The organism is Nitriliruptor sp., assembly GCF_040882075.1.
Classification (GTDB): Bacteria; Actinomycetota; Nitriliruptoria; order Nitriliruptorales; family Nitriliruptoraceae; genus Nitriliruptor.
The window spans coordinates 6,822-64,492 of sequence record NZ_JBBEBZ010000172.1; the positions used below are offsets into that span (position 1 = coordinate 6,822).

54 protein-coding genes and 1 pseudogene are annotated in these 57,671 nt (G+C 72.7%); 44 read left to right on the forward strand and 11 right to left on the reverse strand.

Annotation, left to right across the window (positions count from 1 at the left end):
- The first annotated feature begins 57 nt into the window (after positions 1 to 57).
- From WEB03_RS11275 to WEB03_RS11325, 11 genes are all read left to right on the forward strand, one after another.
- On the forward strand, positions 58 to 1,560 hold the full coding sequence (locus WEB03_RS11275; RefSeq protein ID WP_368071104.1) for an AlkA N-terminal domain-containing protein: 1,503 nt from the start codon (positions 58 to 60) through the stop codon (positions 1,558 to 1,560).
- Complete coding sequence (locus tag WEB03_RS11280) at positions 1,557 to 2,087, forward strand: methylated-DNA--[protein]-cysteine S-methyltransferase (RefSeq protein ID WP_368071050.1); 531 nt, start codon at positions 1,557 to 1,559, stop codon at positions 2,085 to 2,087. The genes WEB03_RS11275 and WEB03_RS11280 overlap by 4 nt, the downstream gene beginning before the upstream one ends.
- Positions 2,088 to 2,151: 64 nt before the next feature.
- Positions 2,152 to 3,132 carry a DMT family transporter gene (locus WEB03_RS11285; RefSeq protein WP_368071051.1) on the forward strand — a complete coding sequence of 327 codons (981 nt, stop codon included), beginning with the start codon at positions 2,152 to 2,154 and terminating at the stop codon, positions 3,130 to 3,132.
- A 42-nt stretch (positions 3,133 to 3,174) separates the two neighbouring features.
- Entirely contained in the window at positions 3,175 to 3,837 is a 663-nt protein-coding gene (locus tag WEB03_RS11290; RefSeq protein WP_368071052.1) for a DUF192 domain-containing protein, read from the forward strand.
- Positions 3,834 to 4,703 carry an NAD(P)-dependent oxidoreductase gene (locus WEB03_RS11295; RefSeq protein ID WP_368071053.1) on the forward strand — a complete coding sequence of 290 codons (870 nt, stop codon included), beginning with the start codon at positions 3,834 to 3,836 and terminating at the stop codon, positions 4,701 to 4,703. Before WEB03_RS11290 ends, WEB03_RS11295 begins: the two co-directional genes overlap by 4 nt.
- A 32-nt stretch (positions 4,704 to 4,735) precedes the next feature.
- A complete protein-coding gene (locus WEB03_RS11300) occupies positions 4,736 to 6,460 on the forward strand; it encodes a DEAD/DEAH box helicase (protein ID WP_368071105.1) in 1,725 nt (574 codons plus the stop codon).
- Positions 6,461 to 6,718: 258 nt separating this feature from the next.
- The gene (locus tag WEB03_RS11305) at positions 6,719 to 6,883 is read left to right on the forward strand and encodes a hypothetical protein (RefSeq protein ID WP_368071054.1); all 165 of its coding nucleotides are present in this window, start codon (positions 6,719 to 6,721) and stop codon (positions 6,881 to 6,883) included.
- Between the two features lie 238 nt (positions 6,884 to 7,121).
- On the forward strand, positions 7,122 to 8,972 hold the full coding sequence (gene dnaK, locus WEB03_RS11310) for a molecular chaperone DnaK (protein ID WP_368071055.1): 1,851 nt from the start codon (positions 7,122 to 7,124) through the stop codon (positions 8,970 to 8,972).
- A gap of 94 nt (positions 8,973 to 9,066) precedes the next feature.
- Complete coding sequence (locus tag WEB03_RS11315; protein WP_368071056.1) at positions 9,067 to 9,765, forward strand: nucleotide exchange factor GrpE; 699 nt, start codon at positions 9,067 to 9,069, stop codon at positions 9,763 to 9,765.
- A gap of 42 nt (positions 9,766 to 9,807) precedes the next feature.
- A complete protein-coding gene (gene dnaJ, locus WEB03_RS11320; RefSeq protein ID WP_368071057.1) occupies positions 9,808 to 10,953 on the forward strand; it encodes a molecular chaperone DnaJ in 1,146 nt (381 codons plus the stop codon).
- 11 nt (positions 10,954 to 10,964) lie between these two features.
- On the forward strand, positions 10,965 to 11,603 hold the full coding sequence (locus tag WEB03_RS11325) for a heat shock protein transcriptional repressor HspR (protein WP_368071058.1): 639 nt from the start codon (positions 10,965 to 10,967) through the stop codon (positions 11,601 to 11,603).
- Between the two features lie 15 nt (positions 11,604 to 11,618).
- Here WEB03_RS11325 and WEB03_RS11330 read toward each other — a convergent pair whose 3' ends face one another.
- Entirely contained in the window at positions 11,619 to 14,372 is a 2,754-nt protein-coding gene (locus tag WEB03_RS11330) for a DNA methyltransferase (protein ID WP_368071059.1), read from the reverse strand.
- Positions 14,373 to 14,377: 5 nt separating this feature from the next.
- Positions 14,378 to 14,680 (reverse strand): hypothetical protein, encoded by a 303-nt coding sequence (locus WEB03_RS11335; RefSeq protein WP_368071060.1) that lies wholly within the window; start codon positions 14,678 to 14,680, stop codon positions 14,378 to 14,380.
- A 219-nt stretch (positions 14,681 to 14,899) separates the two neighbouring features.
- Here WEB03_RS11335 and WEB03_RS11340 point away from each other — a divergent pair, with 219 nt between their 5' ends.
- From WEB03_RS11340 to WEB03_RS11360, 5 genes are all read left to right on the forward strand, one after another.
- Positions 14,900 to 16,180, forward strand: coding sequence for an acetyl-CoA C-acetyltransferase (locus tag WEB03_RS11340; protein WP_368071061.1), 1,281 nt, complete (start codon positions 14,900 to 14,902; stop codon positions 16,178 to 16,180).
- A 49-nt stretch (positions 16,181 to 16,229) separates the two neighbouring features.
- Entirely contained in the window at positions 16,230 to 17,603 is a 1,374-nt protein-coding gene (locus WEB03_RS11345; RefSeq protein ID WP_368071062.1) for a 3-oxoacyl-ACP reductase, read from the forward strand.
- Between the two features lie 2 nt (positions 17,604 to 17,605).
- Complete coding sequence (locus WEB03_RS11350; protein ID WP_368071063.1) at positions 17,606 to 18,469, forward strand: MaoC family dehydratase; 864 nt, start codon at positions 17,606 to 17,608, stop codon at positions 18,467 to 18,469.
- A 260-nt stretch (positions 18,470 to 18,729) separates the two neighbouring features.
- Complete coding sequence (gene clpB, locus WEB03_RS11355; protein ID WP_368071106.1) at positions 18,730 to 21,303, forward strand: ATP-dependent chaperone ClpB; 2,574 nt, start codon at positions 18,730 to 18,732, stop codon at positions 21,301 to 21,303.
- A gap of 77 nt (positions 21,304 to 21,380) precedes the next feature.
- Positions 21,381 to 22,817: a phytoene desaturase family protein gene (locus tag WEB03_RS11360; protein ID WP_368071064.1), complete on the forward strand. Its 1,437-nt coding sequence runs from the start codon at positions 21,381 to 21,383 to the stop codon at positions 22,815 to 22,817.
- Here the strand turns inward: WEB03_RS11360 and WEB03_RS11365 are convergent.
- Positions 22,807 to 23,748 (reverse strand): hypothetical protein, encoded by a 942-nt coding sequence (locus tag WEB03_RS11365; protein WP_368071065.1) that lies wholly within the window; start codon positions 23,746 to 23,748, stop codon positions 22,807 to 22,809. The genes WEB03_RS11360 and WEB03_RS11365 overlap by 11 nt on opposite strands.
- 224 nt (positions 23,749 to 23,972) lie before the next feature.
- Between WEB03_RS11365 and WEB03_RS11370 the strand changes: the two genes are divergently transcribed.
- The 3 genes from WEB03_RS11370 to WEB03_RS11380 all read left to right on the forward strand — a co-directional run bounded on the left by WEB03_RS11370 (position 23,973) and on the right by WEB03_RS11380 (position 25,456).
- Complete coding sequence (locus tag WEB03_RS11370) at positions 23,973 to 24,236, forward strand: hypothetical protein (RefSeq protein WP_368071066.1); 264 nt, start codon at positions 23,973 to 23,975, stop codon at positions 24,234 to 24,236.
- Positions 24,237 to 24,322: 86 nt separating this feature from the next.
- Complete coding sequence (locus WEB03_RS11375) at positions 24,323 to 25,165, forward strand: hypothetical protein (protein WP_368071067.1); 843 nt, start codon at positions 24,323 to 24,325, stop codon at positions 25,163 to 25,165.
- Positions 25,166 to 25,252: 87 nt separating this feature from the next.
- Positions 25,253 to 25,456, forward strand: a complete 204-nt coding sequence (locus WEB03_RS11380) for a dodecin family protein (protein WP_368071068.1) — start codon at positions 25,253 to 25,255, stop codon at positions 25,454 to 25,456.
- A gap of 14 nt (positions 25,457 to 25,470) precedes the next feature.
- Here WEB03_RS11380 and WEB03_RS11385 read toward each other — a convergent pair whose 3' ends face one another.
- A complete protein-coding gene (locus tag WEB03_RS11385; RefSeq protein WP_368071069.1) occupies positions 25,471 to 26,367 on the reverse strand; it encodes a MerR family transcriptional regulator in 897 nt (298 codons plus the stop codon).
- Between the two features lie 208 nt (positions 26,368 to 26,575).
- On the opposite strand from WEB03_RS11385, the gene WEB03_RS11390 reads away from it, so the two are divergent.
- On the forward strand, positions 26,576 to 28,084 hold the full coding sequence (locus WEB03_RS11390; RefSeq protein WP_368071070.1) for an aldehyde dehydrogenase family protein: 1,509 nt from the start codon (positions 26,576 to 26,578) through the stop codon (positions 28,082 to 28,084).
- Between the two features lie 237 nt (positions 28,085 to 28,321).
- Here the strand turns inward: WEB03_RS11390 and WEB03_RS11395 are convergent, their stop codons facing one another.
- Positions 28,322 to 29,161, reverse strand: a complete 840-nt coding sequence (locus WEB03_RS11395; RefSeq protein WP_368071071.1) for an EamA family transporter — start codon at positions 29,159 to 29,161, stop codon at positions 28,322 to 28,324.
- A 161-nt stretch (positions 29,162 to 29,322) separates the two neighbouring features.
- On the opposite strand from WEB03_RS11395, the gene WEB03_RS11400 reads away from it, so the two are divergent.
- The gene (locus tag WEB03_RS11400; protein WP_368071072.1) at positions 29,323 to 29,958 is read left to right on the forward strand and encodes a helix-turn-helix domain-containing protein; all 636 of its coding nucleotides are present in this window, start codon (positions 29,323 to 29,325) and stop codon (positions 29,956 to 29,958) included.
- A gap of 3 nt (positions 29,959 to 29,961) precedes the next feature.
- On the opposite strand, the gene WEB03_RS11405 is transcribed toward WEB03_RS11400, so the two are convergent.
- Positions 29,962 to 30,612, reverse strand: a complete 651-nt coding sequence (locus tag WEB03_RS11405) for a response regulator (protein WP_368071073.1) — start codon at positions 30,610 to 30,612, stop codon at positions 29,962 to 29,964.
- A complete protein-coding gene (locus WEB03_RS11410; RefSeq protein ID WP_368071074.1) occupies positions 30,609 to 32,063 on the reverse strand; it encodes a PspC domain-containing protein in 1,455 nt (484 codons plus the stop codon). The genes WEB03_RS11405 and WEB03_RS11410 overlap by 4 nt, the downstream gene beginning before the upstream one ends.
- A 171-nt stretch (positions 32,064 to 32,234) precedes the next feature.
- Between WEB03_RS11410 and WEB03_RS11415 the strand changes: the two genes are divergently transcribed.
- The 4 genes and pseudogenes from WEB03_RS11415 (at position 32,235) to WEB03_RS11430 (ending at position 35,937) form a co-directional block, all read left to right on the forward strand.
- On the forward strand, positions 32,235 to 33,593 hold the full coding sequence (locus tag WEB03_RS11415) for a PspC domain-containing protein (protein WP_368071075.1): 1,359 nt from the start codon (positions 32,235 to 32,237) through the stop codon (positions 33,591 to 33,593).
- The gene (locus WEB03_RS11420) at positions 33,590 to 33,838 is read left to right on the forward strand and encodes a hypothetical protein (protein ID WP_368071076.1); all 249 of its coding nucleotides are present in this window, start codon (positions 33,590 to 33,592) and stop codon (positions 33,836 to 33,838) included. The genes WEB03_RS11415 and WEB03_RS11420 overlap by 4 nt, the downstream gene beginning before the upstream one ends.
- A 21-nt stretch (positions 33,839 to 33,859) precedes the next feature.
- Positions 33,860 to 33,964: pseudogene (locus WEB03_RS11425) on the forward strand (R2-like ligand-binding oxidase); the annotation flags it as partial.
- Between the two features lie 665 nt (positions 33,965 to 34,629).
- Positions 34,630 to 35,937: an adenylosuccinate synthase gene (locus WEB03_RS11430; RefSeq protein WP_368071077.1), complete on the forward strand. Its 1,308-nt coding sequence runs from the start codon at positions 34,630 to 34,632 to the stop codon at positions 35,935 to 35,937.
- A gap of 21 nt (positions 35,938 to 35,958) precedes the next feature.
- On the opposite strand, the gene WEB03_RS11435 is transcribed toward WEB03_RS11430, so the two are convergent.
- On the reverse strand, positions 35,959 to 36,282 hold the full coding sequence (locus WEB03_RS11435; protein ID WP_368071078.1) for a hypothetical protein: 324 nt from the start codon (positions 36,280 to 36,282) through the stop codon (positions 35,959 to 35,961).
- A 111-nt stretch (positions 36,283 to 36,393) separates the two neighbouring features.
- On the opposite strand from WEB03_RS11435, the gene purD reads away from it, so the two are divergent.
- Positions 36,394 to 37,680: a phosphoribosylamine--glycine ligase gene (gene purD / locus WEB03_RS11440; RefSeq protein ID WP_368071079.1), complete on the forward strand. Its 1,287-nt coding sequence runs from the start codon at positions 36,394 to 36,396 to the stop codon at positions 37,678 to 37,680.
- Complete coding sequence (locus tag WEB03_RS11445; RefSeq protein ID WP_368071080.1) at positions 37,677 to 38,660, forward strand: Gfo/Idh/MocA family protein; 984 nt, start codon at positions 37,677 to 37,679, stop codon at positions 38,658 to 38,660. Before purD ends, WEB03_RS11445 begins: the two co-directional genes overlap by 4 nt.
- Before the next feature lie 12 nt (positions 38,661 to 38,672).
- Here the strand turns inward: WEB03_RS11445 and WEB03_RS11450 are convergent, their stop codons facing one another.
- Positions 38,673 to 39,605 carry an acyl-ACP desaturase gene (locus WEB03_RS11450; protein ID WP_368071081.1) on the reverse strand — a complete coding sequence of 311 codons (933 nt, stop codon included), beginning with the start codon at positions 39,603 to 39,605 and terminating at the stop codon, positions 38,673 to 38,675.
- Positions 39,606 to 39,773: 168 nt separating this feature from the next.
- On the opposite strand from WEB03_RS11450, the gene WEB03_RS11455 reads away from it, so the two are divergent.
- From WEB03_RS11455 to WEB03_RS11470, 4 genes are read left to right on the forward strand one after another with little or no spacing between them, the layout of a single operon-like run.
- Positions 39,774 to 40,796 carry a helix-turn-helix domain-containing protein gene (locus WEB03_RS11455; protein WP_368071082.1) on the forward strand — a complete coding sequence of 341 codons (1,023 nt, stop codon included), beginning with the start codon at positions 39,774 to 39,776 and terminating at the stop codon, positions 40,794 to 40,796.
- Entirely contained in the window at positions 40,796 to 41,653 is an 858-nt protein-coding gene (gene modA, locus WEB03_RS11460; protein WP_368071107.1) for a molybdate ABC transporter substrate-binding protein, read from the forward strand. Before WEB03_RS11455 ends, modA begins: the two co-directional genes overlap by 1 nt.
- Positions 41,650 to 42,327, forward strand: coding sequence for a molybdate ABC transporter permease subunit (gene modB / locus WEB03_RS11465; RefSeq protein ID WP_368071083.1), 678 nt, complete (start codon positions 41,650 to 41,652; stop codon positions 42,325 to 42,327). The genes modA and modB overlap by 4 nt, the downstream gene beginning before the upstream one ends.
- Positions 42,324 to 43,373, forward strand: coding sequence for an ABC transporter ATP-binding protein (locus tag WEB03_RS11470; RefSeq protein WP_368071084.1), 1,050 nt, complete (start codon positions 42,324 to 42,326; stop codon positions 43,371 to 43,373). Before modB ends, WEB03_RS11470 begins: the two co-directional genes overlap by 4 nt.
- Before the next feature lie 3 nt (positions 43,374 to 43,376).
- On the opposite strand, the gene WEB03_RS11475 is transcribed toward WEB03_RS11470, so the two are convergent.
- Positions 43,377 to 44,093 carry a molybdenum cofactor biosynthesis protein MoaE gene (locus WEB03_RS11475; protein WP_368071085.1) on the reverse strand — a complete coding sequence of 239 codons (717 nt, stop codon included), beginning with the start codon at positions 44,091 to 44,093 and terminating at the stop codon, positions 43,377 to 43,379.
- 95 nt (positions 44,094 to 44,188) lie between these two features.
- On the opposite strand from WEB03_RS11475, the gene WEB03_RS11480 reads away from it, so the two are divergent.
- The 12 genes from WEB03_RS11480 to WEB03_RS11535 all read left to right on the forward strand — a co-directional run bounded on the left by WEB03_RS11480 (position 44,189) and on the right by WEB03_RS11535 (position 55,111).
- Positions 44,189 to 45,925 carry a protein kinase gene (locus WEB03_RS11480; protein ID WP_368071086.1) on the forward strand — a complete coding sequence of 579 codons (1,737 nt, stop codon included), beginning with the start codon at positions 44,189 to 44,191 and terminating at the stop codon, positions 45,923 to 45,925.
- A gap of 102 nt (positions 45,926 to 46,027) precedes the next feature.
- Positions 46,028 to 47,041, forward strand: coding sequence for a GTP 3',8-cyclase MoaA (gene moaA, locus WEB03_RS11485; RefSeq protein ID WP_368071087.1), 1,014 nt, complete (start codon positions 46,028 to 46,030; stop codon positions 47,039 to 47,041).
- A 20-nt stretch (positions 47,042 to 47,061) separates the two neighbouring features.
- Positions 47,062 to 48,150 (forward strand): N-acetylglucosamine-6-phosphate deacetylase, encoded by a 1,089-nt coding sequence (nagA, locus tag WEB03_RS11490; RefSeq protein WP_368071088.1) that lies wholly within the window; start codon positions 47,062 to 47,064, stop codon positions 48,148 to 48,150.
- On the forward strand, positions 48,147 to 49,199 hold the full coding sequence (locus tag WEB03_RS11495; protein ID WP_368071089.1) for an SIS domain-containing protein: 1,053 nt from the start codon (positions 48,147 to 48,149) through the stop codon (positions 49,197 to 49,199). The genes nagA and WEB03_RS11495 overlap by 4 nt, the downstream gene beginning before the upstream one ends.
- Before the next feature lie 56 nt (positions 49,200 to 49,255).
- On the forward strand, positions 49,256 to 49,936 hold the full coding sequence (locus WEB03_RS11500) for an HAD family hydrolase (RefSeq protein ID WP_368071090.1): 681 nt from the start codon (positions 49,256 to 49,258) through the stop codon (positions 49,934 to 49,936).
- On the forward strand, positions 49,918 to 50,172 hold the full coding sequence (locus tag WEB03_RS11505) for an HPr family phosphocarrier protein (protein WP_368071091.1): 255 nt from the start codon (positions 49,918 to 49,920) through the stop codon (positions 50,170 to 50,172). The genes WEB03_RS11500 and WEB03_RS11505 overlap by 19 nt, the downstream gene beginning before the upstream one ends.
- Positions 50,169 to 51,848: a phosphoenolpyruvate--protein phosphotransferase gene (gene ptsP, locus WEB03_RS11510; RefSeq protein ID WP_368071092.1), complete on the forward strand. Its 1,680-nt coding sequence runs from the start codon at positions 50,169 to 50,171 to the stop codon at positions 51,846 to 51,848. Before WEB03_RS11505 ends, ptsP begins: the two co-directional genes overlap by 4 nt.
- Positions 51,845 to 52,744, forward strand: coding sequence for a haloacid dehalogenase-like hydrolase (locus tag WEB03_RS11515; protein ID WP_368071093.1), 900 nt, complete (start codon positions 51,845 to 51,847; stop codon positions 52,742 to 52,744). Before ptsP ends, WEB03_RS11515 begins: the two co-directional genes overlap by 4 nt.
- Positions 52,744 to 52,995: a PTS transporter subunit EIIB gene (locus tag WEB03_RS11520; protein ID WP_368071094.1), complete on the forward strand. Its 252-nt coding sequence runs from the start codon at positions 52,744 to 52,746 to the stop codon at positions 52,993 to 52,995. Before WEB03_RS11515 ends, WEB03_RS11520 begins: the two co-directional genes overlap by 1 nt.
- Positions 52,992 to 53,432 carry a PTS glucose transporter subunit IIA gene (locus tag WEB03_RS11525; RefSeq protein ID WP_368071095.1) on the forward strand — a complete coding sequence of 147 codons (441 nt, stop codon included), beginning with the start codon at positions 52,992 to 52,994 and terminating at the stop codon, positions 53,430 to 53,432. The genes WEB03_RS11520 and WEB03_RS11525 overlap by 4 nt, the downstream gene beginning before the upstream one ends.
- A gap of 157 nt (positions 53,433 to 53,589) precedes the next feature.
- The gene (locus tag WEB03_RS11530; RefSeq protein ID WP_368071096.1) at positions 53,590 to 54,858 is read left to right on the forward strand and encodes a PTS transporter subunit EIIC; all 1,269 of its coding nucleotides are present in this window, start codon (positions 53,590 to 53,592) and stop codon (positions 54,856 to 54,858) included.
- Between the two features lie 31 nt (positions 54,859 to 54,889).
- A complete protein-coding gene (locus WEB03_RS11535; protein WP_368071097.1) occupies positions 54,890 to 55,111 on the forward strand; it encodes a hypothetical protein in 222 nt (73 codons plus the stop codon).
- Here WEB03_RS11535 and WEB03_RS11540 read toward each other — a convergent pair.
- Positions 55,098 to 56,012: a Gfo/Idh/MocA family protein gene (locus WEB03_RS11540; RefSeq protein WP_368071098.1), complete on the reverse strand. Its 915-nt coding sequence runs from the start codon at positions 56,010 to 56,012 to the stop codon at positions 55,098 to 55,100. The genes WEB03_RS11535 and WEB03_RS11540 overlap by 14 nt on opposite strands.
- A gap of 232 nt (positions 56,013 to 56,244) precedes the next feature.
- Between WEB03_RS11540 and WEB03_RS11545 the strand changes: the two genes are divergently transcribed.
- Positions 56,245 to 57,663 carry a hypothetical protein gene (locus tag WEB03_RS11545; RefSeq protein ID WP_368071099.1) on the forward strand — a complete coding sequence of 473 codons (1,419 nt, stop codon included), beginning with the start codon at positions 56,245 to 56,247 and terminating at the stop codon, positions 57,661 to 57,663.
- The last annotated feature ends 8 nt before the right edge of the window (positions 57,664 to 57,671 follow it).

Genomic DNA, 57,671 nt, shown 5'->3' on the forward strand with positions numbered 1-57,671 from the left:
CACCGCCGTGTCGCGTTCCTGCCAGCGAGGTCCGGCTCGGCCCGCGACACTGCGGGCATGCACACCGACCACGCCCGCTGCTACCGCGCCGTCCAGGCGAAGGATCCCCGCTTCGACGGGTGGTTCGTCACGGCCGTGCGCACGACCGGGATCTACTGCCGGCCGAGCTGTCCCGCGGTCACCCCACGGAGCGGGAACGTCAGCTTCCACCCGACCGCGGCCGCGGCGCAGCGTGCCGGGTACCGCGCCTGCAAGCGGTGCCGACCCGATGCCAGCCCGGGCTCACCGGAGTGGGACCTGCGCGCCGACGTCACCGCGCGGGCCGTCCGGCTGATCGCCGACGGCGTCGTGGACCGCCAGGGGGTGCGTGGGCTGGCATCGGCCCTCGGCTACAGCACCCGGCAGGTCGAACGCCACCTGCGGGCCGAGCTCGGTGCGGGACCGCTGGCGCTGGCCCGCGCCCACCGGGCGCAGACGGCCCGCACCCTGATCGAGACCTCGAACCTGCCGTTCGGTGACGTGGCGTTCGCCGCCGGGTTCGGGAGCATCCGGAGCTTCAACGACACCGTCCGCTCCATCTTCGACCTCCCACCGAGCGAGCTGCGTCGGCGAGCCGCCAGGTCACACCCGACCGAGGCGGCACCCGGCGTGATCTCGCTGCGGCTGCCCTTCCGGCGACCCTTCGCGCCGGAAGGTGTGATCGGTCACCTCGTCGCCACCGCGGTCCCCGGCGTCGAGGAGTGGCGCGACGGCAGCTATCGCCGCACGCTCGGTCTCCCCCACGGGCACGGCACCGTGCGGCTCACGCCGCGGACCGACCACGTGGCCTGTCAGTTGCGCCTCACCGACCTCCGTGACCTGACCGCCGCCGTCGGTCGCTGCCGCCGACTGCTCGACCTCGACGCCGATCCCGAGGCGGTCGACGCCGCGTTGAGCGCCGATCCGCACATCGGACACCTCGTGCGCGCCACGCCGGGTCGCCGGGTCCCGCGGGCCGTCGACGCCGAGGAGCTGGCCATCCGCGCGGTGCTGGGCCAGCAGGTGTCGACCGCGGCTGCGCGCACCGTCGCGGGCCGCCTCGTCGCGGCGCACGGGACGGCCGTGGTCGACGTGGACGGTGAGCTGACGTCGCTCTTCCCGAGCGCAGTGCGACTGGCCGAGGTCGATCCTGCGACGTTCGGGCTGCCGCGCACACGCGCTGCCGCCCTGCACGACCTGGTCCGAGCACTGGCAGCGGGCGACCTCGACCTCGGCCCCGGAGCGGACCGTGCGGCGGCCCGGGCCGGTCTGCTCGATCTGCCGGGGATCGGCCCCTGGACGGTCGAGATCATCGCCATGCGCGGCCTCGGGGACCCGGACGCTTTCCCGATCACCGACCTCGGCGTGAAGATCGCCGCCGAGCAGCTCGGCCTGCCCGGGTCGCCCTCCCGCCTGCTCGCCGCCGCCGAACGGTGGCAGCCGTGGCGGGCCTACGCGGTCCAGCACCTGTGGGGTTCGCTGGACCACGCCATCAACTCCCTGCCGTCCACGGTCGGGACCGACGCTGGAGCCGCTGCGTGAGCCCCCAGACCGCCACCGACCTGACGATCGCGACCGACCGGGTGCACACCACGATCGAGTCTCCGATCGGCCCGCTGCGGTTGGTGGCCACCGACGGCGTCCTGAGCGGGCTCTACATGGACGCCCAGCGGCACCTGCCCGACGAGGCGAGCTTCGGTCGGCCGGACCCCGCGCCGTTCGCCGATGCGGCGCTGCAGCTCACCGAGTACTTCGCGGGGGAGCGGACCTGGTTCGACCTGCCGCTCCACCTCGATGGCACCGACTTCCAACGCCGGGTCTGGGGTGCCCTGTGCGACATCCCGTACGGGCAGACCTGGTCCTACGGGCAGCTCGCGGAGCACATCGGGTCGCCGGGAGCTTCGCGAGCGGTCGGACTGGCCAACGGTCGCAACCCCATCTCGGTCATCGTGCCCTGCCACCGCGTCGTCGGGGCCGACGGGAAGCTGACCGGCTACGGCGGCGGGGTGGAGCGCAAGCAGCTCCTGCTCGACCTCGAACGCGACCGGCGAGGCGACCGCCTCTTCTGACCGCGGCCGTACCCTGGCCGGTCGCGCCGCGACCGCTGGCGCACCCGTGCCCGGAGGCCGATCGGTGACGACGACGCTCGACCGTGCGTCCCGCGTGGGCGCTGCCCGTGTCGGCACGATCATGGCCCTGACGTCCGCCGCGACCTTCGGGTCCTCCGGCGCGATGGGGAAAGCCCTGATCGAGACCGGCTGGACCGCCGGCGCCGCCGTGCTCGTGCGGCTCGGTGGCGCCGCCCTCGTCCTCGGCGTCGCGGCGGCGATCTCCCTGCGGGGCAGGCTGCGGTTGCGAGCCGCCTCGCTCCGGACCGTCCTGGTCTACGGCGTGGTCGCGATGGCCGGCGCGCAGCTGGCGTTCTTCAACGCGGTGCGGACCCTGGACGTCGGGGTGGCGCTGCTGCTCGAGTTCCTCGCGCCCGTGCTGCTCCTGCTGTGGTCGTCCCTCCGAACGCGCACCCTGCCCGCGCCGGCGACGATGGCCGGTGCGGCGCTCACCCTCGTCGGGCTCGCGCTCGTCCTCGAGCTCACCTCGGCGACCAGCGTCGACCTCACCGGCGTCGCGTGGGGTCTGGCGGCCGCGGTCTGCCTCGGCGTCTTCTTCGTGCTGTCCGAGCGGGAGCACGACGACCTGCCGCCGCTGGTGATGGCCGCAGGTGGGACGGCGGTCGGCGCGCTCGTCATCGCTGCGGCCGGCGCCATCGGCATCGTCCCCCTGGCGTTCGCGACCCTCGACACCTCGCTTGCGGATGCCACGGTGAGCTGGCTCGTCCCCGCCGCGTGGCTGGTGCTGGTCTCGACCGTCGCCGCCTACCTCACCGGGATCGGTGCCGTGCTGCGGCTGCGGGTGCGCACCGCCTCGTTCGTGGCGCTGACCGAGGTGCTGTTCGCGGTCCTGTTCGCGTGGTTGCTCCTGGCGGAGCTCCCGGGCCCGTCCCAGTTGCTCGGCGGGATCTGCATCGTCACGGGGATCGTCGTGGTCCGGCGGACCGAGAGCGCCCGACCGAGCCGGCCCGCGGCGACCTCCCTCGACACGGTCCCGACGGCCTGAGCCGGGATCATCGACGGGTGCGCTGCGAGGTAGCGTCACCTCATGCTCACCACGACCCGTTCCTGGCCGATCCGTCTCGCCGCTGCAGCGTGCGCTGCCGCCCTCCTGGCCGCCTGCTCGTCCGGCGATCCGGACGACGACGGGACCGGCGCTGGGCCGGTCGATGACATCCAGGTCGGGGACCCGGACGACGGGACCGCGGCCACGCCGCAGCCGGACGTCCCCGGCGTCACGGGCGCCGAACCCGCCGACGACGTGCCGACCGAGGTGGGCGAGGCGCAGGCCCCTCCGCTGCTGGCCGTCATCGATGGGTGGCCCGAGACCACCGTCCAGGTCGTCGCCGACGACCCGATGACGTTCCGGGTCAAGGTCGCCGACACCCCCGAACGTCGGCAACAGGGCCTGATGAACGTGCCGGAGCTCCCCGACGACGTGGGGATGCTGTTCCTCTTCGACGAGACCCACGCCGGCGGGTTCTGGATGAAGGACACGCTCGTCCCGCTCGAGATCGCCTACCTGCGCGACGGCGAGGTGGTCGCGGTGCTGCAGATGGACCCGTGCGGGGACGCCGACCCCTGCCCGACCTACGAGCCCGGCATCGAGTACGACGCCGCGCTCGAGGTGAACCAGGGGCTCCTGTCCGACGCGGGGGTGGAGTCGGGCACGCCGGTCAGCTGGGCTCCGCCGGTCGAGGTGGCGTCGTGATCGGCTTCATCGGGCTCGGGGCGATGGGCCGCCCGATGGCGGCCAACCTCGCCGCCGTCGCACCCACGGCCGTGTGGAACCGGACCGCCACCACCGCGCAGCAGCACGCCGCCGAGCACGGCACCCACGCGGTGGCCGATCTCGAGGACCTCGGTGACTGCCAGGTGATCATCACCTGTCTGCCGACCACGGACGAGGTCGTCCAGGTCGCGGGTCGGTTGGCCCCCGTTCTCGCCGGGGGCACGGTCTGGATCGACCACACCTCCGGGGACCCCGCCGCGTCCCGCGACCTCGCGGCCGACCTCGTCGGGCGCGGCATCGCCTACCTCGACGCGCCGGTGTCCGGTGGCACCGACGGCGCGGCCGCCGGCACCCTGACCGTGATGGTCGGTGGTGACGCCGAGGTCGTGGCCGACGTGCGCTGGTGCCTCGAGGCGGTCGGCGAGCGCATCGTCCACGTCGGGCCGCTCGGGACCGGGCACGCCACGAAGGCGGTCAACAACGCCATGCTCGCCACCTCCCTCTGGGCTGCAGCCGAGGGGCTGGCAGCCCTGACCGCCGCCGGGGTGTCGGCCTCGCTCGCGCTCGAGGTCATCAACGGCAGCTCCGGACGCAGCTTCGTGACCGAGCGGCTGTTCCCCGAACGCGTCACCACGCGCACCTTCCCCAACACCTTCGCCCTGCCGCTGCTCGCCAAGGACGTCCGGCTCGCCGGCCAGGTCCTCGACGACGCGCAGGTCAGCGGCGAGGTCCTCCGACTCATCCAGCGACTCACGGCCGCAGCCGCCGATGAGCTCGGACCGGATGCTGACCACACCGCGCTCGTGCAGGTCGTCGAACGCGCCGCCGACGTGGAGCTGACGTGAGCCCCGACACCCCCGAACCCACCCCCGAACCGATGCCGGCCGACGCGCCGACGCTGTTCACCGACACCGGCGACGACGCAGCGACCAGCTTCGCTGACCTGGGCCTGCGTCCCGAGCTGCTGCAGGTCCTCGACAGCCTGGGCTACGAGGAGCCGACGCCGATCCAGCGCGAGGCGATCCCACCGGCGCTCGGCAACCGCGATCTGCTCGGTCAGGCCGCCACCGGCACGGGCAAGACCGCAGCCTTCGCTCTGCCGGTGCTGCACCGTCTGGAGGATCTCGGCAGCCGCGGCCGTACCCCGATCGCGCTGGTCCTGGTCCCGACGCGCGAGCTGGCCATGCAGGTCTCGCAGGCCTTCCACCGCTACGGCCGGGACGTCGGCGCCCGGGTGCTGCCGATCTACGGGGGCCAGCCGATCGGCCGCCAGATCCAGGCGCTCGAACGCGGCATGGACGTCGTCGTGGCCACTCCCGGTCGCGCGCTCGACCACCTCACGCGCGGCACGCTCGACCTGTCCGGACTCGAGGTCGTCATCCTCGACGAGGCCGACGAGATGCTCGACATGGGCTTCCAGGAGGACCTCGACGCGATCCTCGTCGAGACCCCCGAGTACCACCAGACGATGCTGTTCAGCGCGACGATGCCGCCCCGGATCGCCAAGCTCGCCAAGGCCCACCTCCACGAACCGATCCGCATCACGCTCGGGCGCGAGGACGTGGAAGCGGGCGAGTCGCCACAGATCCGCCAGAGCGCCTTCGTGGTCAACCGCGCGCACAAGCCGGCCGCGCTCGGGCGTGTGCTGGACGTCGAGTCGCCGGTCGCCACGCTCGTGTTCTGCCGCACCCGCAACGAGGTCGATGAACTCACCGAGACCATGAACGGCCGCGGCTACCGCGCCGAGGCCCTCCACGGCGGGCTCAGCCAGGAGCAGCGCGACCGGGTGATGGACCGGCTCCGCAGCCAGACCGCCGACCTGCTCGTCGCCACCGACGTCGCGGCGCGCGGCCTCGACGTCGACCACCTCACCCACGTCGTGAACTACGACGTCCCGTCGGCGCCCGAGGCCTACGTCCACCGGATCGGCCGCGTCGGCCGCGCCGGTCGCGAGGGCGTCGCCATCACGCTCGTCGAGCCGCGCCAGCACCGTCTCCTGAAGGCGATCGAGCGGCACACCGGCATCCGCATGGAGGTCGAACGGGTCCCGACGGTGGCCGACCTGCGGGCCCGTCGGCTCGAGCTGACCCGTGCGGCCCTCCGTGAGAGCCTGCTGCAGGACGAGGACGAGCTCGACCGGTTCCGTGGCGTGATCGAGTCGCTCGGTGACGAGTTCGACCTGGTCGAGGTGGCGCTCGCGGCGGTCAAGCTCGCCCACGAGTCGATGGGCGGCAGCGACGACGAGGTGGAGCTCCCCGACGTCAGCCTCAAGCCCGACGCCGGTGGCGGCAAGCCCGGAGGCAAGCCCGGCGGGAAGGGCAAGGGCGGCCCCAAGGGGCGCGGGCCGAGCGGCGACAGCGCCCGCATCTGGGTCGGGCTCGGTCGCAGCGCCGGGATCCGCCCCGGCGACCTCGTCGGGGCCATCGCGGGTGAGTCCTCGGTGACCGGCCGCGAGATCGGTGCCATCGAGATCACCCACCGGTTCTCGCTGGTCGAGGTCCCCGCGGGCAAGGTCGACGAGGTGATCGCCGCGCTCCAGGCCACCAACATCAAGGGCCGGAAGGCGACCGTCAAGCGCGACCGCGGCAACAAGGGCCGCTGACCCTCGCCGCTGGGGCCTACCGGTAGACCGGGAGGGGCAGGTCCGCCCCCTGGTGCCGACCGGTAGGCGAGCGCCACCGTTCCTGGGGCCTACCGGTAGACCGGGAGGGGCAGGTCCGCCCCCTGGTGCCGACCGGTAGACCGGGAGGGGCCCGTTTGCCCCCGCTCGTCTACCGGTAGGCGGGGGCCGGTCGGGTTGGAGGTCGCTCGTCGCGCGGGAGTACGCTGGCCAGGAGCCCATCGGAACCAGGAGCCGGTCGTGGAGCTGTGGCAGATCGTGCTGTTGACCTTCTTCGTGCTGCTCCCGATGGCGCTGCTGCTCGATTTCTGGCCCGACCGCGAGCGCCTCACCCGCACCGGGACGCCGGTCGAGCGTGATTGGGAGCCCCAGATCACCCACGAGCCGCACGACGAGCACCACTGAACCCCGCTCGTCGCCGACCCTCACCGCCGCCCTTTGGGCGGGATCGGGTTCGCGGGACCGTGACGGCCACCCGCTCGCGCACGTAGGGTGAGTCGTATCGACTCAGGTTACCTGTGCCGATAGGACGCGTGACCTTGCGTGGTTCGCGGGCGGTCGTACCTTGTGTCACAGCGACGCAGGTCCCTGGACGGACCCGCGCCCCCACGTCCACACCCACGCAACCGCGAGGAGGCCTCACATGGCCAAGGCTGTCGGCATCGACCTCGGGACGACCAACTCGGTCGTCTCCGTCATGGAGGGTGGCGAGCCCACCGTCATCGCCAACGCCGAGGGCGCGCGCACGACGCCGTCCGTCGTCGCCTGGTCCAAGTCGGGCGAGGTGCTCGTCGGTGAGGTGGCCAAGCGCCAGGCCGTCACCAACGCCGACCGGACCATCCGCTCGGTCAAGCGCCACATCGGCACCGACTGGAAGACCTCCATCGACGGCAAGGACTTCACGCCGCAGGAGATCTCGGCCCGGATCCTGATGAAGCTCAAGCGCGACGCCGAGGCCTACCTCGGCGACGACGTCACCCAGGCCGTCATCACCGTCCCGGCCTACTTCGACGACGCCCAGCGCCAGGCCACCAAGGAAGCCGGCGAGATCGCGGGCCTCGAGGTCCTGCGCCTCGTCGCCGAACCGACCGCCGCGGCGCTCGCCTACGGCCTCGAGAAGACCGACGAGCAGACCGTCCTGGTCTTCGACCTCGGCGGTGGCACCTTCGACGTGTCCGTCCTCGAGATCGCCGAGGGCGTGTTCGACGTCAAGTCCACCTCGGGCGACAGCGCGCTCGGTGGTGACGACTGGGACCAGGTCCTCATCGACTGGATGGTCACCAGCTTCAAGAACGACCACGGCGTCGATCTGAGCAACGACCGCATGGCCCTCCAGCGCCTCAAGGAGGCCGCCGAGAAGGCCAAGATCGAGCTGTCGTCCTCGCAGGAGACCAGCGTCAACCTGCCGTTCCTGACGGCGACTGACGCCGGCCCGCTGCACTTCGAGTCGACCCTCACGCGGGCGAAGTTCAACGAGCTCACCAAGCCGCTGCTCGACAAGCTCAAGGCGCCGTTCCAGGCCGCCATCCGTGACGCGGGCGGCGACACCTCGGCGATCGACCACGTGATCCTCGTCGGTGGCTCGACCCGGATCCCGGCCGTGCAGGACCTGGTCAAGGAGCTGCTCGGCGGTAAGGAGCCCCACAAGGGTGTCAACCCCGACGAGGTCGTCGCGGTCGGTGCAGCGCTCCAGGCCGGCGTCCTCAAGGGCGACGTCAAGGACGTGCTGCTCCTCGACGTGACCCCGTTGTCGCTCGGCATCGAGACCAAGGGCTCGATCACCCACAAGCTGATCGAGCGCAACACGACCATCCCGACCAAGCGTTCGGAGGTGTTCACCACCGCCGACGACAACCAGCCCTCGGTCGAGATCCACGTCGTCCAGGGCGAGCGCGAGATGGTCGCCGACAACAAGTCCCTCGGGAAGTTCATGCTCACCGGTCTGCCGCCCGCGCCCCGCGGGATGCCGCAGGTCGAGGTGACCTTCGACATCGACGCGAACGGCCTGGTGCACGTGTCCGCCAAGGACCTCGGCACCGGCAAGGAGCAGTCGATGACGATCACCGGTGGCTCGGCCCTCCCGAAGGACGACATCGAGCAGATGATCGCCGACGCGGAGTCGCACGCCGCCGAGGACGCCAAGCGTCGCGAGGCCGCAGAGACCCGCAACCAGGCCGACACGCTGGCCTACCAGACCGAGTCGACGCTCAAGGAGCACGGCGACAAGCTCGACGCCGGCGTGAAGGCCGACATCGAGCAGGCGCTCACCGAGCTGAAGGACGCCCTCAAGGGCGACGACGTCGACACGATCAAGGCCAAGGTCGAACAGCTCGCGGGCAAGAGCCAGCAGCTGGCCGAGGCGATCTACGCCGCCAACGCCGACCAGCCCGAGGGTGACGCCACCGCCGACACCACCGACGCGTCGGACGACGATGACGACGTCGTCGACGCCGAGGTGGTCGACGAGGGCGACGACCAGCAGGCCGCAGGCTGACACGGCAGCACCCGGGGCGCGTCCCGGCGCACCCCGGCCGCCGCCCGCGCCACCCACCACCGCCCACCGATCCCGCACCGCGCCGAGGAGCACCGTGAGCCAGCAGCCCGACCCGGTGAACGAGCCCGCCAGCGACGCGTCCGCAGCCGAGGAGGTCGCTGCCGCGGTCGTCGGGGCGTTCCCCGACGGGGACGCGGACAGCCGCGCGGCCGAGGACGGGGTCACCCCACCCGCCGGCGAAGGCGACACCGGAGAGGGCGACGCCGTCGATCCGGTCCACCAGCTGCTCGGCGATGTCGACGGCGACGGCGATCCCGAGGACACCCGCACGCGGGAGGAGCTGCTCGTGGCTGTCACCACCGCCGAGCGCGAGCGTGACGAGTACCTCGACGACCTGCGTCGCTCCCGCGCCGAGTTCGAGAACTTCCGGCGGCGCACCCAGCGCGACGCCGGCACCGCCCGGGACGCCGGCCGCGGTGACGTCGCTGGGGCCCTCCTCGACGTGCTCGACGACCTCGACCGCACCCTCGACGCGGCCGAGGACTCCGCCGACCCGGGGCTCGCCAAGGGCGTGTCGCTGGTGGCGGAGAAGCTGACGACCACCCTCGCCGGGCTCGGGCTGGTCCGGCTCGATCCGCTCGGCGATCCGTTCGACCCCTCGCTCCACGAAGCCGTCCAACAGGTGCCCGCTGACGAACCCAACGATGCGCCGCTGGTCGAATCGACGCTCCGACCCGGCTACCGCCTCGGCGACCGGGTACTGCGCCCGGCGATGGTCGTGGTCAAGGGGTGACCCACCTGATCGAGGACCGATCGACCGGAGGAGGTGAGGCGCGTGGCACCGCAGCGTGAGTGGCTCGAGAAGGACTACTACGCCGCGCTCGGCGTGGCCGACGACGCCTCCGCCGACGACATCAAGAAGGCCTACCGCAAGCTGGCGCGCAAGAACCACCCGGACGCCAACCCCGAGGATCCGAGCGCGGAACAGCGCTTCAAGGACGTCGGCGAGGCGTACGGGGTCCTCAGCGACGTCACGAAACGGCGCGAGTACGACGAACTGCGTCGGCTCGGTGCCGCGGGGTTCCCCGGCGCAGGCGGCGGTCGCCCCGGTGACCCCTTCGGTGGCGGGTTCGCCGGTGGTGACCTCGGCGACCTGCTCGGCCAGATGTTCGGCCAGGGCGGCGCCGGACGCGGGGCCGCCCGTCCGCGACGTGCCCGTCGCGGTCGTGACCTGCGGGCCGATGTCCACCTGACCTTCGAGGACGCCCTCGCCGGTGTCCGCACGACCCTGCGCATCACCGGTGACGGCGCGTGCGACACCTGCAAGGGGTCCGGCGCCGCACCGGGCACCTCGCCCGTCCGCTGCGAGACCTGCGGCGGACGCGGGCAGGTCACCGTCGACCAGGGTCCGTTCTCGTTCGCTCAGCCCTGCGGACGCTGCGGTGGCCGTGGCCAGCGCATCGAGACCCCGTGCGCGACCTGCGACGGATCGGGCCGGGTCGTCAAGCCGCGGCAGCTGACCGTCAAGGTGCCCGCCGGCGTCAAGGACGGTGCGGTGATCCGCGTCGCTGGCCGTGGCGGACCCGGCGCCGACGGCGGGCCGGCCGGTGACGTGCTGGTCTCCGTGCACGTCGCACCCCACCCGCTCTTCGGGCGGCGCGGCGACGACGTCACACTCGAGGTGTCGATCACCTACGCCGAGGCCGCGCTCGGCACCAAGCTCACCGTCCCGACGCCGTCGGGGAACACACGGACCATCAAGATCCCCGCCGGAACGACGTCGGGTCGCACCCTGCGCGTCAAGGGGGAGGGCGGCCCGAAGCGAGGTGGCGGGACCGGAGACCTGCGGGTGACGGTCCGCATCGAGGTCCCCTCGCGGCCGAGCCGTGAACAGAAGCGCTTGCTCGAGCAGCTCGCCGAGCTCGACGACACCTCCGCGCGTGACGCCGACCTGCTCGGCGCCGTCGCGCGGGACAGCTGAAGGGGGTGGCCGTGAACGCCACCGCGGACAGGCCCCTCGAGACGGGCGCGGACGAGCACCCGCAGCAGCGGTTCCTCGAGCCGCGCGCCCAGGAGCCCGGTCGAGCGTGGTCGTGGTCGACCCGCCGGCGCGAGGAAGCCGAGGAGGCCGCGGCCGCGGGCGAACGCTTCCAGACCCCCGACGACGACGCGCCCGTCTACGTCATCTCGGTGGCGGCGGAGCTGGCCGAGCTGCACCCGCAGACCCTGCGTGCCTACGAGCGTGAAGGGCTGCTCACACCCGCGCGGACCGAGGGTGGCACGCGCCGCTACTCCCCCCGCGATGTGGAACGTCTGCGCCTCATCAAGACCCTGACCACCGACGAGGGCCTGAACCTCGCCGGGGTCCGGATCGTGCTCGAGCTCGGCGAGAATCTCGAAGGTGCCCGCCGCCGCGTCGGGGAGCTCGAGGAGATGGTCCGGGTGCTCGCCGAGCGGCTGGACACACGTCCAGCCGCGGAGCGGTTCGACCTGGTCAAGTCCCCCAGCCGGGACGTCGAGGTCCACCAGCTGCGGCGCCGCACCGGCCAGCGTGGCGCCCGCCCCGCGAACCGGCCGGTGCAGCGCGCGACGCCCATCCCACCGCCGGAGCGTCGCGCCGCGGACGCCTGAACGACAGCGGCACCGTCAGACGTCGAGCTGTAGGGCGGTCGAGGTCCCGGTCCGGCGGGGGAAGGGGTCGTAGGGCGCACCATCAGCGATCTCACGGTTGCGGATCAGCAGGCGGCGGACCAGCTCATCGTCGTCCTGCGCGACGGAGAGGGGCCAGCCGTACGCCGCGGCGACGGCTCGGTCGAGCGCACGGTGGGCGTCTCGTAGGTCGGTGTACGCACCGTCGTCGAGCCGGTTGTACAGCTCCGTCGATCCGATGCCTTCGGAACGACACAGGGTCGTTCGACGTTCGTAGAGCGCGGCACCAGCGGAAGCCACGGTTGCACGGTGTTCGTCGTCGAGCTCCGGCCACGGGAAGGTCTCGAAGGCCGACGTGCTGGTGTAGCTCAGATCGGCCTTGAGCGTCGAGCCACGGGCCCACGCCCAGGCGTCGTGCGCGCGCGAGTTGAGCAGGCCCATCGCATCGTCGCCGTCGAACGCGAAGACGTAGATCTTGCCACTGGGGCAGGTCCACGGCTCGAGCCAGGTCAGCAGCAGCCGCTTGCCGAAGGCGAGGCTGCCGATGTACCGGGGGAGATCCGCGGTAGCACGGCGTAGGCCGACGGCCTGTTCGCCGAAGAGCCACCAACGTTCCCGCCGAGCCTTGCGACGGTTCGTGTCCCGGTCCGGTTTGACGCGTTCTCGGACGATGGCGAGCGCCGCGGGGTACCGCATCGCCTCCTCGAGCGGTCGCTGCGCGAAGTCGATGATCCACCGCCCCGGACGCTGCTCTGGGTCGTCCGCGATGTCCTCGCCGGTCAGGTACGGGCGGACGACGTCGCGGTAGGACGCGTCGTCGCGTGCGAGCAACTCCTCGGCCTCCGCGGTGGTCAGGATGAAGCCGTCGCCGACCGGGATCGGCCCCTGGAAGCATCGTCCGCGGTTGGCCTCGAGCCGGACCGCCGACGCGGTCGACCGCTCTGGTGTCACCAGTTCGGCGGTGATGCCGGTCACCTGCGCGCCGTCGAGGACGAACCTGGTCGGGGGCGTCGGTGGGTCCTTGATCCAGTTCACGATGCTGACGTGGACCTTCGCCTCACCGGGCCACTTCTGGGTCGACACCGCCTCCGTGATGACGCCCCCGGTCGCGGTGATGTGCTCGAGCGACGCCGACCGGGCGCGGTTCTGGGAGATCGAGTTCGTCCCGACGAGGCCCGCCCGCTGACCCGGCCGCAGTTCGGCGTGAGCGCGCCGGAACCAGTAGACGCAGTAGTCCTTGATCCCAACGCCGAACTCCTCCTTCAGCCAGTCGAGGTAGGCGTCACCCCGGCCGCGACGCAGGTTCTGCGAACCGAGGAAGGGCGGGTTGCCGATGATGGCGTCAACCGACGGCCACGGGTGTACGAGCGCGTCGACGCCCCCCTGGATGTTCGAGAGGTCGACGAGCGGCAACGGCGGCTCCGCTGGCCCGTACGCGTCGAGCATCTGGCGGTGACCCATCCATAGGGTGACCCGCGCGATGGACGCAGCGACGGGCTCGATCTCGAGGCCGTGGAAGTTGCGGAGGGTGACGAACGGCAACGTGGTCGGGTCGGGTGCGGGAACACCCGCCGCGTGGCTCGTCGCCGCGATCTTCGCCTTCGCCGCCGCCTCCAGGGCGCGGAGCTCGCGGTAGGCGACGTACAGGAAGTTGCCGCACCCGCACGCGGGGTCGAGGACGCGGAACTCGCAGATGGTCCGTAGGACGCGCTCGACCTCGGTGATCGAGGCCGCTCGGTCGAGTTGCTCACGCAGCGGGTCCACGATGGTGGGGTCGACGATGCGCTTGATGTCGACCTCGTGGGTGTAGTGGGCTCCGAGGTGTGATCGCAGGTTCTCCCCGAGGAAGCCCTCGAGCAGCGAGCCGAAGATGGTCGGGTCGACCTTGTCCCAGTCGAAAGCGGCCGCCTGCCGGAGCAGCTCAAGTTCGTCGACCTCGAGGTGGAGGCGGGCGGGCTCAGCGAACAGCTCCCCGTTGACGTAGGTGGTCCCCGCCAGCAGGCCGTGCCGCCCACCGTCATCCTCGTCGTTCAGGACGGCGAACAGCGCCCCGAGGTCGGCGTAGGAGGACCGCTCCGGGTGCGCCAGCAGGGTCTCGACGGTGCGTTGGAACGGGTAGCCCTGCAGCATCCGGAGGTCCTCGGCGAACAGGCACCACACCGCCTGGAGGACGAAGGTCTGGATCACCTCCGGGCGGGCTGCCGAACGGTCGAGGAGTGCGTGGTACAGCTGCGAGACGTGCGTCGCCGCCTGGGTGGTGAGTTCACGGTGCTCGATCCCGAAGATCGGATCGTCGCCGCTCCCACCGAGGAAGAGGAGGGTCTCGTACCGATCCGGTAGCTCCTCGAGGGTGAACTCGGCGACCGGTGAGGACGGGTACAGGCCCGGTTGCCACACCTCGAAGCGGTGGAACGCACAGAGGACGACGAACGGCGGCGCCGGTCGACCAGCCGCGGCATCGTCCGATGCTCGCCAGTACCCGAGCGCTTGGTCCCGATGGCGCTCGAGACGGTCGGCCTCCGCGGGCGCCTTCATCTCGATGATCACGACACCGGGCCAGTGGAAGTCCATGACGCCGGCCTGCGAGCCGCGGGCGTCCTCGAGTTCCGCCCGCTCGAGGCGATCGACGCCGAAACAGGCGATCAACTCGTTGAGGTAGGTCTGGGCTTCGCCCCGCTCGGTGCCGCGGTAGCCCGACCAACGGGCGACGAACCCCCGTAGGGCGCGCTGGATCTCCTCGCCGCTACGCACCCGACTCAGGCGAGACGTTGCTGGGAACCGCCGAAGTACGCGGCCTGGAAGAGCTCCTGTCGGACGCGCTCGAGTTCCTCCAGCGCGCGGTCGAGCGCGAGGACGACGTTGGGTTCCGCATCACGTGCGACGGCCCGACGGGCACGGTCGGCGCGTCGGAGAGCCTGCTCGATGTTGGTGATGGTCTCGGCGACCTCGCGCATCGCGGCCTCGTGTGCCGCCTGCCGACCCGACCGCTCGAGGTCGCCATCCGCGACCGTTCGCGCGATCGGAGGGAGCGAGGGGGAGATGCCGGGGTGATCGGCCACGTGGAGCCCTTCGACAGATGCAGGCACCGTACCGCGAGGTGGTGATCCTCCCGAGGGATGGGCGCGCTACCTGTGGAACGTCACCGCTGTCGCGCCGTCGCCCGCGGGCCGCCTGACCCCCGACCCGCACGGCCCCGTCCGTGCGGGGGCGTTCGCCGGTGGCACGCGTTCGCTCGCGTGCGGCAACCTCGGGGCCGTCGCCATCTCCCGGAGGTCCCCGTGTCCGAGCCCCGTCGCGTCGCCATCCTCGGTGGCAACCGGATCCCGTTCGCCCGCTCGAACGGTCCGTACGCTGAGGCGAGCAACCAGGACATGCTCACCGAGGTCCTCGACGGGCTCGTCGCCCGGTTCGGCCTGCAGGACCAGCGGCTCGGTGAGGTCGTCGGCGGCGCCGTGCTCAAGCACAGCCGCGACTTCAACCTCACCCGCGAGAGCGTGCTCGGCAGCAAGCTCGACGGGGCGACGCCGGCCTACGACGTGAGCCAGGCGTGCGGGACGGGGCTGCAGACCGCCTTCGCCGTCGGGGACAAGATCGCGCTCGGCCGCATCGACGTCGGGATCGCCGCCGGGGTGGATACCACCTCCGACGCTCCCATCGCCGTGAGCGAGGACCTGCGCCGGTTCCTGCTCAGCCTCAACGCGGCCAAGACGCTGCAGGACCGGATCAAGCTCCTCGGCAACTTCCGCCCGGGGATGATCGGCATCGAGGCACCCCGCAACGCCGAGCCGCGTACCGGCCTGTCGATGGGTCAGCACATGCAGCGGACCGCCGACCGGTGGGGCATCGACCGCGAGAGCCAGGACGAGATCGCCGTGGCCAGCCACCGGAACGCCGCTGCCGCCTACGAGGCCGGGTTCTTCGACAACCTCGTCTCGCCCTACCTCGGCCTGACCCGCGACCAGAACCTGCGCCCCGACTCGGACCCCGCCAAGCTCGCCAAGCTCGGCCCGGCGTTCCCCAACGACGACGGGTCGGGGACGCTGACGGCCGCCAACTCGACGCCGCTGTCGGACGGTGCGTCGTCGGTCCTGCTCGCCAGCGAGGGGTGGGCCGAGCAGGCCGGGCTCACACCGCTCGCCTACCTCGTCGACCACGAGACCGCCGCCGTCGACTACGTCCACGGTGACGACGGGTTGCTGACCGCACCGATCTACGCCGTCCCGCGGCTGCTCGCCCGCAACGGGCTGAGCCTGCAGGACTTCGACCTGTACGAGATCCACGAGGCGTTCGCCTCCACCGTGCTCGTCACGCTGAAGGCGTGGGAGTCCGAGGCCTTCTGCCGCGAGCAGCTCGGCCGCGACGAACCCCTCGGCGCGATCGACCGGACCAAGCTCAACCCCCACGGCTCGTCGCTCGCGTTCGGGCACCCGTTCGCCGCGACCGGCGGCCGGATCCTGGCCAGCGCCGCCAAGCAGCTCGACGAACGCGGTGGCGGCCGAGCGCTGATCTCCATCTGCGCTGCCGGTGGCAACGGCGTCGTCGCCATCCTCGAGCGCTGAGCCGCTCGCTCCATCGCCCCACCGCTGAACCGACCCGAGAGGTCCTCCCGTGGCAGACCTGTTGCAGCAGCTGTTGACCAGCCCCATCGGCCGGCAGATCACCTCGACGCTGTCGGTGCCGATTCCACCGGAGCTCCGCCGGCACGAACCCGGCCAGTCCCTCGCGCACGGCCCCGTGCTGGTGCTCGCGGCGGACGGTGGTGCCGTCCAGGGGGCGGTCACCGAGCTCCTGACCGGCGCAGGCGTCGACGTCGTGGACGAGGTCACCGACACGGCCGCCGAGCCGGCGGGCGACGGGCGGCCACAACGGTTCGCCGCGATCGTCGTCGACGCCACCGGGATCACCCGTAGCGCCGACCTCGCCCAGCTCCACGACCTGCTCCACCCGGTCCTGAAGCGCGTCCTGCCCTCCGGTCGCATCATCCTGCTCGGGCGGCCCCCGGAGGACGCCGACGACGCCCACACCCGCGCCGCCCAGCGGTCGCTCGAGGGTGTGGTCCGTTCGCTCGGCAAGGAGGCGCGCGACGGCACGACCGTGACCCTGGTGCACGTCGCGGCCGGAGCGGAGGGCGACCTCGATGCGGCCGTGCGGTTCCTGGTCTCGGCTCGCTCGGCCTACGTGTCGGGCCAGGTGCTCCACGTCGGCCCCGCGCCGTCCGGTGCCTGCGACGGCATCGACTGGGAACGGCCGCTGGCCGGGCAGGTCGCGTTGGTCACCGGTGCGGCGCGCGGCATCGGCGAGGCGATCGCCGAGGTGCTGGCCCGTGACGGGGCTCACGTGGTGTGCCTCGACGTCCCCGCTCAGGGTGACGCGCTCCAACGGGTCGCCAACCGGGTCGGTGGCACGACCCTTCAGCTCGACATCACCGGCGACGACGCGCCGCAGCGCGTGATCGACCACCTCCGCGAGCGCCACGGTGGCGTGGACGTCGTCGTGCACAACGCCGGCATCACCCGGGACAAGTCGCTGGCGAACATGGAACGGGGCTGGTGGGACGCGGTCATCGCCGTCAACCTCACCTCCCAGGAGCGCATGAACGACGCGCTGCTCGACGAGAAGGTCCTGAACGAGGGCGGCCGGATCGTGTGCGTGTCCTCGATGGCGGGGATCGCCGGCGGGAAGGGGCAGACCAACTACGCCGCGTCGAAGGCCGGCGTCATCGGCCACGTCGAAGCCCTCGCCCCGAAGCTGGCCGAGCGGTCCGGGTCCATCAACGCGGTGGCGCCCGGCTTCATCGAGACCGAGATGACGGCCGCGATGCCCCTGATCTCGCGCGAGTTCGGCCGCCGCATGAACAGCCTCAACCAGGGTGGTCAGCCGGTCGACGTCGCCGAGGCGATCGCGTTCTTCGCGTCGCCGGCCGCCGTCGGCAGCAACGGCACCACCCTGCGGGTCGACGGCCAGCACCTGATCGGCGCCTAGCGATGACCACGACCGAACGCCTCGACGCGATCCCCTCGCTCGGGACCCTCTACGCCCGCGCTGCCGTTCGCGCGGTGCTGCCCGGCGCGAGCGACGAGCTCCCGGACCGTGAGTTCCAGGTCCGCAGCGTCGACGTCGATCGCGACCACCTCGCTGCGTACTCGCGGGTCTGCGGGTACCGGCTCGCCGACGTGCTGCCGTCCACGTACGTGCACGTGCTGAGTTTCCCCCTGTCGGTCGCGCTGATGGCCGACCGGCGGTTCCCGTTCGCGCTCCCGGGCCTGGTGCACGTGGCGAACCGCGCCGAGACCCACCGCCCCGTCACCGCGAACGAGCCGCTCGACCTCGCCGTCCGCACCGTCGACCTGCGCCCCCATCGCAAGGGGCGGCAGTTCGAGGTCGTCGCCGAGGCACGGGTCGGCGACGACCTCGTCTGGAGCAGCACCAGCACCTACCTCCGCCGAGGCGACGACGGGGACGAGTCCGTGACCGAGGCCGACCTCCCGCTCGAGCCGCCGGAGGAGAGCACCGAGGGAGCGCGATGGAAGGTGCCCGGCGACACGGGCCGCCGGTACGCGGCGGTGTCCGGGGACCGCAACCCCATCCACCTGTCGCCGCTGACGTCCCGGCTGTTCGGCTTCCCCAAGCCCATCGCCCACGGGATGTGGACAGCAGCACGTGCGTTGGCGGCGATCGAGGACCGGGTGCCGGCCACCGGCGTGCAGACCCTGCGGTTCGGCAAGCCCCTGCCCATGCCGCGGACCGTCGCGTTCGCTGCGGCGGAGCGCCCCGACGGCTGGGCGTTCGCCGTGCGCGACACCCGCTCCGGCGCGCCGCACCTGACCGGGACCGTCACCGACGCGTGACGTGACGGGCCCGCTCGTGCAGCGGGCACGAGTTCCATGGACGGCGATCGGGAGCGGCCGGACAGCTCGTCACATGGGGGTGGTCTGCGCCGGGGCGGCGTAGCTCTCTTGCGTCCCCGAGGCGCAGCTGACCTGACCCGACCGTCCGTCGATCGGGTGCACGGCTCGGTCACGGGCGTACCGTCTTCCGCGGCGGTCGGACGCCATGGTGACGTCCGCACGAGCCGACCGGGAGGTGGACCCGCGTGGATCTCGAGAGGATGACGCACAAGTCACAGGAGGCGCTGCAGCGCGCCGCCGGCACCGCACGTGAGCGGTCGCACCCGGAGGTCGGCACCGCCCACCTGCTGAGCGCGCTGCTCGAGCAGTCCGACGGCGTCGTCCTCCCGTTGCTGAACCAGCTCGGCGTCACCCCGGCCACGCTCCGCAGCCGCACACACGAGCTGCTCGAGGCCACCAGCGCGGCGTACGGGGCCAGCGGCGAGGTGCGTCTCTCGCAGGGCCTGCAACAGGTGCTCGAAGCGGCGCACCGCGAGGCGGTCCAGCTCGGTGACAGCTACGTGTCGACCGAGCACCTCCTGCTCGCCCTGATCGACGGCGGTGATCGGACCGCCACGACCCTGGCCGATCAGGGGGTCTCCCGCGACGCCGTCCTCGACGGCTTGCGCGCCGTCCGTGGCTCGCAGCGGGTCACGACCCAGGACCCGGAGGCGACCTACGAGGCCCTGGACAAGTACGCCCGAGACCTCACCGCGCTGGCACGGGAGGGCGAGCTCGATCCGGTCATCGGTCGCGACGAGGAGATCCGTCGGGTCATCCAGACCCTGGTTCGCCGGACCAAGAACAACCCGGTGCTCATCGGCGAACCGGGGGTCGGGAAGACGGCCATCGTCGAGGGTCTCGCCAACCGGATCGTCGACAAGGACGTGCCGAACCTGCTGCTCGACAAGCAGCTGTTCGAGCTCGATCTGTCGGCGATGGTCGCCGGAGCGAAGTACCGCGGCGAGTTCGAGGAGCGCCTGAAGGCCGTGCTCAAGGAGATCGAGTCCTCCGACGGCCGGATCATCACCTTCATCGACGAGCTCCACACCGTGGTCGGTGCCGGCGGTGCCGAGGGCGCGATGGACGCGGCCAACATGCTCAAGCCCCTGCTCGCCCGGGGTCAGCTGCGGCTCATCGGCGCGACCACGCTCGCCGAGTACCGCCGCATCGAGAAGGACGCCGCGCTCGAGCGCCGCTTCCAGCCGGTCCACGTCGCTGAACCGTCCGTCGTCGACACGGTCGGGATCCTGCGGGGTCTGCAGGAGCGCTACGAGAACCACCACAACGTCCGGATCACCGACGACGCGCTGGTCGCGGCGGCGACCCTCTCCGACCGCTACCTGACCGACCGGTTCCTGCCCGACAAGGCCATCGACCTGCTCGACGAGGCGGCCGCGCGGCTCCGCATCGCCAACGACTCGCTGCCCCCCGAGCTCGACGAGGTGGTGCAGCGCGCCAAGCAGCTCGAGATCGAACGCATCAGCCTCGCCCGCGACGAGTCCGAGTCGGCGCGTGGTCGGCTCGCCGACCTCGATGCCGACCTCACCGACCTGCGTGAGTCCGAGGCGGCGCTCCGCGGCCGGTGGGAGCAGGAGAAGGCCATCGCCGACCGCGAGGCCGAGGCGCGCGCCGAGCTCGAGACGGTCCGCAGCCAGGCCGACATCGCCGAACGCCAGGGCGACCTCGAGGCCGTCAGCGAGCTGCGTTACGGCCGCATCCCCGAGCTCGAGCGGACCCTCGACGCGGCGCGCTCGGACCTCGATGCCCTCCACGCCGAGGGCGAGACGCTGATGGACGAGGAGGTCGGCGCGACCGAGATCGCCGAGGTCGTCGGGCGCTGGACCGGCATCCCGGTGACCAAGCTGCTCGCCTCCGAGACCGCCAAGCTGATCGAGCTCGAGGATCACCTGCACCGGCGGGTCATCGGCCAGGACGAGGCGGTGGAGGCGGTGGCGAACGCCGTGCGTCGTTCACGGTCCGGGCTCGGGGACCCCGACCGGCCGCTCGGCAGCTTCCTGTTCCTCGGTCCCACGGGTGTCGGCAAGACCGAGCTGGCGCGGGCGCTCGCCGAGTACCTGTTCGACGACGAGCGGGCCATGGTCCGCATCGACATGGGCGAGTACCAGGAGAAGCACAGCGTCGCCCGCCTCATCGGGGCACCCCCCGGGTACGTCGGCTACGACGAGGGGGGCCAGCTCACCGAGGCGGTCCGCCGCCGGCCCTACCGCGTCGTGCTCCTCGACGAGGTCGAGAAGGCCCACCCGGACGTCTTCAACGTGCTCCTGCAGGTGCTCGACGACGGACGCCTCACCGACGGGCAGGGGCGGACGGTCGACTTCCGTAACGTGGTCGTGATCATGACCTCGAACCTCGGGAGCGGGCACATCCTCGACGTGACCCTCGCGCCGGAGGAGCTGCGCGAACGGGTGATGGTCGACGTCCGGTCGCACTTCCGCCCGGAGTTCCTCAACCGCATCGACGAGACGGTCATCTTCGACCGGCTCGACGCGCCGCAGCTGCGAGCCATCACCGACATCCAGCTCGAACGCCTCCGCGCCCGGCTCGCCGACCGCGACCTGACGCTGGAGGTGACCGACGCGGCGCTCGACCACCTCGCCGAACGCGGCTTCGATCCGGTCTACGGTGCCCGACCGTTGAAGCGCGTGATCCGGCGCGAGCTCGAGGACCGGCTCGCCAAAGCGCTGCTCGCCGGCGAGATCGAGGACGGTCAGACCGTCCGGGTCGACGTCGCGGGCGACGAGCTCACCATCGCTGCAGCCGCCCGGGACTGACCAGGCGTCCGCGGCCACCGCTCGCGTGCGTCGCCGGTATGGGGCAGGCTGCGGCTCCCGCCTCTCGGAGCTCCCCCGTGGCCGCAGCCCCCGTGAAGACCGACGCCGTCGTCGTCGGGTCCGGCCCCAATGGACTTGCGGCGGCGCTGACGCTCGCCCGCGAGGGGTTCCGCGTCACCGTGCTCGAAGCGGAGGACGAGATCGGTGGCGGGACGCGGTCCTCGGACCAGCTCACCGTCCCCGGCGTGCTGCACGACATCTGCAGCGCCATCCACCCCTTCGGCGCAGCTTCGTCGGTGTTCCGCGAGATGCCGCTCGAACGCCACGGGCTGCGGTGGGCCCACCCGGACGTCGCCATCGCCCACCCCCTCGACGGGGGCGACGTCGCGGTCAAGTACCGCGACCTCGACCGCACGGTGGCCGAGCTCGGCGAGGACGGGCCCGCGTGGGGCCGGCTGCTGCGGCCGATCGTGCGCACGTTCGACGCCGTCGCCTCGGACCTGCTCGGTCCGATGATCCGGATCCCGCGCCACCCCATCGCGACCGGTCGTGCGGGACTGCTGTCGCTGCTGCCCGCCACCGTGACGGCGTCGAGCTTCCCGACCGAGCGCGGCAAGGCCCTGTTCGGCGGCATCACGGCGCACGCCATCCAGCCGCTCGACCGGCCCCTGACCACGTCGGTCGGGTTGCTGATGGCCGCAGCCGGACACCGCTACGGCTGGCCGGCTGCGGTCGGCGGGTCGCGCGCGATCGCCGAGGCCATGGCCAGCTACCTGCGCGAGCTCGGAGGTGAGATCCACACCGGTGTACGCGTCACCTCGCTCCGGGACCTGCCGCGCTCGCGCGTGGCGCTGCTCGACGTCGGACCCCACGCCCTGGCCGAGATCGCCGGTGACGCCATGCCGGGACCGATCCGTGCTCGCAACGCCAGGTGGCGCTACGGCCCGGGGGCGTTCAAGGTCGATTACGCCATCCGAGGTGGTGTCCCGTGGACCGCTGAGCCCGCCCGTCGCGCCGGCACGGTGCACGTCATCGGCGGGTTCGACGAGCTGGTCGAGGCGGAACGGCTGGTCCACGAGGGGCGGATGCCCGAGCGTCCATTCCTGCTCACCGCGCAGCAGCACCTGGTCGATCCTGGCCGGACCGAGGGGGACATCACGCCGTTCTGGGCCTACGCCCACGTCCCGCACGGGTACACCGGGGACGCGGTCCCGGCGATGGAAGCGCAGCTCGAACGGTTCGCGCCGGGGTTCGGCGACCGGGTGGTCGCACGCAGCGTCCGCACGCCGGCCGACCTCGAGGCGTACAACGCCAACAACGTCGGGGGCGACATCGCGGGTGGGGTGACCGATCCGCTGCAACTCATCGCCCGGCCGAGGCTGTCGCTCGACCCCTACCGGACCGGTGTGCCCGGGCTGTTCCTGTGCTCGTCGTCCACGCCGCCCGGCGGCGGCGTACACGGGCTCTGTGGCGCCCACGCCGCACGATCCGCGCTGAAGGTGCTCACCGCCTGACGGTGGACCGGAGCTCGGCGAGCACCTCGATCGCTTCCGGGAGCGTCGCGACCGCGATCCGTCGCATCCCGGGCGTACGCAGACCCTCGAGCGCGCCCTCCTGGGCGGCCGGGTAGAGCAGCACGTCGGCGCCGTCGGCGTGCGCAGCCTCGGCCTTGAGGCGCAGACCGCCGATGCGACCCACGGCGCCCGTCAGCGGATCGAGCTCGCCGGTGCCCGCCAGGATCCAGCCGGGCAGCGGCGGCTGGCCCGTGACGTGGGCGTGTGCGGCCAGGGCGACCATGAGGGTGTGCGAGGCGCCGACGGGGAGGCCACGGACCGGCTCGCGGAGCGCGGCGACGTGACCGAACGGGACGCCACCGGTGGTGTAGGCCTCGACGTTGGTGTCCCACCGCAGCTGGACGCGCTGGAGCACGTCCGATGGTGCCCCGGGGAACCGCTGGCCGTCGGTGGTCGAGAACCACCAGCCCTCGTCGGGGTGCAGCTCGCGTGCGCCGAGCAGGTCGCCGCCGGTGCGGATCGGGCGGCCGTTGAACCGGTCGACGATCACGTGCCGGCCGTCCGGGTCGACCCCGACCATCCGCAACCACACCGTGGTGTCCACGCCGGCGGCACGCATGCCGAGCGCTGCGGCGACCGGCTCGTTGACGACCGGGCGCAGCCAGTCGGGAGGGTCGATGTTCAACAGGTCGGCGGGTGCCCCGGAGCGGTCGTGGACGAGCTGGTCACCGACGGCCTGCAGCAGCGGGTAGTACCCGAGGACGGTCAGGTAGCGAACCGAGGGTGTCTCGACGTCGACCCCATCGATGCTGAGGGCCAGCTGCCGGCTGGCGCCGTGACGCAACCCGCCCTGGAGCCACGGCACCGGCAGCAGCGAGACCACGACGAGGACCACCAGCCACCACGTGGCCCGCATCCTCCGCCGCTGCACGTCCGCTCCTCCCGCGACCGCGCTCCACGCCCGGCCACCGTCGTTCGGACAGGGTCGGCCGACGGCTCGGTCACCGCAGGAACCACGGCCTAGGTGCGCGGTGGCCGACCGGGTCGCGCGGTACGGGAACCATGCTGGACGACCGGCCGCCACGTGGGTGGGTGACGCGTCGCGCTAGCCTCCGGGGACGCGACCCGTTCGCCCTGGTCCCGGTCGGAGGTGCCGTGAACGATCGATCCACAGCCACGCCGACCGACCCGTTCGCGCCCGTCAGGGCGCCGCCGCGGGGCCGCTCCGTGCTCGTCGTGCTCGCCGTCCTCGCGGCTGTCGTTGCGGCCATCGGCGGCTTGGCGCCGATAGCGGGTCCGATCGGGATGGTCCTCGGGCTCGTCGCGCACCTGAAGGGCAGCCGCTTCGGGATGCCCGCCACCGTGCTCGCGGGGGTCGCCACCCTCGTCGGCTTCACGGTCGCGATGCTGCTCCGCTGATCGACGGCGCAGGGCTGCGTCCTCGCACTACCCTCCGGCCCACACAAGGCCCGTCCTGCGCGAACGGGCCGACGTAGGAGTCCCCCGTGTCACTCGGCCTCGACGGCAGCCTCCTCGTGCTCTCGCTCGAGCCCCGTGGCCCGCGGCTGGACGACCACGCGCTGGAGCCGGGGCCCGTGGTCGACGCCGACGTCCTGGTCGAGGGGCTCGACCGCGCACGGCGAGCGGCCGGTCTCGACGCGGCCGGTACCGCCGTGGTCGCCGCCGATCCGGACGTCGCGCGGGATCTGCGGGCACGCGGCTTCGGCGTCGTGGCCCCCGTGGAGTCCACCGTCACGGGCACCCTCTCCTTCGCGCACGGCGATGGCTTCAGCCACGCGGTGGAGGAGCTCGAACCCGACCTCACCTCCGTCCGCGTCCGCTGGAACCCCGGGGACGACGCCGACGTGAAGAAGGAACAGGCCCTCGGGCTGACGAGGCTCGCGGCCTGGCTGCACGAGACCGACCGCAAGCTGCTCGTGGAGGTCGTCGTCCCGCCGCTGCCCGCTGACCTCGACCAGGTCGGACGCGATCACGACCGGTTCGTGAGCGAGCTCCGTCCAGGTCTCAGCGTCGAGGCGGTGCGCGAGATCCGCGAGCTCGGGACCGAGGCGGACCTCTGGGCGGTCGAGCACGGCGCGAGCAGCGCCGACCTCGATGCGCTCGTGACCGAGGCGGGTCGTGACGAGGTGGGGGTGCTGGTCATCGTCGCCTCGCCGGACCAGCCGCTCGACCCACCAGCGGGCCACGTCCGAGGGATGCTCGTCGACCGGCCCGTCTGGCGGGCCGCCCTCGCTGGCGCCACCGGGGCCCGCGGCGTCGACGCCGATGCCGTCGCGGCCGCCCTGTCCCGCTTCATCGAGTTCCACGCTGCTCGCCGGTCCTCCTGACCGTTCGGGACAGCCGCTCCGCGAGCAACGCCGACGAACGACCCGTCGCCGCCCGGCGACGTGCAACCACCACCGGAGGGTGCGAACGTGGCCGTCATCAAGACGATCGACCTGGTGGGCGTCTCCACCGAATCGTGGCGCGATGCCGCGCACAAGGCTCTCGACGAGGCGACCAAGACCCTGCGTAACGTCGAGGGCTTCACCGTTCTCGAGACCTCTGCGGTCGTCGAGGGCACCGAGATCGCCGAGTACCACACCCACGTGCGCATCAAGTTCCGCATCTCGCGGTGAGACCGGGCGGGTGGTCAGCCGGCGCCCGTCCGGCGTCCCGCGGCCGCCCGCTCCACGGCGGCGGCCACCTCGCTGACTTCTCCCGTGTGGACGATGGCACGGGGGAGCCGCGAGGCGTCCGAGGGGATGAAGCCGGCGCCGCCGAGCACGACCCCGGCTCCCGAGAACGTCGGTCGGTCGGCCAGGAAGTCCTCGGCGGCCTCCCGGAACACCGCACCGACGAGCACGACGTCGGGTGACAGGTCGACGGACGCGCGCTCCATGGCGACGGTCGGGGTACGGGCGCCGAGGTAGTGCACGCGCCACCCCGCGTCGGCCGCGACGACCGCCGAGGCCAGCAGACCGAGGTCGTGCTCTTCGGTCTCCGGAGCGGCGGCCAGGCAGACGGGTGCGGTGGTCCGGGGGCGGGTGCGGAGCAGGCGCTGCAACCTCGGGCGGAGCGTGTTGGTGGCGAAGTGCTCGCGCGCGATGATCCGGGGGTCGTCCTCCCACCCGTCACCGAGGTGGCGGAGGACGGGGAGCAGGACCGCGTCGATCGCGCTCGGGACCTCGAACCGGGCGAAGGTGGCGTCGACGATCTCGTCCGCGGACGGCCCGTCGAACCCGTCGATGGCCCGTTCGAGGCGAGCGATGAGCTCGGCGGCCGCGCCGTCCTGGCCGGCGCCCGAGATCGAGGTCGGTCGCGCGACCGGCGCGGGAGCGCGGAGCACCTCACGGGCGGCGGCGGACGCGTTCCAGCCGTCCTCGAGCAGCCGCTGTACCGCACGGACACGGTCCACGTCGCGCTCGCTGTAGAGGCGGTGGCCGCCGTCGGTGTGGTCGGGGGTGAGCAGGCCGTATCGGCGCTCCCACGCGCGCAGCGTCGGGACCGCCACACCCGTGCGGCGGGAGACCTCGCCGATGCGGAGCACCGACAGATCATCGGTCGCGGGGATCGGTCGCTCCTCTCGGTGTGGTCGGTCGGCAGCAGGTCCACCGGTGCATGTTCGCACCTCCGGACCCTGACGGACGGGTCAGCGACGTGCGCCAGCGGGTGTCAGGGTGCCGCCGCGCTCGCCCTCGCGCAGCCACCGCCGGACGGTTCGTCGCCGGACCGCGGTTCGCCCTACCGTCCGCGGCATGGACGAACCGACGCCCCTGACCTCGCTGACCGCTGGAACCCCCGTGATCGTCGGCGGGGACCGGCTCACCACCGTCTCGCCGGAGCTGGCTGCGGCGTTCGCGCCGGGCGACGCGTTGGTCGTGCTCCAGGACTCGGGCGAGCTGCTCCACGTTCCTGCTGCGGAACGCGCCGCCGCACGACGGGCCGTCGATGCCGCAGCCGCTGCGGCCGAGGCGATGGGCGCCGTCGACGACGCCGCGATCGACGCCTTCTACGCCGGGTTCGCCGACCGGCTGGCCGACGACGCGAGCTTCGCGCCGATCGCGGAAGCGAACGCGGCGGACGTCGATGCCGCCCGGGCTCGCGGGCGTTCGACGACCCGGCTCGTGCTGAGCGACGCCATGCGCGCCGGCATGATCACCGGCCTGCGTGGGTGGCGCACCGTGCCCGGCGGCCGGGGCGACGTGGTCCGCACCATCGACCACGACGGGTGGCGCGTCGAGCAGGTCACCGATCGGCTCGGGGTGGTCGCGTTCGTCTTCGAGGGACGGCCCAACGTGTTCGCGGACGCGTGCGGGGTGCTCCGCACCGGGAACACGGTCGTGTTCCGCATCGGTTCCGACGCGCTCGGCACGGCGCGAGCGATCGTCGAGCACGCCCTCGATCCCGCGTTGGCCGCGGCCGGGCTGCCGCCGGGTTCGGCGGCCCTGGTCGACTCGCCGGCCCACGCCGCGGGGTGGGCGTTGTTCAGCGACCCCCGCTTGGCGCTGGCCGTCGCCAGGGGGTCGGGCCGCGCGGTCGCGCAGCTCGGCGCGGTCGCCCGCCAGGCCGGGAACGCCGTGTCGTTGCACGGCACCGGTGGCGCGTGGATCGTCGCCTCGGACCACGCTGACGCGGACCGGTTCGGGGCCGTCGTGCACGCGTCGCTCGACCGCAAGGTCTGCAACACGCTGAACACCTGCTGCATCGTCCGGTCGCGGGCCGAGGAGCTCGTCCCGGTGTTCCTCGACGCGCTCGATCGCGCTGCCGCGGATCGCGGCGTCAACGCCAAGCTGTACGTCCTCGAGTCGTCGCGCCACCACGTCCCCGAGCGCCGGTTCACCGAGCACGTCACGATCGCGCGGGTCGAGGGCGCCATCGAGGAACCGGCGGCCGAGTCCCTCGTCGAGGCGCAGCTCGGCATCGAGTGGGAGTGGGAGGACAGCCCCGAGGTCACCCTCGTCGTCGTGGACGACGTGGCCGAGGCCGTGCAGCTGTTCAACCGGTGGTCGCCCCGGTTCGTCGCCTCGCTGGTCAGCGAGGACCGCGCCGAACAGGAGCGTTTCTTCGGAGCGGTCGACGCGCCGTTCGTCGGCGACGGGTTCACCCGCTGGGTCGACGGGCAGTACGCCTTCGGTGCCCCCGAGCTCGGCCTGTCCAACTGGGAGCACGGTCGGCTGCTCGCCCGCGGCGGCGTGCTCTCGGGCGACGCGATCGTCACGCTCCGCACCCGCGTGACCCAGCACGACCCGCGCCTGCGCCGCTGAGGCCACCCGAGCTCAGCTTACGCGGCCAGCGGTTGCTGGCTCCTGGGAGCCAGCAACCGCCACGTCCGACCGCGCGGACCCACCTGCGATGAGCAGTTTCTGGCACCTGATCGCCAGGAACTGCAGCATGGAGACCCCGGCCAACGGCGGGAGGGGGGAGGCCGCAGGTGATCCCCGCCGTCGTCAGCGACGGGTCGGCCACGACTGACCGTCGAGGTCAGCTGAGGTCAGCTGAGGTCAGCTGAGGGCGATGAGGCCGACGGCGCCGAGGCAGGCGACGACGGCGCCCCACTGCACGCGGTCGAGCCGTTCGCGGAGCAGGCTGTGCGCGAGCCCGGCGACGACCACCGGGTACAGCGAGGTGATGAGGGCCGCCAGCGAGAGCATCCCCGCGCGGGCCGCCCCGAGGAACAGCACGTTGGCGACCATGTCCAGGGTGCCGGTCGCGAGGGCGAGAGCGAGGAAGCGGCCGTCGCGGGGAACCCCGACCCGACGGACGGCGAGCGCCGCGCCGAGCAGGACCAGCGACGCGGCCCGTGCGCCGACGAGGGACCACAGACCGGAGTCCGCTGGGCTCGCGTCCAGCGCGACGAAGAAGACGCCGAAGCCGACGCCGCCCAACAGCGCCAACAGCGGGCTGCGGCTGCTCGCACCACGTCGCGCGCCGGCCGCGAGGTCGCGACCGCCGACCAGGACCACGGCGGCCAGGCCGAGCGCGATGCCCACCGTCGCGAGGGTGGTGGGGCGCTCGCCCGTGCCGAAGCCGATGGCGACCGGCAGCACCGCTCCGGCGACACCGGCCAGCGGTGACGCGAGCCCCATCGGGCCGATCGCCAGACCGCGTAGGTAGAGCACGAGGCCGCACGCACCGGCCACGCCGCCGACCGCGCCAGCGGCGAGGGCGGAGGACGACAGGACGCCGGGCAGCAACAGCAGCGCCGGGGCCAGGACGAGGAGACCAGCGGCCTGCGCGAACCACGACACGGTGAGCGCCGGCGCCCGTCTGGCGGCGAGGCCGCCGGCGAAGTCGCTGGCGCCGAAGGTCAGGGCGGCCGAGAGGGCGAGCAGTGCGGTCATGACGGATCCGTACGGGCCGACGCGGCCGGATCCGGTGAGGTCGAGTGCACCGATCGGTGCGGTGCGCGGTACCGTAGCGAGGGAGGACCGCCGGCGCAATATGCTGGACCGGTTGGTGCAGCAGGATAGACCTACGGCTGTGGGTGCGGGAGGAGCGGACGTTGCGTGGACCCGAGGAGGTCGCTGGTTCGCTGGCGACCAACCTGCGTCGGCTCCGCGCCCTGCGGGGCTGGAGCCTCGAGGCTGTCGCCGAGCGCGCTGGGGTGAGCAAGAACACGGTCATCCAGGTCGAGCAGGGCCGCGCGAACCCCTCGATCTCGACGCTCTGCCGGCTCGCTGACGCGCTCGGGGTGGGGGTCGCGAGCCTCATCGAGGCGCCGGCCGGCCCGCGGGTGACGGTCCGTCGTGCTGCGGACACCCCGGCGCTGTGGACCTCGGATGCGGGCAGCCGTGCCCTGTTCTGCCTCGGCACCGACCCGCCGGACGTCGTCGAGCTCTGGGACTGGAACCTCGCCGTCGGCGATGGGTTCGACGGCGAGGCGCACCCGCCCGGGACCGTCGAGCTGCTGCTCGTCCTCGAAGGTCAGCTCGCGCTCCGGGTCGGGGACGTCGAGCACCACCTCGACGTCGGGGACAGCGTCCTGTTCGAGGCGGAGGTCCCGCACCGCTACGCCAACCACGGCGAGGACCCGTGCCGGTTCACGTTGTCGGTCCTGCAGCCGACCGCGAGCGCGGGCCAGGCCTCCTCGCCGAGCCACGAGACCGAGGCGCTGAACCAGGATCCTGACCTCAGCTGACGGTCACAGCAGGTCGCGGCCTGCCGCCCACGCGGTCAGCTCGTGGCGGTTGCTGAGCTGCAGCTTGCGGAGCACCGAGCTCGCGTGGGTCTCGATGGTCTTGACCGAGACGTGCAGCCGGGTGCCGATCTCGCGGTAGGTGTAGCCCCGCGCGAGGTGGCGCAGGACCTCCTTCTCGCGGGTGGTCAGGCGGTCGAGCTCCTCGTCCGCGACGGTCCCGGCGGGCAGCCCGCCGGCGAAGGCATCGAGGACGAAGCCGGCCAGCCGCGGGCTGAACACGGCGTCGCCGGCGTGGACGCGGGCGATGGCGTCGAGCAGATCGGGGGTCGCGATCGTCTTGGTCACGTACCCGCGTGCTCCCGCACGGATGAGGCGGATCACGTCCTCGGCGGCGTCGGAGGCCGAGAGCGCCAGGAAACAGACGTCGGGGCGGCGCTCCTTGATGGCCTGCAGCACGGCCAGCCCCCCGCCTCCCGGCAGGTGGACATCGAGCAGCACCACGTCGGGCTTGGTGGTCTCGATGCCCTGGATCGCACCGTCGACGTCGCCGGCATCGCCGACGATCGTCACGTGCGGACCGAGCTCCGCGCGGACACCCGAGCGGAACAGGTTGTGGTCGTCGACCAGGAACACCTTCACGGCGCGGCTGTTCACGGGGCGCCCTCCTCGACGGCGGTGGTGGTGGTGGTGGTGGTCGGCCCGGGATCGCGCGGGACGGTCAGCTCGACCTCGGTGCCCTCTCCCGGTGTGGACCAGACCTCGGCTCTGCCTCCGTGGCGCTCGAGCCGACCGATCACCGAATCACGCAGGCCCCGACGGTGGTCGTCGTCGGTGGCCCCGAGGGTGGCCGCGACGTCGAAGCCGACCCCGCGGTCGCGGACGAAGGCGGTCACCTCTTCAGCCGTCACCTCGACGTACACGGCGACCTCGTCGATCCCCGCGTGCTTCGCGGCGTTGGTCGTCGCTTCCTTGATGGCGGCGACGAGGGCGTGGGCGGCCGGACCCACCGGGGCGTCCCCCACGACGACCACGTCGACCGCGAGGTGGTGCAGCGCCTCGACCTCGGCGGCGGCCTGTTCGACGGCGTCGGTGAGCGTCCGCGGGGCTGCGCCGGTGACGCGTCCGCTGCCGTACAGCCAGGCACGCAGCTCGCGCTCCTGCACGCGGGCGAGGGTGGCGATGCGACGCGGGTCGTCCGAGCTGCGCTGGATCAACGCCAGGGTCTGCAGCACCGAGTCGTGCAGGTGGGCTGCAAGCTCGGAGCGTTCCTCCTGGCGGACGCGTTCCCGCCGCTCGCTGCCGAGCTCGGTGACCAGCCGGCTGAGCCAGGGGCCGAACAGCAGCACCGCGCCGCCGGCCGCCGCGAGCAGCGCCAACGCCAGGTCGCGGAGCGCCACCAGGGCATCGTTGGCGGCCAGGAAGCCGGCCACGGCGATCGCGACGAGGACCGTGCCGACCACGATCCGTGACGGGGACGTCGGCGCCGTCGTCAGCCGCGCTGCGGCACCGATCGGACCGCGGCGGCCCGCGAGGCGTCCGAGCCTGGTCTCGACACGTGCCCGGTCGTCGTCGTCGTCGCCTCGTGTCCAGACCACCGCTGATCCGGCGGCCGCCAGCACGATCGGCCACACGAGGGCGTCGCCGAACCACAGGCCGACGCTGCGCAGCAACAGCAGCGCACCGAGGGTGATCAGCGCGAGCGCGACCGCCTGCTGGACCGTGGGTCGTCGGCCCTCGAGCGGGGTGTCGGGTTCGACCGTCGTGGTCACCCAGAGTACGCCGTAGATCAGCGGCCCGACGAACCCCGCGAAGGTCAGGACGACGAAACCGATGCGCACGATGGCCGGGTCGACACCGAGGTAGCGACCGAGCCCACCGGACACCCCCGCGACCACGCGATCGGTACGGGTCCTCCGCAGGCGTGTCGCCGTGCGCCCGGACGTCGGCCGAGAGCCGGTCGGAGGCGGCGGAGGCGGCGGAGGTGACGGGTACGACCCGGGTCCGTCGTCCTCACCGGACGTCGCCGGCACAGCGGTCGCCGCTGGCGACCGTGGTGGGGGCGGGGGCGGTGTCGTGACGCCGGGACCTCGTGGTTGACCGACCACGATGGTGACACACCGGACCCCGCTGCGACCCTCGGGCCCACCCCCGTCACCTGCGCCGGTCTCGGGGTCGGCCCAGGGTCCTCCCCGATGGTCGCCACCTGCCGTGGGTGGGACGGTCGGGGTGGTCGATGGCAGCCCGCCGCGACCGACCGCTCCGGACGAGGATGAACGATGTCCGCAGGACCCCCTCCCAGCTCCCCGCCGCCCCCTCTCGCTCCACCGCCGCAGGGACCCGCTGACGCCGAGGCCGCGCCCGGTCCGCGGCGCCTGACCCGCCAGCTCGAGGGCCGGCTGCTCGGGGGTGTCGCCACCGGACTTGCGGCCTGCCTCGGGATCGACGTCGTCGTCGTGCGGATCGCGCTGGTGGTGCTGGCCTTCATCCCGTTCCCCGGCTTCGGGGTCCTGGTCTACGTGGCGATGCTCCTGCTCGTCCCCGGGTCCGACGGTGAGGCCGTCGTGGTCCCCAACCGCTTCGTCGACCGCAGCGCGGGGTTCTGGGTCGGTATCGGGCTCGTCGGGTTCGCGATGATCACCCTCCTCGGCGTGACCAGCACCGGGCGCTTCGGGGGGAACCTGGTCCCGCTGCTGCTGATCGGTCTCGGCATCGCCCTCTGGGTCGACGCCGATCGCCGCAGCACGGAGCGGCGCACCACGGGTGCCGCGGCGGCCCACCCTGGCCCACCGGTGTGGGAGAGCGCCGGACCGCCACCGGCCTTCGCCCGGACGGGTGCCCCGCAGGCAGCGACGGCCGAGCCCGGCCCGGTGTGGGAGTCCGCGCCGGCTCCGCCTCCGCCCGTGGTGCCGCCGACCGGACCGGCGCTCGTCTGGCACCCCGCGCCGGTGGAACGCCGCCCGCGCTCGCCCCTCGGGCGCATCACGCTCGGTCTGGCGTTGCTCGCCGGCGGGGTGGCGTGGCTACTCGACCTCACCGGTGCCGCGTCGGTGAGCGCCCCGCGGATCCTGGCCGTGGTGCTGGTCGTGCTCGGGATCGGGCTGCTGGTCGGCAGCGTCGTCGGGCGCGCACGGGGGCTGGCGTTCCCCGTCGCGGTGCTCCTGCCGCTCGTGCTGGTGGGCTCCGCGCTCACCGACCTCGGCATCGACGTCCGTGGCGGCGTGGTCGACCGCACCATCACGCTCACCGACGCGGAGCAGCTGGCCGAGCCCATCAGCTACGGCGCCGGCGACCTGCGGGTCGATCTGATCGGGGTGGAACGCCCGGAGGGTGAGGTGCTCGAGGTCGTTCTCGGCGCTGGTGAGCTGACCCTCTACGTCCCCGAGGGCGCCGGCGTCAGCGGTACGGCCCGCCTCGAGGTCGGCGAGCTGCGCGTCGACGAGGGCTACAGCAGCGGGGTCAGCCTCGAACGTGCCCTGGCGATCCCCGCCGACCCGGGGCGTCCCACCTACGAGCTCGACCTCCGCGTCGGTGCTGGATCGATCCAGATCTTCACGGTCGCCACCACCGAGACCGACCAGCAGGACGGGGGCGACGCCGTCGATCCCGAGCTCGAAGCCCCGGAGGTCCGCCGATGACCCGCCACCGTTTCGACACCTTCTCGTTCCTCGTCGGGGCCATCGCGGTCGCGGTCGGGGCCGTCGTCCTCAGCGGCGAGGTGACCATCCAGTTGATCGACCTGCGGGTGGTCGGCCCGGTGCTGTTGCTCGCGCTCGGGCTGGCGCTGCTGGTCGGCCGCGCCGATACCAGCGAGCTGTCCTGGCTGGACGACCCGGAAGCCACCGGGTCGACCGCCCCCGCCGAGCGGTCGCACGAGGTCTAGAGACCGACAGGGGACCTGCCGATGCGGCGCATCGGGACCATCGAGTCGGCCCGCGGCAAGGACCTCGCCCAGATCGAGGGCGACGACGAGCCGGTGACCCTCGAGGACAAGTTCGCCGCCGAGGAGGACGCCGCCGCGTACGCCGTCGCGGAGGTCGTCGAGCGCCTGGCCGGCCGCGCCCCGGTGTGGCTGTCGGGACAGTTCCTGTCGGTCGCGCACCCCGGCGACGTCGTCGAGTTCGAGGTGCACCGGCCGGCGACCGGTCGGCGCCTGTCGCAGCTGCGCGTGGTCGGGACCGGTCAGCGTCGCGAGATCGTCCACGTCGCCGCGACGCTCGGGGCCGGATCGATCGCGACACCGGACGCTCCGGAGCCGGTCGCTCCCGACGTCCTGCCGCCCGAGGACTGCCCACCCCGGCCGGTGTTCGCCCGCTTCACGGGGACCATCATCGAGCGCGTCGACATCCGGCTCGTCCGGACGGTCGGAGACGACCAGCGACCCGGGCGTCTCGGGCGCGGCCGTGCGGGGTTCTGGGCGCGCCTGCCCGAGCTCGAGACGTCACCCGCCGCGATGGCGATCCTCGGTGACTTCGTGCCGGCGGGGATCGGCGCGGCGCTGCCCGCGGCCGACCCGGACGACGAGGCTGCCTGCGACGCGCGGCCGACCCGGCCCTCGCAGCCGACGCGGTAGGGTCCGGTCACGGCGGCCGTCCCGAGCCGCCGGAGCGTCGAGCTCCGCCACGCAGGCCGGCAACGCGACCCGGACCTGCACCTCGAGGCGAGGACGCAGACGTGCCCGCGACCATCATCGTCGGCGCCCAGTGGGGCGACGAGGGCAAGGGCAAGGCGACCGACCTGCTCGCGGACACGACCGATCTGGTCGTCCGCTACCAGGGTGGCAACAACGCCGGCCACACCGTGATCGTCGGCGACCAGGTGTTCAAGCTGCACCTGATCCCGTCGGGGATCCTCTACCCCCACGTGACGCCGGTCATCGCCGACGGCGTGGTGGTCGACCCGGCCGTGCTGCTGCAGGAGTTCGACGGGCTCGCGGCCCGCGGCATCGACGCCTTCGACCGGGTCAAGATCAGCGGCAACGCGCACCTGATCATGCCCTACCACCGTGAGCTCGACCTGCTGATCGAACGGCGGCTCGGCAAGGCCAACCTCGGCACCACCAAGCGTGGCATCGGCCCCGCCTACGCCGACAAGGCATCGCGCGTCGGCCTGCGGTTCCAGGACCTGTTCGACGAGAAGATCTTCCGCCAGAAGCTCGACGCGGTCCTGGTCCACAAGAACGAGCAGCTCGCCAAGATCTACAACCGGCTCCCGATGGACGCCGACGAGATCGCCGCCGAGTACCTCGAGTACGCCGACCGGTTGCGACCCTGCCTGACCGACACCACCGAGCTGATCCACAGCTCGCTCGAGGCCGGCAAGCACATCATCCTCGAGGGCGCCCAGGGCACCCTGCTCGACCTCGATCACGGCACCTACCCGTTCGTGACCTCGTCGAACCCGGTCGCCGGTGGTGCGCTGACCGGCGCGGGCATCGGCCCGCGTCACGTCGACCGCGTCATCGGTATCACCAAGGCGTACGTCACCCGGGTCGGGGCCGGCCCGTTCCCGACCGAGCTGTTCGACGAGGTCGGCGAACGGATGACGGACCTCGGTGGCGAGTACGGCACCACCACGGGCCGTCGTCGCCGCGTCGGGTGGTTCGACGCCGTGCTCGCCCGCTACGCCGAGCGCGTCAACGGTCTCACCGACATCTTCCTGACCAAGCTCGACGTGTTGTCGGGCTTCGAGACGCTGAAGGTGGCGACCTCCTACCGGTACGACGGCCAGGAGTACGTCAACTTCCCGCCCCACCAGTCGATCTTCCACCACGCCGAGCCGGTCTACACCGAGCTGCCCGGCTGGGAGGAGGACCTCACCGAGGTCACCCGGTACGAGGACCTGCCGAAGGCCGCGCGCGACTACGTCGACATGCTCGAGGAGGAGTCGCGGTCGCGCATCACGTGGGTGTCGATCGGACCGAAGCGCTCGCAGACCCTGGTGCGCCACGACGTCCCGCTGGTCCCGCCTCCCGCCCACTGAGCGGACGGTACGGGTCCGATCTCAGAAGCGCGCAGCGGCGAACGCGAGCGATGCGGTCGTGAAGATCGCGCCCATCATCGAGAAGAACAGCAGGCGGTTCTGCTCGATGATCTGCCGCCGGAACTCGCTCACGATCTTGTGCTCGAACAGCTCGAAGCGGGTGTCCATGCGGTCCGCCAGCACGCGGACGTCGTCCTTCGTGGCGAGCTGGTCCCACGGGATCGGAGGGAGCTGCTCCATGAGCGTGGCCGCCTGGTCGGGACCGATGGCGCTCGAGAGCGCCTGGCGCAGGTCGTGTCGTGCCGCTTCGTCCGGCATGGTCGCCTCCAGGTCGGTGGTGCGCAAGGTGCCAGCTCGGCCCTCTGCCGGTCCCGCGGACAACGCCAGCGCTGTGGAGGACGGTCGCTGGAAGCGGCGCCACTAGCCTCGCGGCGTCCTCCTTCGAAGGCGCGCAGCGTGGGTCGATTCGTCCTGGTCGTCGGCAACGGCGGGCGCGAGCACGCGCTGGCGTGGCGGCTCGCCGCATCGCCCTCGGTCGACCGCGTCGCCACCGCGCCGGGCAACCCCGGGACGGCCGCGTGCGGTCCGAACCTCGCCGTCGATCCGACCGACCCCGTGGCGGTCGCGGATCTCGCCGAGGCCGAGGGGGTCGACCTCGTCGCCGTCGGGCCCGAAGCGCCACTGGTCGCGGGCGTCGTCGACGAGCTGCAACGACGCGAGATCCCCGCGTTCGGCCCGACCGCCGCCGGCGCCCAGATCGAGGGATCGAAGGCGTTCGCCAAGGACGTGATGCAGGCGTCCGGTGCGCCGACCGGCGGCTACGTCGCGACCGGCGATCGTGACGAGGCGTTCGACGCGCTCGATCGGTTCGGTGGTCCGTACGTGGTCAAGGCCGACGGCCTGGCCGCTGGCAAGGGCGTGCGGATCTGCGCGTCGCGGGACGAGGCCCGCGACGCCGTCGACGACGCGCTCGTCCGGGGCGTGTTCGGTGAGGCCGGATCGCAGGTGGTCGTCGAGCAGTTCCTCCTCGGTCCCGAGCGCAGCGTCTTCGGTGTCTGCGACGGCGAGGACGTCGTGTTGCTCGCGCCGGCCCAGGACTACAAGCGCGCCCTCGACAGCGACGAGGGCCTGAACACGGGCGGCATGGGGGCCTACACACCCGTCCCGGACTTCGCGCTCGAGGATGTCGACCACCTCCGCGAGCTCGTGTTCCTGCCCGTGCTGCGCGAGCTGGCGGCCCGCGGCGCGCCCTACCGGGGCCTGCTGTACGCCGGCCTCGTCGACACCATCGACGGGCCGCAGCTGCTCGAGTTCAACGCGCGGTTCGGCGATCCCGAGACCCAGGTGATCCTGCCGAAGCTCGCCTCCGACCTCGGCGACCTGCTCCACGCGTCCGCCGTCGGCTCGGTCGCCGACGTCGAGGTCACCTGGCACGACGACGCGGTCGTGACGGTCGTCCTCGCCAGCGGTGGGTACCCCGAGGGCTACGCGACCGGCGTCCCGATCCTCGGGGTCGACGAGGCGGTGGGTCACGACGGGGTGACGGTCTTCCACGCCGGGACGGCCCGCGACGTGGACGGACGACTCGTGACCGCCGGTGGTCGGGTGCTCGACGTCACCGCCCGCGGCGCCGACGTGGCGGAGGCCCGGAGCCGGGCCTACGCCGCGGCGGATCGCATCCGGTGGGATGGCCAGCACCGACGTGGGGACATCGCCGCCCACCTCGGGTCCCGACCCTCGTGACCCGGACGGCCGACGGACCGATCCGGTGGGCCATCGTGGCGACGGGTGGTATCGCGAGCTCCTTCGCGGCGGATCTGCACGCGACCGCCGACGCCGAGGTGGTCGCGGTCGCGTCGCGCACCGAGGCTCGCGCCCGCGCTTTCGCCGACGAGCGCGGTATCGACCGCGCCTACGGCGACGTCGGCGCGATGCTCGACGACGGTGACATCGACGTGGTGTACGTCGCGACCCCACATCCGCAGCACACGGCGCCGACCCGACTCGCCCTCGAGGCTGGGGTGGCGGTCCTGTGCGAGAAGCCGCTGGCCGCCGATCCGGCGGAGGCCGCTGCGCTGGTCGCGCTCGCGCGCGAGCTCCAGGTGTTCCTCGCCGAGGCGATGTGGATGCGCTGCGACCCGCTGCTGATCGAGGCGAGGCAGCTCGTGGCGGACGGGGCCATCGGCGAGCTACGCGTGATCACCGCGGACCTCGGGTTCCCGGCGCCCTACGACGCGGACTCGCGGCTGTGGGCGCCCGAGCTCGGGGGTGGCGCGCTCCTCGACGTCGGGGTGTACCCCGTCGCGTTCGCCCGCACGTTCCTCTCCGACGTGCCCGAGCTGGTCGGCGTCGCGGGCGCGCTCGCACCCACGGGTGTCGACGCGGATGCGACGGTGCTGCTGGCCGCGGGGGCGGTGCAGGCCCGCCTGTCGTGCTCGCTGGTGGCGCCGCTGCCGTCGACCGGATCGCTCGTCGGTACCGCGGGCGAGCTGCGCTTCGACGCGCCGGTCCACCGGCCCGCACGGCGGACCCTCGTGCGGCCCGGTCAGGCGCCGCAGGTCACCGAGGCCGAGCCCCACCTCCCCGCGTACGCCCACGAGATCGCCGAGGTCCACGCCTGCCTGCGGTCCGGCCGGACCGAGAGCACGCTGATCCCGCTCGACGAGTCGCTCGAGGTCCTGACCATCCTCGACGAGGCACGGCGGCAGCTCGGCGCACGCTGACCCCGCCGGTGGTCACCCGGTGCGGGCGGTCTCACGGGCGGCGCGGGCGGTGCGCTTCTCGTCGAACCGGGTCGCCATCTGATCGAGGCCGGTGAGGAAGCCCGAGAGCTGCTCGCGTGCCTGCTCGGCCGCCTCGTCGAGGCCCTCGACGTCGAACACGCCCCAGTGGCGCAGCAACGGCCAGATCACGTCATCGTGGTGGACGCGCAGGTCGTAGATGCCGGCCTTGGCGATCTGCACGGCCTTCCGGTTGAAGTCGCGCATCCCGGCACCGGGCATGACGAACGCCTGGACCTCGGCCGCGATGGCCTCGATCACGCGTGACGGGTCGAGGTGGAGAGCCGCCCCCACCAGGTCCCGGTAGAAGATCATGTGCAGGTTCTCGTCCTTGGAGATCCTCGCCATGATCCGGTCGGCGACCGGGTCGTTCGAGTACCGACCCGTGTTGCGGTGGCTGATCCGGGTGGCGAGCTCCTGGAACGAGACGTAGGCCATCCCGCGGAGCGCGTCCTTCCCGTCCCGGTCGTAGCCGGTCATCATCTGCTGCATGCGCCCGCGCTCGAGCTCGATCGGGTCGATGGCGCGGGTGACGGTGAGGTAGTCGCGCAGGACGATGGAGTGGCGCCCCTCCTCGGCGGTCCAGCGGTGGGTCCAGTTGATCCACGCGCCGTCGCCGGTGCCGAACATCTCGAAGATCTCGCGGTGGTAGCTCGGCAGGTTGTCCTCGGTGAGCAGGTTCACCTCGAAGGCGATCTGCGCCACGCCCGTCAACCGCGAGTGGTCCGGGGTCCACGGTTCGGTGTCGAAGTCGCGACCCTGGGAGTAGGGCACGTACTCGTGGGGGAACCACTCCTCGGCCACCTGCTCGTGGCGACGCAGCTGCTGGTCCGCGACCGGTTCGAGCTCGGCGAGCAGGTCACGGTCGGTCAGGCGGGTGGTGGACAAGCTCGGCTCCAGCGTTCGGTTACGGGACCGTAAGTTACGTAAGCGTAGGTCGACCGTCAAGGCCCGGAGATGTTCGGTCGGCCGGGGCGTGGGGTGGAGCCTCGGGCGACCGTGCCAGCTATCTGGCATAGTCATGCTCTGAAGCTGTCATGCGGGAAGGGGGCACGGGTGCGTGAGGACGCCCCGGCGGAGGCGGGGCTCGGGCGTCGGGTCCGGCGTCGCCGTCGTGCCCTCGGCCTGAGCCAGGACGAGCTCGCGGCCCGCGCGGGGATCAGCCGCCAGGGGGTCGGTGCGATCGAGCGTGGTGAGCACCTGCCACGCGTCGACGCGGCCCTCGGTCTCGCCCGCGCGCTCGGGACGACCGTCGAGGAGCTCCTGGCGGTCGGCCCACCGGTGGCGCTCCAGGTGCTCGGCGGCGAGATCCCCGAGGGGCGTGCCGTCCGTGCGTCCCGGGTGGGGGACCACACCGTCGTCGTCCCCCTGCCGACCGCCGCGGACGGGGAGTCGTGGCCCGTCCCCGACGCGGTGATCAACAGCGGGCGGGTCGAGGTGCTCGACGGCGCGGACCTCGACGGGTTCGTCGTCGTCGGCTGCGATCCCGCGCTCGGCCTGCTCGCGGGGCTCGCCCCGCCCCGGGGTCCCGGTCGGATCCTGCCGGTGCTCGGGTCGTCGGCGGCGGCCCGGCTCGCGCTGACGACCGGCCGGGCCCACGCCGCTGTCGTGCACGACACCTCGCCTCCCGCGCCAGGCCGACCCGACCGGGTCCACCGGCTCCCCCTGGCGACCTGGCGGACGGGGCTCGCCGCTCGACCAGAGCGGTCGGGCACGCTGGTGGACGCGCTCGCTGGGAGAGGAGAGGTGGTCCAGCGGGACACGGGGGCAGCGGCGCAGCTCGCCTACGAGCGGGTGCTCGACGCCGCTGGAGCCGGACGTCCCCACGGGGCCGTCGCGACGGGTCACCTCGACGCCGCCCGGCGGGCGATCGAGCTCGGGCTCGCGGCGGTGACCATCGAACCCGTCGCCGAGGCCTGCGGGTTGAGCTTCCACCCCTTGGAGACCCACGCGGTCGAGCTGTGGATCGACGCGGGTGCGGTCGATCACCCGGGCGCGCGTGTCCTCGGCGAGCTGCTCGGCTCGGCGCGCCTCCGCAGCCGGCTCGCGGCGCTCCCCGGTTACCAGGTGGCCTCGTGATGCGTCGCGCCGGCTGGCTCCTGGTCGTCGCTCTCCTGATCGGGGCGTGCCGTGGTGGCGATGCCCACGTCGGCGTCCAGCGCACCGACCGGGGGGCGGTCCCCTCGGAGCTGCTCGTCGCGGCCGCGTCCGATCTGCGCCCCGCCTTCGAGGAGCTCGCGACGCGGTTCGCCGCGGCGACCGGCACGGAGGTGAGCTTCGACTTCGGTTCGTCGGGCCAGCTCGCCCAGCGGCTCATCGAGGGCGCACCCTTCGACCTGTACGCGTCGGCCAACGTCGCGTTCGTCGAGCAGGTCCTCGCCGAGGGTGTGGGCGATGCGGCGACGCGCCGGACCTACGCGTTCGGTCGGATCGTCATCTGGGCACCGCAGGACCGGTGGACCGGGTGGGAGCAGCTCGAGGACGTCGCGAGCGACGAGACGATCGTCAACGTCGCGATCGCGAACCCCGAGCACGCGCCCTACGGCGTCGCCGCTGAGGAGGCGCTGCGGGTGACCGGGACGTGGGAGGCGGTCCAGAACCGGCTCGTCTTCGGCGAGAACATCTCCGACACCCAGCGGCTGGTCGAGACCGGCAACGCGGACGTCGGGATCCTCGCGCTGTCGCTCGCCCTGGCTGCCGACGAGCGCGGCATCGGCACGTGGGTGCTCGTCGACGACGGCCTCCACGCGCCGCTCCAGCAGGAGCTGGTGGTCACCGCCGTCGACGCGGAGCAGGCGGCGTCGGCCGAGGCGTTCGCCGACCTCGTGGCCAGCGAGGAGGGGCGCGAGGTCATGCGGCGCTCCGGCTTCCTGCTCCCCGGGGACGACGAGGTGACCGCCGACGAGGTGGGCGCTGGCGGAGGCGGTGGGGCGTGACCGAGACCCTCGCCGGCATCGACTGGGCACCGCTCTGGCTGTCGCTGCGTGTCGCCTCGCTCGCGACGCTGATCGCCACGGTCCTCGGCATCGCCGGTGCCTACGTCCTGGCGCGTGGTCGCTTCCCCGGCCGGCGGTTCCTGGAGGCACTCGCGAGCCTGCCCATCGTCCTGCCACCGACCGTCCTCGGGTACTACCTGCTGGTCACGATCGGGCGTCGATCCCCGGTCGGTCGCGCGTGGGAGTCGCTGACGGGCGGGCCGCTGGTCTTCACCCCCACCGCGGCGGTGATCGCCGCGGCCCTGGCGAGCACCCCGTTCTGCCTCCGGGCCGCACGAGCCGCCATCACCGACGTCGATCGCCGCTACGAGGAGGCCGCTCGGGTCGCCGGCCTGTCCGAGCGGCGGATCGTGTTCGAGGTGACCCTCCCCATCGCGCAACGCGGGATCCTGGCGGGGATCGCGCTCGCCTTCGCGCGCGCGCTCGGGGACTTCGGGACGACCATCATGGTCGCCGGCAACGTGCCGGGCCGGACCCAGACCATGCCCATCGCCGTCTACGACCGCGTCCAGGCCTTCGACTACGCGACCGCTGGTGTGCTCGCGCTCATCCTGTCGGTCGTCGCCGTGCTGGCGCTGCTCGTGGTCGCCCGCTTCGAACGGGCCCCGTGGTGAGCCTCGAGGTGCGGGTCCAGCGGTCGGTCGGTGGCTTCGACCTCGACGTCGACCTGCGCAGCGACGCGTTGGTGACGGTGCTGATCGGGCCGTCGGGCGGGGGCAAGACCTCGACGTTGCGGGCCATCGCCGGGCTCGATCCCTCCGGCCGTCAGCACGTCGTCGTCGGAGGGTGGGTCGTCGCCGGTGGTGGCGGCCCGGACCTGCCCACACGGGCACGCCGGCTCGGGATGGTCACGCAGGCGTCGACATTGCTGCCGCACCGCAGCGTGCTGCGGAACGTCGCGCTCGCGGTCCGGGAGGGCGATCGCCCGACCCGGGACGCCGAAGCACGTACCTGGCTCGAGCGGGTCGGCGCGACCGCGTGGGCCGAACGCCGCCCTTCTGCGCTCTCCGGTGGTCAGCAGCAACGCGTCGCGCTCGCGCGAGCCCTCGCCGGCGGACCCCGGCTGCTGCTGCTCGACGAACCGTTCAGCGCCCTCGACGCACCGTCGCGCACCGCGCTCCGCGGCCTGGTGCTGCGGCTGGCCGAGGAGACGGCCACGCCGGTGCTCCTCGTGACCCACGACCCGACCGAAGCGCTCACGATGGCCGGGCACCTCGCGGTCATCGAGGACGGCCGGATCACCCAGCAGGGCTCGGCGTCGGAGGTCGCGGCGCGGCCCCGCTCGCGGTGGGTCGCGGAACTCGTCGGTCTCAACCTGCTCCGTGGGGTCGCGGACGGGACGCTCGTCCGTCTCGACGGTGGCGGCGAGCTCCGCACGGCCGACGCGGCACACGGGCCCGTCGCGGTCACGGTCCACCCGCGCGCCGTGTCGGTGCACCGGATCCGTCCCGGCGGCAGCCCGCGCAACGTGCTGACCGGCGAGGTCGCCGACCTGGACGCCCGAGGCGATCACGTCCGGGTGCGCATCACCGGTCCGGTCCCGCTCGTCGCCGAGGTCACACCCCAGGCCGTGGCCGAGCTCGACCTCGGTGCCGGCGGCACGGTCCACCTCGCCGTCAAGGCGACCGAGCTGCAGGTCCACCCCGACGAGGCCGCGTGACCGTCAGGGGCCGCGATCGTCCCCGGCGGGCGGCGGGGTGAGCCCCACCCACCGGTGGGTGCCGTCCGCGGTGACCTCGCGCTTCCAGATCGGGACCCGGTCCTTGACCCGCTCGAGGCCGTCGCGGCAGGCGGCGAACGCCACGTCCCGGTGCGCAGAGCACGCCGCGATCAGGATGGTGTGGTCTCCGACGCTCAGCTCGCCGGTCGCGTGGAGCAGGGCCAGACCGCGGACCCCCCGGTGCTCGGCGAGCAGCTCCCCGGCGATGTTGGCCAGGATCTTCTCAGCCATCTCCGGGTAGGCGGAGTAGTCGAGCCGCACGATCCCGTCGAGGTCCGGCGCGTGGTCGCGCACCGTGCCGAGGAACGACACCGCGCCCCCGACGTCCGGCGCGGTGATCCGCGCGAGCACCGCATCGACGTCGAACGGTGGCGCAGCGAGCCCGGTGATCACGCGCGGCGCGTCCTCGTCGGACCCACCCGCGACCGGTGGCAGCACGGCGATCTGCGAGGCACCTGCCAGGGAGCGGTCCGCAGGTGCGACCTCGAGGTCGACCGCGACGTTCACCCGAGGCAGCAGCGGGGCCATCGCCGGGTACTCGGCCGCGAGGTGGTCCCGCAGATCGGCCACGGTCGCGTCGTCGGGCAGCTCCACGTCGAGCCGTCGCTGACCGCCCGCCCGCTCGGAGAGCCCACCGAAGAGCCGCACCTCGAGCCGCACCGGCACAACCTCCAGTCACCGAGCTCGGACGGTAGCCCCTGTTCGGACGGTCACCCGTCCGTCCGACGGCCGGCAGCCGGTTACCGTCCCGTGCGATGGCACCCTCCACCGACCGCCGTGTTGGCGGACGTTACGAGCTCACGCGCCGCATCGCCCGAGGTGGCGGCGGCACGGTCTGGGCCGCGTACGACCACCTGCTCGAGCGGGAGGTCGCGGTCAAGCACGTCGAGGTCCCCGGCGACCTGCCACCGGCCGAACGCGACCAGCTGCGCGCCCGGGTGCGCTTGGAGGCCCGAGCCGCGGCGAGGTTGCTGCACCCCTCGGCGGTGACGATCTTCGACGTCGTGGACGAGGACGGCGACGTCCACCTCGTCCTGGAGCTCGTCGAGCAGCCGACGCTCGACGCGTTGATCCTCCGTGACGGACCGCTCGACGAGACGATGGCTGCGACCGTCGCGTTCGGCCTGCTCGACGCGCTGCTCGCGGCGCACGAGGTCGGCATCGTGCACCGCGACGTCAAGCCGTCGAACATCTTCGTGACCGACGACGGGGCCGTGAAGCTGACCGACTTCGGTATCGCTTCGGTCGAGGGCCACGCGCGCTTGACCCGCACCGGTGCCACCATGGGGTCACCGCAGTTCATCGCCCCCGAGCAGGCGCTCGGGCACGACGCCGCGCCGGCGGCGGACCTGTGGGGTCTCGGAGCATCGCTGTACTTCGCGGTCGAAGGCGTTCCCCCGTTCGAACGCAACAACGCCGTCGCGACGGTCCACGCGGTCGTCCACGAACCGGCGCGTCCCTTCGAGCGTGCCGATGCCCTCGTGCCCATCATCTCGCGGCTGCTCGAGAAGGAACCGTCGTCCCGGCCCGACGCGGCCGCCATCCGGGCCGATCTCGCACGGATCGCCGACCGCGACGCGCTTCCCGTCCCGGCGACCGGGCCGCCGGTGGTCCCGATCACCACGGCGGACCCGGGACCGGCGCCCGAGGAGGACACCCGACCTGGCCCGGCGGAGGCCGCGGACGAGCCGGACACCGCGTTGACCGCGTCCGTCGCGCTCCGATCGTCGGAGCCTCGACCCACCTCGGCGGCGCCCGCCGATGATCCGGAGCCCCGGTCGCCGCGACGGTGGTTGCCGTGGGCGGCGGTGCTGCTGCTCGTGGTGGTCGTCGGTGCGGTGGTGCTGAACCGCGACACGGTCGGGGACCCCCCGCCCGAGGACGGCGTGGTGGCTGCGCCGCAGGAGGACGGCGGGTCGACCGACCCACAGGCCACGGACGGTGCTCCCGACCCGGGCGACGACGGCGAGGCTGAGGCCGAGGGTGACGGTGAGCCTGAGGAGGGGGGTGACGGCGGCGATCCGGAGACCTCCGCCGCCACCGATGTGCCCGAGGCCGAGGTGCCGGACGACTGGCAGGTCGTCGACGGGCCGGCGTACCGCGTGGCCATCCCCGCGGGGTGGGAGGTCGCGCAGGGGCAGGGTCGGATCGTCGACCACCGTGACCCGGCCAGCTCGACCTACCTGCGGGTGGACTGGACACCGGACCCGCGCCCCGACCCGTACGAGAACTGGCAGGAGCTCTCCGCCGACCTGGCGGACCGGTTCGACGACTACCAGGAGCTCCAGCTCACCGTGGTCACCTTCCGGGGTCAGCCGGCCGCGTTGCTCGAGTACACCTACACCGCGGGTGGCGCCGAGTTGCGCGCGTACAACCTCAACATCTTCGCCGGGGAACGTGCCTACGCGCTGAACCTGCAGAGCCAGGCCGACGACTGGGGCGACGTCGCGCCGATGTTCGCCTCGATGGTGGGCGGTTTCCAGCCCGAGTGATCCCGCGAGGTCGCCGACGCGTCCCGAGGTCGCCGACGCGTCCCGAGGTCGCCGACGCGTCCCGAGGTCGCCAGCGGTACCGTCCGCCGTGTGGGAGACACCGTGGACACGCCGCTGGTCGACCGGCTCGGCAGGCCGGTCGAGGACCTGCGCGTGTCGGTCACCGATCGGTGCAACCTGCGCTGCCGGTACTGCATGCCGCGCGAGGTGTTCGGTCCGGACCACGCGTTCCTGCCACGGGACGAGCTGCTGAGCTTCGAGGAGATCACCCGCATCGTCCGTGTGGCGGTCGATCTCGGGGTCACCAAGATCCGGCTCACCGGCGGCGAGCCGCTGCTGCGCAAGGACCTACCCGAGCTGGTCGCCCAGCTCGCCGCCGTCGACGGGCTCGACGACCTCGCGCTCACCACCAACGGTCTGCTCCTGCGCGACCACGCCGGTGCGCTGGCCGACGCGGGGCTCGACCGGGTCACCGTCAGCCTCGACGCGCTCGACGAGACCACCTTCCGCGCCGTCGCCGACACCAGGGCATCCGTGCTCGGGGTGCTCGACGGGATCGAAGCGGCTCGGGCGGCCGGTCTCGGTCCCATCAAGGTCAACACCGTGCTGCGCCGAGGCGTCAACGACGACCAGCTCGAGGACCTCGCGGGGTGGGCACGCGATGCCGACGTGACCCTGCGGTTCATCGAGTTCATGGACGTCGGCACCACCAACGGCTGGGTGCGTGAGGGGGTCGTGCCCGCCGCCGAGGTCGTCGACCGCATCGGGACCCGCTGGCCGATCGAGGCGGTCGAACGGGACCACCCCGGTGAGGTGGCCGAGCGGTACCGCTACCTCGACGGGGCGGGTGAGGTCGGGGTCGTCGCCTCGGTGACGCGCGCCTTCTGCCGGGACTGCACCCGGGCCCGTCTGACGGCCATCGGTGAGCTCTACACCTGCCTGTTCGCCGCCAGCGGCAACGATCTGCGCAGCCTCCTGCGTGACGGCGCCGACGACGCCGGGCTGCGCGACCGCGTGGTCGCGATCTGGTCGGCCCGGACCGATCGCGCGTCGGAGCTGCGCGCCGAGGAGGGCCTCACCGGGCCCAGGGTCGAGATGTCCTACATCGGCGGTTAGGGGACGTTCTGAAGCTCGAGGTGGACGCGGCGATCGTCGACGGCGCCCTCGTCCGGGGTGACGTGGAGGTCGCGGATGGCGCGGTCACCCGGATCGGTCTTCCCGCCGCGGGGACGGGACGGCTGGCGGCACCCGGCTACGTCGACCTGCAGGTCAACGGGTACGACGGCATCGACCTCCTCGGGGCGGACCGGGACGGGGTGCTCGACGTGGCCAGGGCGCTGCGTGCAGCCGGCGTCGCTGCCTGGCAGCCGACGCTCATCTCGAGCCCCGAGGAGGTGACGGTGCGAGCCTGCCAGGCGATCGCCGAGGCGCGCGCACACCCCGACGGCCGGGACATCGTCGGGATCCACCTCGAGGGCCCGTTCCTGGCCCCCGAACGTCTGGGAACGCACCCGTCGGAGCACCGTCGTGACCCCGATGTCGCGCTGCTGGGTCGGCTGCTGGACGCCGGTCCGGTGACCGCGGTCACGCTCGCCCCGGAGCTCCCCGGTGCGACCGAACTGATCGACGTCCTGCTCGGACGGGGGGTCGTCGTCTCCATCGGCCACACCGACGCCGACGCCACCTACGCGCACGCCGCCTTCGACGCGGGTGCGTCGACCGTGACCCACCTGTTCAACGCGATGCGCCGGTTCACAGCCCGGGACGCGGGTGTCGCGGCGGTCGCGCTGGCCCGACCCGACGTGGTCGTGCAGGTCATCGTCGACGGTCACCACCTCGCCGACGACACCGTCCGGCTGGTCTGGCAGGCGGCTGCGGGGCGGACGGTCCTCGTCACCGACGCGACCGCGGCGGCTGGCGTCGGCGACGGGGACTTCCGGCTCGGTGACGTCGACGTGACCGTCTCCGGTGGGGCGGTCCGACGTGCCGACGGCACGCTCGCCGGGAGCGCCCTCACGATGGCCGACGCGGTCCGCAACCTGGTCGCGCTCGACGTCCCACTGGTCGACGCCGTGGCTGCGGCGACCGCCGTGCCCGCACGGGTGCTCGACCGCGACGACCTCGGCCGCACCCGCGTGGGCGACCGGGCACGCCTCGTCGTGCTCGACGAGACCGGGACGGTGCACCGGGTCATCAACGACGACGACGTGATCGAGGCGACGTGACGGACGCGACCACCCACCTGCGTACCGAGATCGGCCAGCAGGCCGAGGTCATCGGACGGCTCGTCGAGGCGAGCGGGCCGCTCCGCGAACGGATGCGTGCGACCTTCGCCGCCACCGACATCGACCACGTGATGCTCGTGGCGCGGGGGTCGTCCGACAACGTGGCCCGGTACGGGCAGTATCTGCTCGGTATCACCTGCCGCCTGCCAGTGTCGCTGGCGACGCCGTCGCTCCAGAGCATCTACGGCGTGGCGCCACGGCTCGACCGCTCCCTCGTCGTGGCGATCTCGCAGTCGGGGCGGTCGCCGGACGTCGTCGGTGTCCTCGCGAGCGGTCGTGAGCAGGGACGCCCGACGATCGCGATCACGAACGAGCCGGCCTCACCGCTCGCGGCCGTGGCCGACCACGTCATCGACCTCGCCGCCGGCGAGGAACGAGCCGTCGCGGCGACCAAGACCTACACCTCGTCGCTCGTCGCGATGGCCCTGCTGGCCGTCGCGCTGGGCGATCCCGCGGAGGCACCGAAGCGCCTGCGCGATCTGGCCGAGCTCCCCGAGGTGGTGGAGGCCGTCCTCGCCGCCACCCCGGTGGAGCTCGCCGACCGCCTGGTCGACACCCGCCACCTGCTGGTCACCGGCCGGGGTCTCAACTACGCCACCGCGTTCGAGGCCGCGCTCAAGATCCGTGAGCTGACCGGCACGGTCGCCGAGGCCTTCTCCCCACCCGACCTGCTGCACGGCCCCATCGCCGCGCTCGAAGCTGGAGCGGCGGCGCTCGTGATCGCTCCGACCGAACCATCGGTGGCCAGTCAACGCGAGCTCGTGCCCGTCCTCCGGGAGCGGGGGGCGCTGCTGGCGATCATCTCTGCGGATCAGGACCTGCTGCAGGCGGCCGCCCTCCCGTTCCCGCTCGTTCGGGAACCCGCTCCCTGGTTGACGCCGGTCACCAGCATCCTCCCGGCTCAGCTGCTCGCAGCTCGGCTGGCCAGCGTCCGCGGCATGGACCTGGACCGTCCCACCGGTCTGACGAAGGTGACCGAGACCCGCTGATCCTCGCAACGGCAGCTAGCGTGCTCGACCACGCTTCGAAGGGTGCGCCGAGGATGATGCCAGACCCCCGGGGGACCGGACGCACCCCGCCGTGCGCCGTGATCTTCGACATGGACGGGGTGCTGGTGCTCTCCAGCGACAGCCACGTGCAGGTCTGGGCTGAGTACTTCGACCGGATCGGGCACGACCCCGGCCCCGACGGACCCCGGGGTGTCCTCGGGCGCCGCAGCGTCGACGTGCTCGCCGACCTGCACCCGGACATGCCCGTCGCGGAACGCGAACGCACGACGCTCCAGCTCGAGGCGCGGTCCGACGCGCTGCAGGTGGACGCACCGCCGGCGATCGCCCCGGGTGCCGAACGGCTGCTCGAGGCCCTGGCCGGTGGGTCGGTGCCGTTGGCGCTGGCCACGAGCGCGATGCGCAACGCGGTCGACGCGCTCCTCGGCGACCTGGTGCGGCACTTCGACGCGATCGTGACCGCCTCCGACGTGGACCGCGGCAAGCCCGACCCCGCGATCTACCGGGCCGCGGCCGCACAGCTGGACGTCGCCGGTCCGCGCTGCACGGTCGTCGAGGACGCACCGGCCGGGGTGCGGGCCGGGCGGGCCGCGGGGATGCGCGTGATCGGCGTCGAGGGAACGGTCGACCGTGGACGCCTGATCGAGGCGGGCGCCGAGATGGTCGTGAACGGAGTGGACCGACTGCGAGTGGAGGACCTGTGCCAGAACGTGACCTGACGTTCGACAACGAGGTGGGTTTGCACGCGCGGCCGGCCGCGCTGTTCGTCAAGAAGGCGGGGGAGTTCGACGCCACCATCACGCTCCACAAGGCAGAGACCGAGGCGGACGCGCGGTCGCTGTTGGCGGTGCTCAAGCTCGACGTTCGGCGGGGTGACCACGTCCGGGTCACCGCTGAGGGCGACGACGCTGAAGCCGCCCTGGATGCGCTGACCGAGCTGACGGGTCAACTGTGACCGACCTCGCCGGCGTCGCGGCTTCCCCGGGGGTCGGGATCGGGCCGGCGTGGCGGTACGTCGTCGAGGAACTGGAGCTGCCCGAGGGGCCGGTGCCCGACCCCTCGGCCGAGCTCGAGGCGCTGCGAACGGCCATCGCGGTCGTCGCCGACGACCTCCAGCAGCGAGCGGATGCCGCGGACGGCGAGGTGGCGGAGGTGCTCGACGCCCAGGCGATGATGGTGGCCGACCCCGAGCTCGCGGACGCGGCCGCGTCCAGCGTCCGCGACGGGGCGCTCCCCGCCGCACGGGCCATCGTGGAAGCGGGGGAGGTGTACGCGTCGGCCCTCGCCGAGAGCACCAACGAGTACCTCGCGGAGCGGGCGACCGACGTGCGCGACGTCTGCGACCGGGTGGCGCGTCAGCTGCTCGGCCGGGCCGCGCCCGACCTCGCCGAGCTGCCGTCCGGCAGCATCGTGGTCGCCCACGACCTCGCCCCGGTCGACACCGCGGGGCTCGACCCGACGCAGGTGGCCGGGCTCGTGCTCGAGGCGGGCAGCCGCACCAGCCACGCCGCGATCCTCGCGCGTGCCATCGGGGTCCCCGCGGTGGTCGCGGTGACCGGTGTCCTGGACGCCGTCGAGGACGGTCAGGTGCTCGGGATCGACGGCGACGAGGGGACCGTCCACCTCGGGGAGGCCGCCGTCCGTGACGCCGGGCTCCGGGGACGGGCTGAGGCCGCGGCCGCAGAACGTGATCGCTTGGCGGTGCTCGCCGGTGACGGACCCGGCGCGACCGCCGACGGCCACCGGATCGAGCTGGCGGCGAACATCGGCAGCGTCGCCGATCTGCGGACGGCGCTCGCCGCGGGCGCGCAGGGTGTGGGGCTGCTGCGCACCGAGTTCGAGGTCCTCGACCAGCACGAGGCGCCCACCGAGGACGAACAGTACGAGCGGCTCCGGGAGGCCGTCGACCTGCTCGACGGTGGGAAGCTCGTCGTCCGCACCTTCGACCTCGGGGCGGACAAGCCCGCCCGGTTCCTGCCCGTCGAGGCCGAGGAGAACCCCGCGCTCGGGGTCCGTGGCATCCGCCTGGCACGTGCCCACCCGGAGCTGCTCGACGCGCAGCTGCGTGCCGTCCGGCGCGCAGCCGACCACGGCCCCGTGGCGGTCATGGCGCCCATGGTCGCCACCCTGGCGGAGGTGCGGTGGTTCATCGCCCGAGCCGAGGCAGCCGGCCTGCGGGACGCCGGCGTCGAGCTCGGCGTCATGATCGAGGTACCTGCCGCCGTCCTGACCGCGGATGCCTTCGCTGCTGAGCTGGATTTCCTCTCCATCGGCACCAACGACCTGACGCAGTACCTGCACGCCGCGGACCGACAGAACGGCGCCCTCGCTGCGCTGCAGGACCCGTTCGCCCCGGCCGTGCTGCGCGCGGTTCAGCAGGTGTGCGACGCCGCGTCCGCACACGACCGCTGGGTCGGCGTGTGCGGCGAGGCGGCGGGTGATCCGGCCTGGGCGCTGCTCGCGGTGGGGTTCGGGGTGACGGAGCTGTCGATGGGGGCGGCATCCCTCCTGCCGGTGCGGGCGGCGCTGGCCTCGTCGACCCTCGAACGGTGCCAGCAGCTCGCCGCCCGTGCCGTCGCCGCCGAGGACGCGGATCGGGCCCGCGCCGTCGCCAGCGAGGCCCTGCCGTGACACGCATCCTCGACCGTTACGGGCCCGACCTGGCCGCTCTCCGGGGGCCGGCGCTGCTCGATGCGATCCGCGAGGCCGAGGGGCGGACCGTCCTGGCCGAGGTCATCGCGTCGGCGCCACCGCTCCTGACCGGCACGGCCAACGCCGAGCTCGTCGCTGCCTTCGGGGCCGACCTGATCTGCTGCAACCTCGTGGATCCCGCCGCCGAAGGCGTGCTGGTCACCGGGCTCGAGGAGCTCGACCCGCCACCGGCCGGCTTCGGTGGGTTGGCCCGGCTGCTCGGACGGCCCGTCGGGTGCAACCTCGAACCGGATCTGCCCAGCGTTCCCCGGGCGGTGCGCGGCACGGCATCCGCCGGTCGCGCCGCCGTGTCCAACGGAGCGGCGTTCGTCATCGTGACCGCGAACCCCGGCCGTGGCGCCGGCCTCGCGGACCTGGTGCGTACCGTGCGGACGCTCACGGAAGCCGAACCCGGCCTGGTCGTCCTCGCTGGCAAGATGCACCAGGCCGGCGCGGAGGAGACGATCGGTCCGCACACGGCCGAAGCGTTGGTCGCGGCCGGCGCCGATGGCGTCCTCGTCCCCGTCCCCGGCACGGTCCCGGGCGTGAGCGAGACCACGGCTCGCGAGACGGTGGTGGCGGCGCGAGCCGCCGGCGCCGTCGCGGTCAGCACGATCGGGACCTCGCAGGAGGGGGCCGACCTGACGACGATCCGGACGCTCGCCCTGACCGCGAAACGGATCGGCGCCGACGTCCACCACATCGGTGACGCCGGCTGGACCGGGGTGGCGTCACCCGACGTCATCCACGCCTACAGCGTCGCGATCCGCGGCGTGCGGCACACCTGGAACCGGATGGCGCGCGGCACGCGTGCGTCGTGGAGAGGAGCACCCTGATGGCTGGATTCGACGAGGTCGCCACCGCCCTGATCGCCGGGCTCGGCGGGAAGGACAACATCAAGCACCTGGAGCCGTGCACGACGCGGATCCGGGTCGAGGTGAACGACGAGGCGGCCATCGACGAACCGGCGCTGAAGGCGACCGGTGCCCACGGGGTGATGCGCCGTGGCAGCGTCGTGCAGGTCGTGATGGGTCTGCAGTCGGACAACATCGAGCAGGTCATGCGACGCCAGATGGAGGAGGGATGACCCTCGTCGTCGCCCCCGTCGCGGGCGAGGTCATCGCTCTCGACGACGTCGACGACGAGGTGTTCTCCGAACGGATCGTCGGGGACGGTGTCGCCGTGCGTCCCACGGGCTCGCAGGTCCGCGCCCCCATCGCCGGCAGGGTGGAGAAGCTGTTCCCGGGTGGGCACGGCGTCGCGATCGAGTCCGCGGACGGGCTGCAGGTGCTCGTGCACATCGGGCTCGAGACCGTGAAGCTCGAGGGCGACGGGTTCACCACGCTCGTCGAGGAGGGTGCGGACGTCGCGGTCGGCGACCTGCTGGTCACCGTCGATCTCGACCGGCTCGCGGAGCTCGGCATCGACACGGTGACCCCGGTCGTCGTCATCAGCGGGCACGCCGTCACCGTCGTCGGTCGAGGCACGGTCGCCGCCGGCGACGCGCTCCTCGAGAGCGGCTGACGCCGGTCGAGAAACCGCACGACGCGCGTCGTGCAGGCGTAAGGTGACCCCGTGGGTGCTCGTCTGACGACCACGGGGCCGTGGCGGGGACCCACGGGGCGGCGGTCAGCCGCCCCGAGGGGACGACCGGCCGGCAGGCCGGCCGCTGGACGGAGGGATGCTCGTGTTCGGAACCCTGCAACGGGTCGGGCGATCGCTGATGATGCCGATCGCCGTCCTCCCGGCGGCAGCGCTGCTGCTCCGGCTCGGCGACTACTTCCAGACCGTCTCCTGGCTGCAGTGGGGCAACACGCTGTGGGAGGTCATGCTGGTCGGCGGCGACGCCGTCTTCTCCAACCTGCCGCTCCTGTTCGCCATCGGTGTCGCCATCGGCTTCACCGGCGGCGCGGGCGCCGCCGCCCTGTCGGCGGCCGTCGGGTACCTGATCCTGCAGGCCATCAACGGCATCACCATCGTGACCCCCGAGGTCGTCCAGGGCGGGGAGGTGGTCGAACCGGCCGTCACCGCCAACATGGGCGTGCTCGGCGGCATCCTGATCGGACTGATCGCCGCCTGGCTCTACGAGCGCTACAAGGAGATCAAGCTCCCCGACTACCTCGCCTTCTTCGGTGGTCGTCGGTTCGTCCCGATCGTGACCGCCTTCGCGGCGATCGTGCTCGGCCTGCTGGCCTACTTCCTGTGGCCGCCGGTCGGTCGCGTGATCGACGACTTCGGGAACTGGCTGGTCGGCGCCGGCATGTTCGGGGCCTTCATCTACGGCGTCGCCAACCGCGCGTTGATCCCGTTCGGTCTCCACCACATCCTCAACACGCTGGTGTGGTTCCAGTTCGGCACCTACACGGTGGACGGTGAGACCTACGCCGGCGACCTCACACGGTTCTTCCAGGGCGACCCGGACGCCGGGCTGTTCATGGCCGGCTGGTTCTTCATCATGATGTTCGCGCTTCCGGCGGCCGCGTTCGCGATGTACCGCCAGGCCGACCGCGAGGAGCGCGGCTCGACCGGAGCGCTGATGGGTTCGTCCGGCTTCGCGTCCTTCCTCACGGGCGTGACCGAGCCGATCGAGTTCAGCTTCATGTTCCTCGCGCCGACGCTGTACGCCATCCACGCCCTCCTCTCGGGGACGGCGCTGGTGGTGGCCGACCTGCTGAACATCAAGATCGGGTTCGGGTTCTCGGCGGGGTTCATCGACTACATGATCAGCTACCCGATCGCGACCAACCCGCTGCTGGCCATCCCGGTCGGGTTGGCGTTCGCCGTCGTCTACTTCCTGCTCTTCACGTTCGTCATCCGTGGGATGGACCTGTCCACGCCTGGCCGCACCCCGAGGAAGGGCGTCCCGGCGGACGCCGTCACCGTCGACGCGCGGACCGCTGACGGCACCGACGTGACCGGTGTCGACCCGGACACCGATCGCAACGTGTGAACCGCGCTCGTCCATCGACGGAGGTCAGCACGTGGGGCGGGAGACGCTGCTCGTCCTGGTGCTGGCCACCGTCTGGTGGGCGCCGACGATGTTCGCCGTCCGCGAACTGCACGACCGCCAGGGCGACCGGCGCGTCCTGGTCTGGCGGTGGACGGCGATCATCACCCTGCCGCTGATCGGACCCGTGCTGTGGTACGTGCGCGGCCGGAAGGCGATGGACGAGGACGCCGGCCGACGCGTCAGGCGCCGCTGAGGGCCTCGAGCCGTTCGACGACGGTCTCGCACAGCAGGTGCGTCGCGAGGAGGTCGTCCAGGGTCGGGTGCTCCGGACGCGCGCCTCCGACCGTGGCGAGGAACGCGTCGACCATGGCCTCGAACCCACGGGTGCGGAGCGTCGGTTCCCAGTCCCCGGGCCGCTCCAGCTGGACGGAGTCGCCGCGCCGTTCCTCGGTCCGGGCGACGTCGTGGACGACGAGCGTGCCGCCAGCGCCGTGCACCTCGAGGGACTCGGTCGTCGCGCCGCTGACGCGGTCCATCGTCCCGATGGCGTGGCGTCCTCCGGCGCCGAGCCTCAGCAGGACGTGGTGGAGCTGGCCGTCCACGACCAGACCCGCGACGTCGATGCTCGTCGGTGCTGTCCCGAGTAGCCACCGCAGGGTGTCCACCACGTGGATGAAGTCATCGAACACGACCTTCCGAACCGCATCGGGCCGATCCGGACGGTGCTTGTGCATGAGCACGAGCGGCGGGTCGGTGACGGCCGCCAGCCGGCGGTAGGCGGGCGCGAAACGTCGGTTGAACCCGACGGCGAGCACGACATCACGCGAGCGGGCCCGCTCGACCAGCGACCTCGCCTCCGCGCCCGTGTCGGCGAGCGGCTTGTCGACGTGGACGGCGGCACCAGCATCGAGCCCGGCCGTGACCAGCCGGGGGTGCGCCGAGGTCGCCGCGGTCACGAAGACCGCGTCGAGCCCGTGCGCGAGCAGGCCCGTCTCGTCCTCGCTGGTCGACACGGCGTGGAACCTCGTGGCCGCTTCCTGCCTGCGGCGCTCGTCGCGGCTGGCGAGGTGCAGGCGAACGTCCGGCCGGGCGGCGAGCAGAGGGAGGTAGGCCTTGGTGGCGATGTCGCCCAGACCGATCACGCCGACGTCCACGATCCGCTCCTCGTCGACGCACGAAGGTAGGCCACCCGAGGGGCGCTCTGGCCCGGTTCGGGTGGAGCGGGACCACCGCGCGTCGCCGCGGTCCGCCACCGGGAGGTGGTGACGGGGCGCTCGTCGAAGTAGCTGGCGGCGATCGAGGAGCTGCCAGGTGGACACGATGGGACGACGCAGCACACCACGGGAGGGGTGTCGGCGAGCCCGGCGTTCGGCGTCGGTGATCGCGGTGGCGGTCGGGCTCATCGGCGCCACCGCCGGAGCTGCGGGAGCGGTGCCGGTGGACGACGTCGCCGGTCCGGGCGCCGAGCCGTGGGTCCCGGTCCCGCGCGACGAGGTCGCCGAGCGGTGTGGCCTCGATCCGGACCTCATGGAGCAGGCCGACGCCATCCTGATCGCCACGCCCTACACGGTGGTGCGGTACGGACAGCTGTGCTGGAGCGGTGGCTACCCCACCGGGACCACGGCGACCCACCAGGTGTGGTCGATCACCAAGACCCTGGGCGCGGTGCTGGTCGGCATGGTGGCCGCTCGCAGCAGCCTCGACGAGACCGACCCCATCACCGGCTGGGTCGACGAGGGGGACCTCGGCGGCATCAACCCCGACGCGTCCGTCGCGCACGTGCTGGCGATGACCGCCACGAAGGAGGACCTGTCCCACGGCGAGAAGGGTGCCTGGAGCTACGACACCTTCGGTGACCGTGAGATCAACGTCCTCGTCGGCGTGATGAACCGCGTGATCGAGCAGGAACCGGACGCCTTCCCGGGCGTCACGAACATCGCCGAGTTCGCCCAGGTCGAGGTGTTCGACCGGATGGGGATGGCCGGGTCGTCCTGGCCGGGTCAGAGCATCGCCGGGACGATGTTCTCGACCTCCGAGGACCTCGCGCGGATCGGGTTTCTGCTCCTGCGTCGGGGGGTGTGGGACGGCGAGGCGCTGCTCGACGAGCGGTTCGTCTACCGCATGACCCACCCGGCGTTCGGGGACACCAACACCGGGTACGGCTACCTGACCTACGTCAACGCCGCGGAGAACTGGACCTACTCGACCGGGACGTCGGATCTGACCTGTTCGCCGTACGCCACCTGGCCGACCTACCCGCACGCGCCGTTCTTCGAGGCACCGGACGCCAACGGCGGGACCCCCTTCGACGAGGTCACCCACGACGTCGGCATGGCCTTCGCCGCGGGGGCCGGTGGTCAGCGGATCTCGGTGCACCGGGGCCTCGATCTGGTCATCACCGCCCGCGACGGGGTCGTGTCCACCGACCCGGACGACCCCGGGTTGTTCGAGGGGCACAAGTCGATCTGGACCGCGATCCGCCCCGCCCTCGTGGCGCTCGACCCGGCCTTCGAGGGGGACGAGGACGCGTTCTGCGAGGCCTACCAGCGCAGCGCCTACGCACCCGATCTGCTCGACCCGTGGTCCGCGTCGGCGAGCCAGGCCGCGCCGGCGGACCAGCCGCACGCTGGCGAGGACCGGGCTCCCACCGAGGGCGAGCGGGGACCCGCGCCGGACCAGGATCAGGGGGCGAGGCCGGGCACGGCTGCGCCGACCCGTGACCCGCTGCCGGTCACCGGAGGTGGCGCCGGCGTACTGCTCGGTGGGCTGGTCCTCGCGGCCGTGGGCCTGCGCCGCCGCGCCTGATCGATCGC

Coding starts and splice junctions, on each gene's coding strand:
- WEB03_RS11275 (WP_368071104.1), top strand. CDS start 58: ATGCACACCGACCACGCCCGCTGCTACCGCGCCGTCCAGGCGAAGGAT.
- WEB03_RS11290 (WP_368071052.1), top strand. CDS start 3,175: ATGCTCACCACGACCCGTTCCTGGCCGATCCGTCTCGCCGCTGCAGCG.
- WEB03_RS11300 (WP_368071105.1), top strand. CDS start 4,736: ATGCCGGCCGACGCGCCGACGCTGTTCACCGACACCGGCGACGACGCA.
- dnaK (WP_368071055.1), top strand. CDS start 7,122: ATGGCCAAGGCTGTCGGCATCGACCTCGGGACGACCAACTCGGTCGTC.
- WEB03_RS11350 (WP_368071063.1), top strand. CDS start 17,606: ATGACCACGACCGAACGCCTCGACGCGATCCCCTCGCTCGGGACCCTC.
- clpB (WP_368071106.1), top strand. CDS start 18,730: ATGACGCACAAGTCACAGGAGGCGCTGCAGCGCGCCGCCGGCACCGCA.
- WEB03_RS11390 (WP_368071070.1), top strand. CDS start 26,576: ATGGACGAACCGACGCCCCTGACCTCGCTGACCGCTGGAACCCCCGTG.
- WEB03_RS11395 (WP_368071071.1), bottom strand. CDS start 29,161: ATGACCGCACTGCTCGCCCTCTCGGCCGCCCTGACCTTCGGCGCCAGC.
- WEB03_RS11415 (WP_368071075.1), top strand. CDS start 32,235: ATGTCCGCAGGACCCCCTCCCAGCTCCCCGCCGCCCCCTCTCGCTCCA.
- WEB03_RS11420 (WP_368071076.1), top strand. CDS start 33,590: ATGACCCGCCACCGTTTCGACACCTTCTCGTTCCTCGTCGGGGCCATC.
- modA (WP_368071107.1), top strand. CDS start 40,796: ATGCGTCGCGCCGGCTGGCTCCTGGTCGTCGCTCTCCTGATCGGGGCG.
- WEB03_RS11480 (WP_368071086.1), top strand. CDS start 44,189: ATGGCACCCTCCACCGACCGCCGTGTTGGCGGACGTTACGAGCTCACG.
- WEB03_RS11500 (WP_368071090.1), top strand. CDS start 49,256: ATGCCAGACCCCCGGGGGACCGGACGCACCCCGCCGTGCGCCGTGATC.
- WEB03_RS11520 (WP_368071094.1), top strand. CDS start 52,744: ATGGCTGGATTCGACGAGGTCGCCACCGCCCTGATCGCCGGGCTCGGC.
- WEB03_RS11525 (WP_368071095.1), top strand. CDS start 52,992: ATGACCCTCGTCGTCGCCCCCGTCGCGGGCGAGGTCATCGCTCTCGAC.
- WEB03_RS11530 (WP_368071096.1), top strand. CDS start 53,590: ATGCTCGTGTTCGGAACCCTGCAACGGGTCGGGCGATCGCTGATGATG.